Origin of the sequence: Mycobacterium sp. 1245805.9 (genome assembly GCF_001672915.1) — a bacterium.
GTDB lineage: Bacteria > Actinomycetota > Actinomycetes > Mycobacteriales > Mycobacteriaceae > Mycobacterium.
Window position 1 is genome coordinate 1 of record NZ_LZKR01000045.1, and the last position, 44,799, is coordinate 44,799.

A 44,799-nucleotide genomic window follows, 5' to 3' on the forward strand; every position below is an offset into this window, starting at 1 on the left:
CCTGACCACGGGCAAGTCCGGGACGGTCGCGCTCAAGCCGCGCACCGACATCAACGGGGCCGGGGCCCGCCGCGCGCGCCGGATCGATCCCCGGCGGCAGGTGCGACTGCAGCCCGGGCTCGATGCCCAACGGCGGCACGTGCTGCGCCGGCGCGGTCTCGGCCGGGGCGGCGCCCGGGGCTCCCGGCTCGGCCACGAACTTATTCACCGACGCCGCAACGTTTTTCGACTCGGTGGGCGCTGTCGGATTGTGGGTGAACGCCTGGGCGGCGGCCATCAGCAGCTGCGTCGCCTGCCCGGGATTGCTCGCCGCCTGCTGGATGATCGGGCTCAGCTCCGACAGGGCGGGCAGGCCCGGAAGCTGCTGGGTCGGGTTCGTCGGCGGTGTCGGCTGCGGCGCCGCCGGGGCGGCCGCCGCGCTCGGGCATAACCCGAACGCGGCAGCCGACGCCACGACAACAGCGGCCAAACCCTTGGACAGATTCCTAGTGGTTGCCACGATGTCCTCCGGTCCTGGCTAGTGGCGGGTTAGTTGGATGCCGAGTTGCTCAGGGAATGGCGGCGAGCAGCGGCGCCATCGGGTTGGTCAGCGACGGCAGCGCCGGTGCGGCCGGTGCGGCCGGCGCGGCGGGAGCCGCCGGAGCCTGGCCCCCGGCCAGCGCCTGCAGATCCTGCGGAATCGTCAGCTGCGCGGGCACGTTGACCGGCAGGCCGGACGGCAGCGCCGGCATGTCCACCTTCGCCTGCGGGATCTGCGGGGTCGCCGGGGCGGCGGGAGCCGCCGGCGCCGACAGCCCGGGGATGGCGGGCAGGCCCGGAATCGACGGGGCGGCCGGAGCGGCGGGCGCCGCCGGGGTCTGGGCCAGGCCCGGGAGCGAGCCGAGGCCCGGGATCGTCGGCGTCGTCGCCGCCGGGGCCGTCGCGGTTTGCGGGGTGAGCCCCGGAATGGACGGCAGGCCCGCCGAAGGCGAGACCGGCGAGGTCGCCGAGGGCATGCCCGGGAACGTGATGCCGGGCGAGGCCGGCGCCGCGGGCGCGCGGGCGCCGAGGGCGGTGGCGAGGTTTTGCAGGATTTGAGGCGCGTTGGCCGCGGAGCTGATCAGCTGCTGCGGGATGTTCGGCACCGGCGGGGCGGGGACGGGGTCGGCGTGGGCGATCCCGCCCGTCAGTAGGGCGGCGGACGAACCGACCAAGACGGCGGCCGCTCGCAGATAGGTCCAGATGGTTGGCATGACTCTCCCTGGTTGTCGATGACGGGTTCGGCCCCGAAGTTACGTTGATACTGGTGTGACTCAAGTGACACGTGTGGCATTTATTCGATCGTTACCGATACGAGTGACGGCGGTGACCGGGCGGCCCACAGAACACCGGGTGATGGCTAAAGTCGGGCGGATAGACACCATCCCGGCCGCCCCGGCGGCACCCCGCATCCGGCGGCAGGCGGCGGCCCCGGCGCTGCTGATCGCGAGCGTCGCCGCGCGGCTCGCCTGGACCTACCTGGCGCCCAACGGCGCGAACTTCGTCGACCTGCACGTCTACCTCGGCGGCGCCGCCGCCCTCGACCATCCCGGCACCCTGTACAGCTACGCCTACGCCGACCAGACGCCGGACTTCCCGCTGCCGTTCACGTACCCGCCCTTCGCGGCGGTCGTGTTCTATCCGCTGCACCTGCTGCCGTTTCCCCTGGTGGCCTTCCTGTGGCAGGTCGCGACGATCGCCGCGTTATACGGCTCGGTCCGGCTCAGCCAGCGCCTGGTGGGCGTGCCCGCCGGGGCCGGTCACCGCGTCGCGATGGCGTGGACGGCGATCACCATCTGGATCGAGCCGCTGCGCAGCACATTCGACTACGGCCAGGTCAACGTGCTGCTCATGCTGGCGGTGCTGTGGGCGGCCTGGACGACCCGCTGGTGGCTATCGGGGCTGCTGGTCGGCGTGGCGGCCGGGATCAAGCTGACGCCGGCGATCGCCGGCGTCTACCTGCTCGGCGTCCGGCGCCGGGGTGCGGCGGTGTTTTCGGCGGTCGTCTTCCTGGCCACCGTCGGCGTGTCGGTCCTGGTCGTCGGCGATCAGGCCCGCTACTACTTCACCGATCTGCTGGGCGACGCGCACCGGGTGGGGCCGATCGCCACGTCGTTCAATCAATCCTGGCGCGGCGGCATCTCGCGGATCCTCGGCCACGACGCCGGCTTCGGCCCACTGGTCGTGGCCGCCATCGCGGTGACGGCGGTGCTGGCCGTCCTGGCCTGGCGGGCGCTGGACCCGACCGACCGGCTGGGCAAGTTGCTGGTGGTCGAGTTGTTCGGGCTGCTGCTCTCGCCGATCTCGTGGACCCACCACTGGGTGTGGCTGGTGCCGCTGATGATCTGGGCGATTCACGGGCCGCCACGCGAGCGGCCGGGGGCCCGCATCGTCGGCTGGGGCTGGCTGGCGCTGACGATCGTCGGCGTGCCCTGGTTGCTGAGCTTCGCGCAGCCGACCATCTGGCAGATCAGCCGGCCGTGGTACCTGGCCTGGGCCGGGCTGGTCTACATCGTGGCGGCGGTGGCGACGCCGGCCTGGATCGCGGCGACCGGCCGACGCGCCGAGCCGACGGCTTAGCCCCCGACGATCCCGTCGATGTCGCGCGCCATGTCGACGTCGTTCTGCGTGATGCCGCCCTCGGAATGCGTGACCAACGCGAAAGTCACCGTCCGCCAACGGATATCGATGTCGGGGTGATGGTCCTTGCTCTCGGCGTGCTCGGCCACCCGCCGCACGGCGTCGATGCCGTCCAGAAACGACGGGAACTTGATGGACCGGCGCAGGGCGCCGTCGGCACGCTCCCATCCGTTGAGTTCGGGCAGTGCGGCGTCTACTTGCTCATCGGTTAACACAGCCATTCCGCAGGCATCCTCTCGTCTGGGATAGGAACGGTGGTCACCTACGAGGCTACGGCGGGACCGGCCGGGGCCTGACTTCTCTGGTCCAAGGGCACCACGACGCTCGCCTCCGCCGCGTTGTTCAGTTCCTGGTATGCGGACTCCAGGCTGGCCGGAACCGCCTGCAGGTCGCGGGCGACACCCATCAATTCCTCCAGGATCAGGATGCGTTGCTGATTCGCCTGTGCCACCGCCTGCCGGGCCTGCTCCTGCAATAGACGAGCTTGCCGCTTTGCCTCGGCGAGGAGCCGCTCACGCTCGTGCTCGGCTTCCTGAAACGCGTGATCGATCGACGATTGGGCTTCGGCGCGCCTCCCGGCGACTTCGGCGTCGACGTTTTTCTTGGTCTCCGCACACTGCGTTTCGAGCGCCTTTTGCTGTAAGGCCATGTCCGCCAATAGTTCTTGGTGCTCTCGCTGCGCGGCCTCGGTCTCGGCCTCGGCCGCCGCGATCATGGCGTCGGCCTCGGCTCGCGCCTCGGAGTGCATCCGCGAAATCTCGTCGAGCGCGCGCCGCAGCAACTTCGCCATGCGGTGTTGCATCGCGTAGGGCGACGGCGAGGTGTCCGAGAGCATGGCGACCTCATCATTGAGGCAGGCGACTTCGATGCGCAGGGCGGCCGCTTCGTCGCCGTATTCATTTCGCTGGGCTCTTAAGCTCTGAACCTCGTCGATCAGCAACTTCTGCTTGGTGAACAACACCTCGAGGTAGGCATCGACCGCGGCCGGGTCGTAGCCCCTGAAGGTGCGGGAGAACGTCTTTGCGGGTTCGGTGATCATGGCCAACCCCGATTCTCAGAAGTGCCCGGTAGAGGTGGTAACCGACAGTGTCGAGTATTCCACTTTGGCGTTCAAAACGTAATAGAGGCATTGTGCCCCAAGGGGTTTCGTTTGCGGGCGATGGCCGCCCCGGCGACCCGTATCCCGACCGTATACCGTCACTGGCCATGCCGACCCAGATCGTCGTCGCCGCAGCGGTCATCTCCGGCTCGCGGGTCTTGGTCGCGCAGCGCGCCCGGCCGCCGGAATTGGCGGGCCGCTGGGAGCTGCCCGGCGGCAAGGTCGCGCCCGGCGAATCCGAACGCGACGCGCTGGCCCGAGAGTTGGTGGAGGAGTTGGGCATTGAGAGCGGCGACGTTGTGGTGGGCGACCGCCTCGGCTCCGACATTCCGCTGAACGAGACGATGACGCTGCGGGCGTATCGGGTGCGGCTGCTCGGCGGCGAGCCACACCCGCGGGATCATCGGGCTCTGCGGTGGGTAACCGCCGCGGAGCTGCACGACGTGGATTGGGTGCCGGCCGATCGCGGCTGGCTACCCGATCTGGTTCGAGTGCTGTGAGCGAAAGTGCGCTCAGGGCGTTGTGCGTGCGCTGACGGCGACAACACGCCGAGCCGGGGCGCCGCCACTGCACAAGGAGCGCCGCCACCGCACACACAACGCCCTGGGGCCCTCGAGCATCCGCCGGTTCGCTATCTGAGGCCCCCGCTGCCAGAATCACCGACGTGCCATTCCGCAACGTCGCCATCGTCGCCCACGTCGACCACGGGAAAACCACCCTGGTCGACGCGATGCTGCGGCAATCCGGGGCGCTGCACCACCGCGGCGACGACACCCAGGAACGCATCATGGACAGCGGTGACCTGGAAAAGGAAAAGGGCATCACCATCCTGGCCAAGAACACCGCCGTGCACCGCCACAACAGCGACGGGACGGTCACGGTCATCAACGTGATCGACACCCCGGGGCACGCCGACTTCGGCGGGGAGGTGGAGCGCGGGCTGTCCATGGTGGACGGGGTGCTGCTGCTGGTCGACGCCTCCGAGGGCCCCTTGCCGCAGACCCGCTTCGTGCTGCGCAAGGCGCTGACCGCGCACCTCCCGGTCATCCTGGTCGTCAACAAGACCGACCGGCCCGACGCGCGCATCGCCGAGGTCGTCGACGCCAGCCACGACCTGCTGCTCGACGTCGCGTCGGACCTCGACGACGAGGCGGCCAAGGCCGCCGAGCACGCCCTGGGCCTGCCGACGCTGTACGCGTCCGGACGCGCGGGCATCGCGAGCACCGAACAGCCGGCCGACGGCGAGGTGCCCGCGGGCGACAACCTCGACCCGCTGTTCGACGTGCTGATGGAGCACATCCCGCCGCCGTCGGGCGACCCCGAGGCGCCGCTGCAGGCGTTGGTGACCAACCTCGACGCGTCGGCCTTCCTCGGGCGGCTCGCGCTGATCCGGATCTACAACGGCAAGCTGCGCAAGGGTCAGCAGGTCGCGTGGATGCGGGAGGTCGACGGGGTCCCGGTCATCACCAGCGCCAAGATCACCGAGCTGCTGGCCACCGAGGGCGTCGAGCGCAGCGCCACCGACGAGGCGATCGCCGGCGACATCGTGGCGGTGGCCGGGCTGCCCGAGATCATGATCGGCGACACCCTCGCCGACCCCGACCACGCCCACGCGCTGCCGCGCATCACTGTCGACGAGCCGGCGATCTCGGTGACCATCGGCACCAATACCTCGCCGCTGGCGGGCAAGGTGTCCGGTCACAAGCTGACCGCGCGGATGGTCCGCAGCCGGCTGGATACCGAGTTGGTCGGCAACGTGTCGATCCGGGTGGTCGACATCGGCCGGCCCGACGCCTGGGAGGTGCAGGGCCGCGGGGAGCTTGCCCTGGCCGTGCTGGTCGAGCAGATGCGCCGCGAGGGCTTCGAATTGACTGTCGGCAAGCCGCAGGTGGTGACCAAGACGATCGACGGTCAGCTGCACGAGCCGTTCGAGGCGATGACGATCGACTGCCCCGAGGAATTCGTCGGCGCGATCACCCAGTTGATGGCCGGCCGCAAGGGCCGCATGGAAGAGATGACCAACCATGCCGCCGGCTGGGTCCGGATGGACTTCATCGTGCCCAGCCGCGGCCTGATCGGCTTCCGCACCGACTTCCTCACCCTGACCCGCGGCACCGGCATCGCCAACGCCGTCTTCGACGGCTACCGGCCTTGGGCGGGGGAGATCCGGGCTCGCCACACCGGCTCGCTGGTGTCCGACCGGTCGGGCACCATCACGCCGTTCGCCCTCATCCAGCTCGCCGACCGGGGCCAGTTCTTCGTCGAGCCCGGACAGGACACCTACGAGGGCATGGTCGTCGGAATCAACCCGCGCCCAGAGGATCTCGACATCAACGTGACGCGCGAGAAGAAGCTGACGAACATGCGGTCGTCGACCGCCGACGTCATCGAGACGCTGGCCAAGCCGCTGGAGCTCGACCTGGAACGGGCCATGGAGTTCTGCGCGCCCGACGAATGCGTGGAGGTGACCCCCGAGATCGTGCGGGTGCGCAAGGTCGAGCTGGACGCCACCTCCCGGGCCCGCAGCCGGGCGCGGGCCAAGGCGCGGGGCTAGCGGCTTGGCACCGGGCCGCGTCACGGGCGTGGTTGGGCGGGCTGCTGAGCGGCTGCTCGATACCCTGATGGGCGTGCCGAGACGAGCCAGCCGCCTGCTCCTGAGGGTCGGCGTGCTGGTCTCGCTGGTCGGGCTGGTGCTGGCGGCGTGCACGGTCAACCCGCCGCCGGCGCCGCAGAGCACCGACACGCCGCACAACTCGGCGCCGCCGCCACAGCGGCCCACCCAGATCATCATGGGCATCGATTCGATCGGCGCCGGGTTCAACCCGCACCTGCTGTCGGACCTGTCCCCGGTGAACGCGGCGATCAGCGCGCTGGTGCTGCCCAGCGCGTTTCGGCCGGTGCCGGATCCCGCCACGCCGACGGGTTCGCGCTGGGAGATGGACCCGACCCTGTTGGTGTCCGCGGACGTGACCAGCCAAAACCCGTTCACCGTGACCTACAAGATCCGGCCCGAGGCGCAGTGGACCGACAACGCGCCGATCGCCGCCGACGACTTCTGGTACCTGTGGCGCCAGATGGTCAGCCAGCCCGGGGTCGTCGATCCGGCCGGATACGACCTCATCACCGGGGTGCAGTCGCTCGAGGGCGGCAAGCAGGCCGTCGTCACCTTCGCCCAACCGTATCCGGCGTGGAAAGAGCTGTTCAGCAACATATTGCCGGCGCACATCGTCAAGGACGTGCCGGGCGGATTCGCTGCCGGGCTGGCGCGGGCCCTGCCGGTCACCGGCGGCCAGTTCCGGGTGGAGAGCATCGACCCGCAGCGCGACGAGATCCTGATCGCCCGCAACGACCGCTATTGGGGGCCGCCGGCCAAGCCCGCCCTGATCCTGTTCCGCCGGGCCGGCGCGCCGGCCGCGCTGGCCGATTCCGTGCGCAACGGCGACACCCAGGTCGCCCAGGTGCACGGCGGCTCCGCGGCGTTCGCGCAGCTGTCGGCCATCCCGGACGTGCGCACCGCCCGGATCGTGACGCCGCGGGTCATGCAGTTCACGCTGCGCGCCAACGAGTCCAAGCTGTCCGACGCCCAGGTCCGCAAGGCGATCCTGGGCCTGCTCGACGTCGATCTGCTGGCGGCCGTCGGCGCGGGCAGCGACAACACCGTCACGCTGGACCAGGCCCAGATCCGTTCGCCGAGCGACCCCGGCTACGAGCCGACCGCTCCGCCCGCCATGACCACGCCCGCCGCGCTGGCGTTGTTGCAGGGCTCCGGATACAAGGTCGAACCCAACACGTCCACGTCGCCGGTGCCGACCCCCGCCAGCACCGGGCCGCCGGAGGTCACCCGCGGCCGCATCAGCAAGGACGGCCAGCAGCTGTCACTGGTGATCGGGGTGGCGGCGAACGACCCGACCTCGGTCGCGGTGGCCAACACCGCCGCCGACCAGCTGCGCAACGTGGGCATCGCGGCGACGGTGCTGGCGCTGGACCCGGTGACGCTGTATCGCGACGCGCTGAACAACAACTCAATCGACGCGATCGTCGGCTGGCATCGGGCCGGCGGAAACCTGGCGACGCTGCTGGCCTCGCGCTACGGCTGCCCCGCGCTGCAGACGACGACGGTCCCGACCTCGAACGTCGCCACGACCACGCCCGCCGTCGGGCCTACGCCGTCCACCGGGCCGACCACCACCGCCACGACGCCCACCCAGACGCCCCCGAGCCGCCCGCCCGAGCCCGGCGCGCTGGTGCAGGCGCCGTCGAACCTCACCGGAATCTGCGACCGCAGCATTCAGTCGAACATCGACGCCGCGCTGAACGGCACCAAGAGCATCAACGACGTGATCACCGCGGTCGAACCCCGGCTGTGGAACATGTCCACGGTGTTGCCGATCCTGCAGGACACCACGATCGTCGCGGCCGGGCCCAGCGTGCAGAACGTCAGCCTGTCGGGCGCCGTCCCCGTCGGCATCGTCGGGGACGCCGGCCAATGGATCAAGACCGGGCCGTAGGCGACCTTTCTGCGGTATTGAAAACAATGATTTTCTGAAAAATGGGTATCCTCTGCCGGCAACCCGAAAAGGGTAACGAATTAATTACAGGTAGCCGAATTCAATAGCCGCCGGCCAGTTTGTGCAAACAAACGTTTTCACAACGCCATTTCGATACGCTGCGGCCATCGCTGAACGGCTGCTCGGGAAACAGGCGGATAGCGGTCATCATGGGGTGGAAACGGGGAGGTCATAGTGTCTTTTCTCATCGCAGCGCCAGAGTTGATCGCCGATGCCGCAACGGATTTGGCGAACCTGGCAGCGGTCATCGGTTCGGCCAACAGCGCGGCCGCCGCTGCGACGACGGGCTTGCTGCCCGCCGCCGCCGATGAGGTTTCGGCCGAAATTGCCGCATTGTTTTCCTCGCACGCCGCGGGCTACCAGCAACTCAGCGCGCAGGCCGCGCTATTCCACGAGCAGTTCGTTCAAACTTTGGCGGGGGGCGCGGCCAGCTATGCGGCCGCCGAGGTAAACGTCGTGCAGACGCTGGCGAGCGCGGTCCCCGCGTTCTCCATCGACTTGAGCGGCGGGATCGCGGGGCTGGTGGCCAGCCTGAGCGCCGACATCAACGAGCTCGGGCTTTCGCTCAACGCCGCGGTATCGGCGAGCCTCGGCGCCAACGTCCTCGGGCTGGCGCCGCTCGGGGCGGCAATCGCGACCAACGTGAACGGCGGCCTGACGGCGCTGGCGCAGACCGGCGGTGCGATCGCGACGAACATCGGCACGGGGCTGTCCGGGCTGGCGGGCGGCTTCAACGCCGCGCTGCCCGGCCTGCAGGCCAGCCTGAGCGGCGGCCTGTCGGGGCTGAACGGCTCACTGAATGCTGCGTTGTCGGGTGGCCTTTCGGGCCTGGTGCCGCTCGGCGCGGCCTTGGCCGCCGACTTCAACAGCGGGCTTTCGGGGCTGATCCAGACCGGCAACGCGCTCGCGGCGAACCTGGGCGCCAGCCTGTCCGGGCTGGCCGGCGGACTGAGCCTGGCGTTCCCGGGTCTCGCGGCCAGCCTGAGCGCCGGGCTCGGCGGCCTGAGCGCGTCGATCAACGCCGCGCTGTCGGGTGGCCTCAGCGGCGGCCTTTCGGGCCTCGGGCCGCTCGGTGCCACCCTGGCCGCGGACATCAGCAGTGGGCTGTCGGGATTGGCCCAGACCGGTAGCTCGCTGGTGACCAGCCTGACCGCCGGGTTCCCCGGCCTGCAGGCCGGCATCACCGGCGGGCTCGCCGGGCTGAACGGCGCCATCAACGCCGCGCTCTCCGGCGGCTTCGGCGGCAGCCTGTCGGGCCTCGGCGCCGCCCTGTCCGGTGCCCTGCAAACCGGCGGGTCGCTGATCGCCAACCTGACCGCCGGCCTGCCGGGCCTGTCGGGCGGATTCACCCTGCCGGCCAACCTGACCGCCGCCCTCAACATGCTGGGCGGCGCCGTCGGCCTGAGCCCCAGCCTGGGCGTGAACATCATGGCCGGGCTCAACGGGCTCAGCCTCCAGCTGAACGCGGCGTTGAACGGCGGCCTCAGCCTCGGAATCGCCGGGCTTCCAACGCTGTTCGCCAACCTGGTCGCGCCCTGGCAGGTGCTGTTGACGGCGCCGAACGTGCCCGCGTTCTTCACCCAGCTGCAGGCGATGGAGGTCGGCTTCAACACCGCGCTGATCACCAACGAACTCGGCCTCAACACGGCCCTCGTCGCCCAGGAGACGGCGCTGGAGACGGCGCTCTTCGGCGGCACCGGCGCGTTGGGCGGCTCGATCGACAGCTTCTTCAACTTCTGGAACCTGGTGCTGGGCACCGGCGAGGTGACCTTCGACAGCATCCTGGGAGCGCAGCTCCCGACCGGCGGCGCCATCCTGGCCAGCCTCGCCATGGGCGCCCCGGCCAACCTGATCGCCGGCGGCACCCTCGGCGGGTTCCTGGGCGCCCTGGACACCAAGTTCCTGTGGGATCTGGACGTCGTCAGCGGGGTGGCGACCTCGCTGACCGGCAACGGGAGCCTGCAGGCCGCGTTGACGGCGGGGATCAACGCGGCCGGCCTGCAGGCGTCGCTGAACGCGGCGCTCACCGGGTCGCTGTTGACCACGGCTCCCAACCTCGGTGTGGCGTTGGTGGCGGCGCCGACAGCGGGATTGCAGGGCCTGGCGTCGGGCCAGGTCAACTTCCTGTCCAACCTGATTCCCGCGGAGGTCGGCTTCAACACCAACCTGCTGAACAACGAATTGGCTTGGGAGACGGCGACTTTCGGGTCCAATACCGCCCTGAACGGCGCGATAAACCGGCTCTTCAACATCCCCAACCTGTTCCTGCTCACCGGCGAGCAAACGGTCAACAGCTTCCTGGGCGGCGTGCAGTACCCGGCGGTCAGCACGGTCCTGACCGGGACCGGTGCGCAGGTGTTCAACGGCGGCAACATCGGCGGCCTGGAGGGCATCTTCGACCAGACCCTGGCCGCGGGTGCCGACTTCGCCGGCATCTTCGTGGGCTAGGCCCGAGGCGCCGCCCGCGGCGGGATCACGGTGTCGACCACCAGCGCCAGCTCGCGCCGGTTGGGCGGTTCTCCGGTGAGCATGAAGTGTTGGTTGATCAACGCCGGCCCGACCCGCGCGGTCAGCGGCGTGATCGTGGCGGGGTCGAGGTCGCCGTCCTCGACGGCGGCCCGCAGGATCGATTCGATGGCCTTGAGGCGCGGGGCCACCACGGCGTCGGCGAAGATGGTGCGCATCTCCGGTTCGTGCAGCAGCTGCTGGACGACGTACATGCCGGGAAAGGTCGTCTTGCCGGCCAGCATGTCGCGGTGCGACGTGAACATCGTTAGCAGGTTCTCCCTGGCCGACCGGCCGGAGCGCGGCTCGGGCGTCGGCGGCAGCGCGTAGACCAGCGCGGCGTGCACCAGGTCGTGCTTGCTGCACCAGCGCCGGTAGAGCGCCGCCTTGCCGGTGTGCGCCCGCGCCGCGATGCCCTCCATCGTCAGGCCGCCGTAGCCGACTTCCGCCAGCTCGACCAGCGTGGCCTCGTAGAGCGCACGTTCGAGCACCTCGCCTCGTCGGCGGCTCCGGATGCTGCTCCGACCCTGGGTTAGCTGCGGCATTTCTCGATAGTAGCCGCCCGCGTTCCTATCCGCCGAGCCTCGGTGACGCGGAGGTAGGGTTCGTCCATGCCCGAGACTCCACGGCTGCTGTTCGTGCACGCGCACCCCGACGACGAGAGCCTCGCCAACGGCGCCACCATCGCCCAGTACACCGCCCGCGGGGCCCAGGTGCGCGTCGTCACCTGCACGCTCGGCGAGGAGGGCGAGGTCATCGGCGATCGATGGGCAGGGCTCGCCGTCGACCGCGCGGACCAACTCGGCGGCTACCGGATCGGCGAGCTCACGGCCGCGTTGCGGGCGCTGGGCGTCGACGGGCCCGACTATCTGGGGGGCGCGGGTCGCTGGCGTGACTCCGGCATGGAGGGCACGCCGCCACGGGGGCGCCAGCGGTTCATCGACGCCGACGAACGCGAGGCCGTCGGCGCGCTGGTCGCCATCATCCGCGAGCAGCGTCCCCACGTCGTCGTGACCTACGACCCCAACGGCGGCTACGGGCATCCCGACCACATCCACACCCACACCGTCACGACGGCCGCGGTCGCCGCCTCGCCCACCGACGATTACCCGGGCGAGCCCTGGGCGGTGCCGAAGTTCTACTGGACGGTCCTGGCCACGAGCGCGTTCCAGGCGGGGTGGCGGGCGCTCGATACGAAAGACCTGCTGCCCGGCTGGATGGTCCCGCCGCAAGACGAGTTCGACTTCGGATTTGCCGACTCCGACATCGACGCCGTCGTGCAGGCCGGCCCGGATGCGCTCGCGGCGAAGCTCGCCGCCCTGGCCGCGCACGAAACCCAGCTCGTCGTCGGCCCCACGGGCCGCGCCCTTGCGCTGTCGAACAACTTCGCGCTGCCCATCCTGGCCGACGAGCATTACGTCCTGGTGGGAGGCTCCGCGGGGGAGCGCGACGCGCGCGGCTGGGAGACGGACCTGCTCGCGGGACTCGGTTTGACCGCCGCCGCAACGCGGTAGGCTGCCAAACAGGCAGCCACGGAAGGAATTCGCATGGACCCCGACCTGGACCCCAATATGCAGCATTGGCAGGACCGGCTCGACAGCCTGCAGTGGGTCATCGGCTCGATACTCGCCAACGTCGACAGCGTCCCGACCTGACCGAAACCCAGCCACGCGCCGCGTCCATCCAGGACGGCGGCGCCACAGATCCCGCGATTCGTTTCGTCGTTTTGGCGCTGCTGGCCGTAGACGGAATCCTTTCGGCACTCGCCGGCGCGCTGCTGCTTCCTTCCTATATAGGTGCGATTCCCTTCCCCGTCAGTGGGCTGCTCAGTGGGCTGCTCAACGCGGCGCTGGTGTGGGCCGCCGGGCTGTGGACCCGCTCGGCGCGGGTGGCCGCGCTGCCGTTGTGGACGTGGCTGCTGACGGTCGCCGTGCTGAGCATGGGCGGTCCCGGCGACGACGTGATCCTGGGCGGCCGGGGATTGATGGCGTACGGGGCCCTGGTGTTGATCGCGCTGGGGGTCGGTCCCCCGGTGTGGGTGCTGTTCCGGCGGGGCTGACGGCAACCGTTACGGGAAGAAGGGCGGCAGGGGCGGCAACGGCGGGAGGAAGCTGAGCGCCCAGTAGATCTCGGTGCTGATGAACTGGTTGATCGACGCCGTGGTGGCATCCCAGAAGTTGGCCAGCCCCTGAGCGAAGCTGATGCTGCCCTGTAGCCAGTCGATGGTGTTGAACAGGCCGGCCTGCACCATGGGCTCGAAAAGGTCGTAGAAGAAGTAGATCTGGGGGGCGGCCCAGCCGACATAGGGCAGGTAACCGACCGCGTACGCGGCGAGGTCGAAACCGTACTGCACATACGGCTCGACGAGCAGGTACCCGGCCTTGATGGCGTCGCCGATCGACCCGGTTGCCGCCGGCACGACCGCGGCGTTGGTCATGGCGGCCGGTGTGACGAGCGCGCTGGCCGCGGTGAGGGCGCGGATGCCGCCGGTCGGCAGCAGCGCGCCGGCCTCACCGGCGAGCGCCGAAAGGCCACCCGGGAAACCCGAGCCCAGCAGGCCGGCGCCGCCCAGGAAGTTGGAGCCGGCCGCGACGCTCTCGACCTGGTTCACCGCGGCGGACAGGCCGCCGCCGACCATGCCCGCCACACCGCCGCCACCCGCCAGCCCGGCGCCGCCCAGGAAGTTGGAGCCGGCCACGACGCTCTCGACGCGGTTCACCGCGCTGGTGACGGCGCCGCCGATCACGCCCGCGACCCCGCCCCCACCGCCGCCGCCGAGCAGCGTCGCGGCGGGCGCGTTCACCGCGCTGGCCAGGCTCTCCGCGGCGCCGGGCAGCGCCGCGGCGGGCGCGTTCACCGCACCGGCGAGGTTCTGCGCGGCACTGGACTCGGCCGCCGCGAACGCGTTCGCGCCGGAGCTCAAAGTCTGGACAAATTGCTCGTGAAACTGCGCGATCTGCGCGCTGAACTGCTGATATCCCAGCCCGTGCTCGGAGAGGAACGCCGCGACCTGGGCCGACACGGCGTCGGCCGCCGCGGCCGCCACCGCCGAGGTCGGGGCAGCCGCCGCGGCGCTGGCGCCGTTGATGGTCGAACCAATGCCAGCCAATTCCGAAGCCGCTGCCGCCAGCGCCTCCGGGGTGGCGAATAGGAACGACATTCGGAACCTCCCTGGATACGACGGATGCTATCTCGATCGCCGCTGGCGGGCGGGCAAGTTCGGCAAACACTTAACAAGCAGCCCGGCCGCGGCCGCCGGGATGTCGACCGAGGGCCGCCGCGAGCCTGCGGCTACTGTTGCGCGTATGGCACCGCCGCCCAGCGCTTCACCGGTTGGGCCGGGCGGATGAAATTCGATCGTGGGGAAGTTACACCAACGTGCCACTGACACCGGAGCCTCCGGAGCCCAGCGCTCTGCCTAGCCCCGTCTTCCCGCCCAAGGCCAGCGCGTCGGCGTTGCGGCGCGTGTTGCGGCGGGCCCGGGACGGGGTCGCGCTCAATGTCGAAGAGGCGGCCGTCGCCATGACCGCGCGCGGCGAGGACCTCGCCGATCTGTGCGCGAGCGCGGCGCGGGTGCGCGACGCGGGCCTCGAGTCGGCGGGGCGGCGCGGGCCGACCGGGCGGCTGCCGATCAGCTATTCCCGCAAGGTGTTCGTCCCGGTCACCCACCTGTGCCGCGACAGCTGCCATTACTGCACGTTCGTCACCGTGCCGGGGAAGCTGCGCGCCCGGGGCGCGGGCATGTACCTGGAGCCCGACGAGATACTCGACCTGGGCCGCCGCGGGGCCGAACTCGGTTGCAAGGAAGCGCTATTCACCCTCGGCGACCGGCCGGAGGACCGGTGGCCGGAGGCGCGGGAGTGGCTCGCCGAACGGGGCTACGACTCGACGCTGTCCTACGTGCGGGCGATGGCGATCCGGGTGCTGGAGGAAACCGGGCTGCTGCCGCACCTGAACCCGGGCGTGATGAGCTGGTCGGAGATGTCGCGGCTCAAGCCGGTGGCGCCGTCGATGGGCATGATGCTCGAGACGACGTCGCGGCGGCTGTTCGAGACGAAAGGGCTTGCGCACTACGGCAGCCCGGACAAGGACCCGGCGGTTCGGCTGCGCACCCTGACCGACGCCGGCCGGCTGTCCATCCCGTTCACTACCGGCTTGCTGGTCGGCATCGGCGAGACGCTCGCCGAACGCGCGGACACCCTGCACGCGATTCGCAAGTCGCACAAGGAGTTCGGGCACGTCCAGGAAGTGATCGTGCAGAACTTCCGGGCCAAGGAACACACCGCGATGGCGGCGTTCCCCGACGCCGGGATCGAGGACTACCTGGCGACGATCGCGGTCGCGCGGCTGGTGCTCGGCCCCGGCATGCGCATCCAGGCGCCGCCCAACCTGGTGTCGCGCGACGAGTGCCTGGCCCTGATCCGCGCCGGGGTGGACGACTGGGGCGGCGTCTCGCCGCTGACGCCCGACCATGTCAACCCCGAACGGCCCTGGCCCGCCTTGGACGAGCTGGCCGCCATCACCGCCGAAGGCGGTTACGACCTGGTGCAGCGGCTGACCGCGCAACCCAAGTACGTCCAGGCCGGCGCGGCGTGGATCGACCCCCGGGTGCGCGGACACGTGCTGGCGCTGGCGGACCCGGCCACCGGCCTGGCCCGCGACGTCAACCCGGTGGGCATGCCCTGGCAGGAGCCCGACGACGTGGAGTCCGCCGGGAGGATCGACCTGAACGCGGCGATCGACACCGAAGGCCGCAACACCGCGGCCCGCAGCGACCTCGACAGCGCGTTCGGGGATTGGGAATCGATCCGCGAGCACGTCGGTGAGCTGGCCGCCCGAGGCGCCAAAGCGCCAGAACGCCTGGACACCGACGTGCTGGCCGCACTGCGGTCGGCCGAACGCGACCCCGCGGGCTGCACCGACGACCAGTACTTGGCGCTGGCCACCGCCGACGGCCCGGCGCTGGAAGCGGTTGCCGCGCTGGCGGATTCGCTGCGACGCGATGCCGTCGGCGACGACGTCACCTTCGTGGTGAACCGCAACATCAACTTCACCAACATCTGCTACACCGGATGCCGCTTTTGCGCGTTCGCCCAGCGCAAGGGCGACGCCGACGCCTATTCGCTGTCCACCGAGGAGGTGGCCGACCGCGCCTGGGAGGCGCACGTCGAGGGTGCCACCGAGGTGTGCATGCAGGGCGGCATCGACCCCGAGCTGCCCGTGACCGGGTACGCCGAGCTGGTGCGCGCCGTGAAGGCCCGGGTGCCGTCGATGCACGTGCACGCCTTCTCGCCGATGGAGATCGCCAACGGTGTGACCAAGAGCGGGTTGAGCATTCGCGAGTGGCTGATCAGCCTCCGCGAGGCCGGCCTGGACACCATCCCCGGCACCGCCGCGGAGATCCTCGACGACGAGGTGCGCTGGGTGCTCACCAAGGGCAAGCTGCCCACCTCGCTGTGGATCGAGATCGTCAGCACCGCGCACGAGGTCGGGCTGCGGTCGTCGTCGACGATGATGTACGGGCACGTCGACACCCCGCGGCACTGGGTGGGCCACCTCAACGTGCTGCGGGACATCCAGGACCGAACCGGCGGTTTCACCGAGTTCGTGCCGTTGCCCTTCGTGCACCAGAACTCGCCGCTGTACCTGGCCGGCGCGGCGCGCCCGGGCCCCAGCCACCGCGACAACCGGGCGGTGCACGCCCTGGCGCGAATCATGTTGCACGGCCGCATCTCCCACATCCAGACCAGCTGGGTCAAGCTCGGCGTCGAACGCACCCGGGTGATGCTCAACGGCGGCGCCAACGACCTGGGCGGGACGCTGATGGAGGAGACCATTTCGCGGATGGCCGGGTCGGAACACGGGTCCTCGAAGACCGTCGCGGAGCTGGCCGCGATCGCCGACGGCGTCGGCCGCCCGGCCCGCCAACGCACCACCACCTACGCCCCGCTAGCCGCATAGCTGTCAGTCGCGGCGGGTATACCCGAGGCCGTGAAACGACACATCGATCAAGACCGGTTCCCGGAATGGCAGCCCTTCCTGGACGCGGTGCAGAAGCGCCGCCCCGAGTCGGGCACCTGGTGCGAAGCGTGGACGGTGCGCGACATCGTCATCCATCAGGCCGGAAACGCCGAGGAGCTCGCCCGGGTGCTGGGGGCGCACCTGCAGGGCGAACCCGTCGGCACGCGCGGCTTCGAGGAGCGGGAGGCCCCGCTGCGCGCGATGAACGACGCGGACCTGTGGGACGCGCTGCACGACCGGATGGCCACGCTGAACGAGGTCGCGGCCGCGGCCGACGACGTTCCCGCCGACACCGACGTCGCCTGGACCGGCCGCACCATGAAGGTGCCGTGGTTCGCCGAACACATGCGGGAGGAACTTGTCCTGCACGGCTGGGACATCACCGGAGACGAGGACGCCGGGTTCGCCGCCCGGCTCGCCGAGCCCTGGATGACGACGCACAGCGTCGTCGCGGTGGGACGCCCGCTGCTCGCCAAGGGCGCCAAGTCGCTGGCACCGGGCGAGCGAATCGAGGCGCGGTTACGGGTCTTCGGCAGCGACGACGTGGTGGTCACCGCGGACGCCGAGCGGACCGCAATCGGAATGGCCGGGCCCGAAGGCCCGGCCACTCTCGAAACCGATTCCGCCGCAAGGGTTTTGCTGCTCTGGGGTCGGCGACCCGGAAACCCCTCGCGGATCTGCAGCGACGTCGGGCCCGAACTACTGGGCCAGGTGCGCCGGCTGCTCAGCGGCTACTGACGCGCGGCTGGCTCAGTAGTTGTTGCAGCTGCCGGCAACCGACAACACGTCGTTGAAGTACGGCGCGGCCTGCGGCATGGCCTGGATCTGGTGGGCCATCTGCAGGCGCTTCGGCGGCGGCGACGCCAGGAACTGGTTCAAGTAACTCACCGCGATCGGCGACGCGGTCAACTGCGCCGCAGCAGCCGGATCCGTCGCGTTCAGCGCGGCCATCACCTGGCCGTAGTTGCACGTCGTGTTGATGACCGGATCCAGCGGATCGGCGGATGCGATCCCGGAGCCGGCGGTCAACGCAAACGCAACACCCCCAGCAACAGCGGCCAGTTTGGTCAACGACAGCTTCACCATTTTGTGGACCTTCCCCATTTCAATGCACCGTCGATAAACGGCGACGACATTGCCCAACGGTTGCCGTCTGCGGACGAGGCTACCAGGCCCCGTGAGCAATCTTCCATCGCAACCGTTATCGCACAGGAATCTCTAATCGTAACTATGCGCAGGTCAGGGCATTTTGCGGCGGTGTTCGCCCTCGGTGAAATGCGGCTCGGGCGACCGCACCCGTGCCGAGTGGTTGACGTGTATGTGCAACGTCTAGTATCAGTAACCGAATGCTTGCGCTGACGCGGCCGGAGCGCCGCGGCGAGCCGAACAGCAGCCCACACGCAGTACATGGAGGAGATGTCTGTGACGTACACGATCGCCGAGCCCTGCGTCGACATCAAGGACAAGGCATGCATCGAGGAGTGCCCGGTCGACTGCATCTACGAGGGTGCCCGGATGCTGTACATCCACCCCGATGAGTGCGTCGACTGTGGGGCCTGTGAGCCGGTCTGCCCCGTCGAAGCGATCTATTACGAAGACGACGTGCCCGAACAGTGGAGCCAGTACACGCAGATCAACGCCGACTTCTTTGCCGAGCTGGGATCGCCGGGCGGCGCCGCCAAGGTCGGCATGACCGAGAACGACCCGCAAGTCGTCAAGGATCTGCCGCCCCAGGGCGAAGGCGACTGAGCGGGAGGGTGTCGGCGTCCCTGCCGGAGTTTCCCTGGGACACGCTGGCCGACGCGAAGGCGCGGGCCGAGGCGCACCCGGGCGGAATCGTCGACCTGTCCGTCGGCACCCCGGTCGACCCGGTCGCGCCCCTGATCTCCGACGCGCTGGCGGCCGCCAGCTCGGCACCGGGATACCCCGCCACCGCCGGCACCGCGCGCCTGCGCGAATCGGCGGTGGCCGCGCTGGCCCGCCGCTTCGGAATCACCGGGCTCACCGAGGCGGCCGTGCTGCCGGTGATCGGCAGCAAGGAGCTCATCGCGTGGCTGCCCACGCTGCTGGGCCTGGGCTCCGCGGACCTGATCGTGGTGCCGGAGCTGGCCTACCCGACCTATGACGTGGGCGCGCGGCTGGCCGGGGCCCCGGTGCTGCGCGCGGATTCGCTGACCCAGCTGGGCCCGCGATCCCCGGCGCTGTTCTACCTGAACTCGCCCAGCAATCCCACCGGGCGGGTGCTGGGCCTCGACCACCTGCGCAAGGTCGTCGGATGGGCGCGCGAGCGGGGGGTGATCGTCGCCTCCGACGAGTGCTACCTGGGTCTGGGCTGGGACGCCGAACCGCTCTCGGTGCTGCACCCCTCGGTGTGCGACGGCGACCACACCGGGCTGCTCGCGATCCACTCGCTGTCGAAGAGCTCGTCGCTGGCCGGTTACCGGGCCGGCCTGGTCGCCGGGGATCCGGCGCTGGTCGGCGAGCTGCTCGCCGTGCGCAAACACGCCGGCATGATCGTGCCGACGCCGGTGCAGGCCGCCATGGTGGCCGCGCTCGACGACGACGCCCACGAGAAGGTGCAGCGCGAGCGGTACGAACGGCGGCGCGCCGCCCTGTTGCCGGCGGTGCGCTGCGCCGGTTTCGAAGTCGAGCATTCCGAGGGCGGCCTCTACCTGTGGGCCACCCGCGGCGAGCCGTGCCAGGACAGCGTCTCCTGGCTCGCCTCCCGCGGCGTCCTGGTGGCGCCCGGCGACTTCTACGGCCCGGGCGGCGCCCGCCACGTGCGCGTCGCGCTGACCGCCAGCGACGAGCGCATCGCCGCGGCGGTCGAGCGGCTGACTTAGCCCGTCCGCCCGCCGCGCGGACCGGCTGGGCGGCAGAATGCAGGTCGTGACGACTTCGACGGGCAAGGTTCCCATCCCGACGTCGCTCGGCGACATCGCCAGGCGGGTGTTTCTGGGCAAGCCGTTGATCACCGAGAGCCTGTCCACCGAGAAGTTGTCCAACGGGATTGCGCTCGGCGCGCTTTCGCCGGATGCGATCTCGTCCACCGCCTACGGCACCGAACAGATCCTGATCGAGCTGCTGCCCAACGCCGGGTTGGCGGCCTTCGCGTTGCTGCTGCCCATCAACGCCGCGATCTTGGTGATCCTGGTGTTGGTGGCCGCGTCGTACCGGCAGGTCGTCATGGCCTACACCCGGGCGGGCGGTTCCTACATCGTGGCGCGGGAGAATTTCGGGCCCAAGGTGGCGCAGGTCGCCGCCGCGGCGCTGTTGATCGACTACGTGGTCACCGTGGCGGTGCAGGCGGCGGCGGGGACGGTCGCGGTGGCGTCGGCGATCCCGGCCGTGGGCCCCTACAGCCTGGCGATCACCGTCGGCGTGGTGCTGCTCATCTGCTACGCGAACCTGCGCGGACTGCGGGAAGCGGGCGTGCAATTCGCGCTGCCGACCTACTTCTTCGTGAGCATGATCGCGCTGACGATCGTGGTCGGCGTCATCCGCGAAATCTTTTGGGGATTACCGACTTACGACGCAGCGCACATCGCCGGGGCGGTGCCGGTCCATCAGGGCGACGGGCTGGTGATGGGCGCGACGGTGCTGGTGCTGCTGCGCGCGTTCGCCAACGGCGGTTCGTCGCTGACGGGGGTCGAGGCGATTTCCAACACGGTGAACGTCTTCCGTAAACCGCAGGGCCGCAACGCCCGCCGGGTGCTCACGATCATGGCCTGCATACTCGGGTTCCTGCTGGCCGGCGTCGCCTATCTGACTTTCGTCACCCACGCGACACCGTTCGAGGCCGGATACCCGTCGGTGCTGTCGCAGGTCGCCCGAATCGTGTTCGGCCACGGGACAATCGGCAACGTCCTGTACACGCTCGTCCAGGCGGCGACGGCCGCCATCCTGTACACCGGCGCCAACACCAGCTTCAACGGCTTCCCGGCGCTGGCGAGCTTCGTCGCCGAGGACCGCTTCCTACCACGCCAGCTGATGAAACGCGGCCACCGCCTGGTGTTTTCGAACGGCATCATCGCGCTCACGGGGCTCTCGGTGGTGCTGCTGGTGACGACGGGCGGCTCGGTCACCGCGCTGGTCCCGTTCTATGCGATCGGCGTGTTCACCGGCTTCTCGATGGCGGGCTACGGGATGACCAAACACCATCTCACCCAACGCGAACCGGGGTGGCGGCGCCGGCTCGCGATCAACCTGTCGTCGGCCATTTTGTCGACCATCGTGGTGGGCATCTTCGCGGTGGCGAAGTTCACCGAGGGCGCGTGGCTGGTGGTGGTGGTCTTTCCGGTGCTGGTGTTCTTCCTGATGCGGCTGAACCGGGAGTATCGCGCCGAGGCGGCCATCCTGGAGATGTTCCGAACCGACCGCCCCGAGTTGGTGAAGTACGCCCGGCACAAGGTGTTCGTGTTCGTGAACTCGCTCGACCTGGCGGTCATCGAGGCGCTGCGCTACGGCCGGGGGCTGCGGGCCGACGAACTGGTCGCGGTGCACTTCATGATCGACGAAACGCACGCCAAGGCGTTGCGAAAGCGTTGGGACGACTTCGATCTCGACACCCCGCTGCGGGTGGTCGACTGCCCGGACCGCAGGGTCACCCGGGCCGCGCAGGTACTGGTCGCCAAGGCGCGCGACGAGCACCGCAACACCAACGTGACCGTGCTGCTGCCGCGCCGGACCTATGCACCGGTCCTGGGCCGCCTGCTGCACGACCGCACGGCGGACAAGGTCTCCCGAGCGGTCAGCCTGATCCCGGACGCCGCGGCGACGATCGTTCCCTACGACGTGCAGTCCCGCATCAAGGAGGCGTACCCCGAGGGATTCGAGCAACGAATTGCCCGCGAGCTCGACAAGATCGAAGCGTGGGTTTCCAGGGACGAGGAACAAGAGGTCGAGGCCTACGAACACCCCGACCGGTCGGCGTCGGTGATCACCGTCGGGGGCCTGATTCCCGGGCAGCGCGCCACGTTTGAGGGGCGGGTCAACGAAGTCGAGGACATCAACGAACGCAGGCGCACCGTCCGGCGGGTCGTCGTCGGCGACAACAGCGGCGAGATCTGCGTGACGTTCCGGCACGGGCGCGGCGGCGCGGACATCCAGCCCGGCCAGCTGCTGCGGATCACCGGCAAGCCCCGGCAGAGCGGCACCCGGTCGATGGCGATGGTCGATCCCGCGTATCACATCATCGAGGACCCGGCGAAGGCGGCCGGGTCGTGAAACGACTGGCGGCCGTGCTGGTTTCGGTATTGGGTCTGGCGTACACCGCCAATGGTTACCGGCCGCTGACGCGGGACCGCTTCGGGTCGGGTTTCGCGTTCGCCTACGGCGTGTTCGCCTCGGAGCTCCCGATGCAGACCCTCGCCGTCCAGCTGGCGGCGCAGGCGGGCGTGTCGCGCCTGCTGCCGCCGCGGCTGCGCCGGGTCAGCTGGCTGGTGGCGGTGTCGTCCTGGCTGGGGCTGCTGGGCCTGCGCCGGGTGGGGCGCGGCGCCGACGCGCCGCTCACCGCGGCGCTGGACGCCGGCCTGGGCCCCGACCGCCGCACCGACTCGGGTGACCTCTGGCGGCGACCGGCGCCGGGCGGCGCGACCGCGAAGAGACCCGGCCCCGCACGCATGCTGCGGATCTACCGCGACTACGCGCACGACGGCGACATCGCCTACGGGGAGTGCGGCTCGCGCAACCACCTCGACATCTGGCGGCGGCCCGATCTGGATCGGGGCGGACGGGCCCCGGTGCTGCTGCAGGTTCCCGGCGGTGCCTGGATGGTGGGAAACAAACGGGGACAGGCGCATCTGCTGATGAGCCACCTGGCCGAGCTCGGCTGGATCTGCGTCGCGATCAACTACCGGCTCAGCCCGCGCTCCACCTGGCCCGATCACATCGTCGACGTCAAGCGCGCGATCGCGTGGACGAAGGAGCACATCGCCGAGTACGGCGGCGACCCGGACTGGATCGCGATCACCGGGGGCTCGGCCGGCGGGCACCTGTCCTCGCTGGCCGCGCTGACGCCGAACCACCCGCAATTCCAGCCGGGTTTCGAGGAGGCCGACACCCGTGTGCGGGCGGCCGTCCCGTTCTACGGCGTCTACGACTTCACCTCGAACGACGACATGCATCCGTTGATGGCCCCGATCGTGGCGAAGCGCGTGTTCAAGTTGAGTCACGCCGATGTGGCCGAGCCGTTCCGGATGGCCTCGCCGATCACCCACGTGTCCGAGGACGCGCCACCGTTTTTCGTGCTGCACGGCACCAACGACTCGCTGATCCCGGTCGAGCAGGCCCGCAGATTTGCCGCGCGGCTGCGCGAGGTCAGCCGTCAGCCCGTGGTGTACGCCGAATTGCCGTGCGCGCAACACGCTTTCGACATCTTCGGCTCGGCGCGCGCGGCGCACGCCGCGGTGGCCGTCGAACAGTTCCTGGCCGAGACGTACGCGTCGTCCTCAAATACCGGCTAGGCCGACCACCAGCAGGACGCACCCGACCGCGGCCAGCAGGGCGGTGACCTCGATGCGCCGGCGCGACCGGATCCAGTCGTGCAGCGCCGCCATCGAATTGCGCGTCCGTTGGGGCGCCAGCAGGTACACCACGAGGGGAATCTCCACCAGGGCGAAGGCCACGGCGTTGAACATCAGCAGCGCGCCGACCTGCGTCGCGGCCGCGGCGCCCGACGCCAGGATGACGGCCAGCGCGGCCAGATAGTCGACCGACGGCAGCGCGATCCCGAGGCCCGCGGCCCCCGCGACCCACAGGGAGCGCCCGGTCACCAGTCGCTGCGCGCGCGTCGCCACCGATTCCGGAACCGCCACCCGGTTGCGGGTCACGACCAGGGCGGCGGCGGCAAACAGCGCCAGCACGCCGATGCAGATCTGCACCCGCGGCAGCGTGAGGTACGTCGACCAGAGCAGCCTGCGCCGCAAGACGAACAGGACGACCAGGCCGACGCTCATGCCCATCGCGAAGCCGCCGCACAGGAACGCGAGCAGCTGCAGCATCGGCCGCGGCCGGTTCAACATCAGCACCGTCATGCCGATCCGGAAGGGTTCGAGGCTGACGGCGACGGCCATCACCAGGATGGTGATCCACATTGCGGGCCAGGTTACCGCCCGGCCCATCCGCTAGGCCGTTACGCCCCAATGCAACACGCGAGAGGTGAGCAGGACGATGCCCAGCGACACCGTCGCGACCACGGTCAGCCCGATGACCGCGACGACCAGCGGGCGCCACCCGGTGCGGGCGATCTGGCGGATGTCGGTGTTGAGTCCCACCCCGGCGAACGTGAGCAGGAACGCCCATTTCGACACGTTGGCCAGGTTGGCGGTTTGCCCCTTGGTCAGCCAGTGCGCGGTGGCGATCGCCGAGACGGCCAGGAAACCCAGCACGAATTTCGGGAACTTCTTCCAGACGAACACGGCCTTGGCCTTGAAACCGGGGGCGATCTCGTCGGCCTGCCCGCGCGCGGCCCAATACAGCGCGAAGCCCAGCACGACGAAACCGATCAGCGCGTTACGGGTCGACTTGACCAGCACGGCGATCTTGCCGGCGTGGTCGGAGAACAGATAGCCCGTGGCGGTGGTCTCTGCGGTGTTGTCCACCGCCAGCCCGGCCCAGATGCCGAATTCGCGGTCGGTCAGGCCGATCGAATGTCCCAGCGGCGGCAGCACGAACAGCGCCACCGCGCCCAGCGCCAGGATGGCGGCGATCGCGTAGCCGACGTCGGAGTTGCGGGCCCGGATCGCGCCCTTGGCGGCGATGATCGCCGACACCCCGCAGATCGAGGTGCCGATCGCCAGGAGGGAGCCCAGTTTTCCGGACAACCCGAAGGCCCGGGCGGCGACGATGATGATGGTTCCCGCGACGGCCATGTCGACCAGGATCTGGAGCAGGCTCAGCCCGCCCAGCTTGGCGATGTCGCCGAGCACGAACCGGGCCCCCAGCACGACGATGCCGACCTTGAGCCAGAACTCGTAGGTCTGCACGCCCGGGCGAAATATCCGATGAAGGCCGACGGTGTTCGTGATCAGCAGCCCAATCACGATGGCCCACAACACGTATTCGATGTCGGGGACCCGCCAGTGCTCGTGCTTGGCCAGCGCGTTCCACCAGATCTGCGCGTACTTGCCGAGCAGGCCCACACCGATCAGCAGCAGGATGCCCGGCACGTAGTCCAGCGGGCGCCGGCTGGTGAAGGCGGGCTCGTCGAGCGCGTCTTCGTATTCTGGGGATTGGACTTGGGCGGTGGTCACGCGATCACCACGGAATCTTCGGCAGCACGTTGGCCACCGCCAATGCGGTGATCACCCCGGCGAGCAGTGTCGCCCACCAGTCCACCGATACCGAGCCGAGCCGCTCGCGCCAACCGTGCGGCTTCGAATCCTGTTCGCTCACGCTGACATCGTTGTCCGGCCGGCGCCGGCGACCAAGCGATTGGCTCGCGCTGAATTTAGCTCGCCGTCAGGTTGGTAGCCCGTCTCGCTCGGCGTCCGCGCGGTAACGCTCCACCCACTCGTCGGAGCGTTGGTCGGCTTGGCGCTCCAGCACCGGGTGCGGCGCAAGGCGGGGGTCGAGGCCCAGTTCCTCGAGGATGGTTGCCACCACCTGAGTCAGGTTGCGCCACAACACCGGATAGGGAACTTCGATCCGCTTGACGTCTTCCTCGACAAACCAGTTCCGCCAGCCCTCCTCCTGGGCGCGCAGCATGCGGACGACGTGCGCGATCGCCCCGGCGTGATAGATGGCGCGCGCGTCGCGCGCCGGATCGGGCCTGCCGCGCCACACCCGCGTCTGCACCGCGCGCCAGAACGACACGGCCTGGGAGATCACATCGGGGCGGTGCACGTGGATGAGCAGCGGCTCTTCGCCGATGACGTCGCGGATCGCGGCCCGCAGTCCGTCGCCCGATCGGTTCGGCAGGTCCTTGGCGCGGTTCAACAGCAGCGGTGTCTGGTTCCACATCAGTTTGCCGCCCCACACGCCGTTCGGCGTTCTGCCGACCGTGCGGATGTAGTCGCGCCAGATCTCGGCCGTCGCGAGGTCGGGCGTCCCCTCGTCCAACGGGTCGAGGAGGTGCAGGATCGACTCGTCGTCCACGTCGGCGAACCACTGCCGCGGCTGCGGGGCCTGGCTGGTGCTCGGCAGGTACTGAAAGAACTCCTGCGGCTCGCCGGCGACCCCGGTCGCGCGCAGCGATTCGACGAGCAGCGTGCTGCCGCTGCGCTGGGAAGCCAGCACCAAATATGACGACGGCTTTTCGGTCACCAACGAAGCCTATCCGGATCGAAACCCGCTGCAAGACACGGAATTGTCTTCATGCTGAAGATAAGTATTGTGGCGTGGCGGCGCGTGCAGGATGCGATGATGAGCGCGCGAACATCGCGGGAAGGGAGCACCGAATGAACACGATCTCCGCCGCGGTTGCCGTTGCCGCCCCGGCCCTCCTGTTTTTCGGCGCGGCGAGCGCGCACGCCGACGACAATTACCAGCAGTTCGCGTCCGCGTCGGGAAACATTCGATGCATTCTCAACGGGGAAGACGCTCCGCTGCCGATTGCCATGTGCCAGATCGGCGACCACGCCTACCCGGTCCCGCCGGGATTGGGCCGGGATAAGAATGGGGGGCCGTGCCCGCCCGGATCGGATCTGGGTCGCGATTTTCGCCTCGACCAAGGCCAGGTCGCCTACGTCACGTGCACTTACTCGGCGATCGGTTCGGGGGCGGGGTCGTGGCCGACGCTCGGCTTCGGCCAGTCGAGATCGCTCGGCACGATCACCTGCAGCAGCGAGCCCGCCGGAATCACGTGCACCGACTCCGGGACCGGACATTTTTTCCGGGTGTCCCGCGAGTCGTATCAATTGGGCTGAGCGAGTTATTCGACACTTTCAACGTAATTATTTCGGCCGCCACAAATAATTTGGAAATTCGGCGGGTTTATCGCGTTCAATTCCGGGGCCCTCAGCACCGTGGCGGCCGTCGGCTTGGCCGCCCGGTTCGGCGCCGGCGTCGCCCAAGCGCCGGCACCGCGATGAGCCAGCGGTACTCCTGGTATCTGGGGCGGTACGCCTTCGTGCTGTTCCAACCATGCGGGCGATCTGCCGGTTGACTGGCAATAGGAAACAAGACCCGCGAAAAGACCGGCCGCGCACCGGGATCCGGTAGCGCGGCATTGTCTATTTTTAGCCGCCGCGCGGCTTCTTCGTGAGACCATTCGCTGAGCGGACACGGGGGACCTAACCCAGGAGTGGTCATGAAGGCGTTATCCGAGGAAGAACTGCTGATCAACCAGCAGGCCGCGAGTGTCGCGGCGTCGGTCGTCCCGGAAGCCGTGGTCGCGGCAACGAGGTGCGAACAGGTGACGGACGCCATGACGGCCGAGGCCGTCGGTGTCGGCGCGGTCACCCGCTGGGGGATGCGAATGAGCCGGAAGGTCAGTCGAGCGATGCCCGCCGTGACGAACGTCGGCGGGATGGCGAAGTACATGGAGATGGCCGGTCTGCCGGACAGCTTCATTCTCGCGATCACGGCGGCCCACGTGTACGCGCTCGAGGACAAGCGCAACGGAGGCCAGCTCGTCCCCGGGGCGATCCTGAAAACCTGGGACCGCGGCTTTCGCGCCAGCCGCGGTACCCCGCAGATGGAGCGCAGCATGGGGGTGCCCGACGATCGTCAGATGCTGATCCTCTTCCTGCCGATCGAAGGTGGTGGGAACCCGTACCTCTCGGCCGCGGCGCGCAACAATCCGGGCGCCGGGTTCCCGCACAAGTTCATGGTCGGCCGGGACGCTGCGAGCCAGCGCGTGATGGACGAGTTGCGCCCGAGCACCCCAAAGGTGATCACCGGCGGAGCGCAGCCCGCGCCCCCGCAACCTTCGGCCGCCCAGCGCCTGCAGGAGCTGGAGACGCTGCGCGCCTCCGGTGTGATCTCCGACGCCGAATACGCGGCCAAGCGCGGGCAGATCATCGACGAAATATGAAGCGCTAGAAGGGTGGCGGCAGATTTCGTTCGCGCTGCGCGACCTGGTGATCGGGTCAGGGTTGGCACCCTAGTCAGAGGGGCGGCAGATCAGCGAGAACCCGTGCCAAACGCGGATCGGACACTTCAATCCTTTCGAAGAAACCCAGGAGCAACTCGCCGGGTTCCGCGTCGATCGGCTCGTCATCGGCAGGCAGGGATCCGGAGGATGCGACGAATTCGACAGTGTCGTCTTTCCCCAGATACACGCGATGTCGGATAGAGGGTTGGCCCTCAACCAACCGATTCATCGACTCAGCGGGGCCACGAATTGCCATGGACGCCTGCGCGGCCGGTATCACCCACTCGTTTCCGGTTGCCGCGGCGATGTCGTAGCCGTGCACGAGCAGCTCGCACAAGATCCATCGAGCCCCACCCCCGGCGGAGATTGTCGATCCTCCATGGAAGGGATACAGACGGTCGAAGTCGACTTTGGGGTAGACGCGGTCGATCACAGTACGCAGATTTGCCTCGAGCCGGTCGGCGATGTCGTTGATACCTCGGTCGGTGTACTCCGAGAGGCAGGTCGCATTCAGCTCGGCAACCCCCTCGTTGGTGGCGGCGCGTCGACGATCGCCCAGCAGCCTGCCGAGCACGGTTACAACGTGCGCTGCGGTCTCCCCGGCCGTCCAGGCGAGCCCGGGCACCGGTCGCGCGGCGCGATCCGCGTCGAGCCCCCGGACGATCGAGACGAACCGCCTCCCACTGTCATCTAGCGCGGCGAGGATCTCGGCTTTCGTCGCCTCTTGCACCCGCTAAGCGTACGGCGGTGTTGGTCGTCAGTTCCTAAAAGGGTGGCGGCTGATTTCGCTCGGCGACACGATCGGCGTTGAGTGCGCGTTCGGCGTCGATGCGGCGGTTGCGGTCTTGCTCGCGGGTCCGTCGCCGGGTGGGCATCATGACGCCGCGATCGCCCGGCGGCGCGTATGCCGTTGGGGCAGTGGGTAATTCGCCCGTCGTGAGACACAACGCCGGAAACAGCAGCCGGCTGCCCGGATAGGTCTTGTATTTGCGTCCGCTCGGCGAAGTCCACATCACGGTGCCATCGGTCATTCGTGTAAGATACCCCTTGTAAGACCCGTTCCAGCCCGAGAGGCCCTGAGTGAAAACCGCCATCTACATCCGGCAGTCCCTCGACCGCGACATGACCAAAGTGTCGGTCGAGTACCAGCGCGAGCAACTGCACAAGTTATGCGCCGCCAGGGGCTGGGACGCCCCGGTGGAATACCTCGACCGCAACGTGTCCGCGACCAAGGGCACCCGACCCGCCTACGCCGACCTGTGCGCTGACATCGCCAACGGTGCCGTGGGCCGGGTCGCCGTCTGGGACATGGACCGGCTTCACCGCCAGCCCCGCGAGCTCGAAGACTTCATCGACCTGGCCGAGAAGCACAGCGTGGAGTTGGCGAACGTCGGCGGCGACGTAGACCTGTCCACACCATCAGGGCGCATGTTTGCACGCATGAAGGGCACGGTGAGCAAGTACGAGTGCGAGCAAAAGAGTTTCCGGCAGAAGTCGGCCAACGAGGAACGCGCTAAGCGCGGAAAGGCGTGGAACATGCGAGTCTTCGGCTACGACGGCGACGAGATCGTCTGGGACGAAGCCAAGGCTCTTCGCGAGGCGTGCGAGGCGCTGCTGGACGGCGACTCCCTGTGGGGCATCGCCAAGCGGTGGAACGCGGCGGGCATCACCACGGTCAAGGGCAGCCAGTGGAGCGGGTCGCAGGTCCGCCAGGTGCTGCTGCGGCCCCGCAACGCGGGCCTGGCCGTCTACGACGTGCATGGCGCGACCCGTGGCGGCGGCACGATCCGCGACGCCATCCTGGAAGGCGTCGAGGTCAGTTGGCCCGCCATTGTTTCGCGTGACACCTACGACGCGGTGTACGGGGTGCTGAACGACCCGGCGCGGCACACCGGCAAGAAGCGGGCCCGCGCCTATCTGCTGTCCGGCCTGGCCTACTGCGGGCTGTGTGACCGCAAGATGGGCACGACCATGCGCAAGACCAAGACCGGCGCGAAACGCGTCGTCTATCAATGCAAGAACGTCGGGTGCATGAAAGTCGTGCGCGACCTGTCCCGCACCGACGCGCACGTTGTCCGCGTGGTCACTGAGCGGCTGGCGCGGCCCGATGCCGCCAGGCTGTTCGCCAAGCCGACCGTGGACACCAAGGCGCTCGACAAGCGCGTCAACGAGATTCGCGGGCTGATCAAGGCAGCGGAGAACGAATACGACGAAGGCGTTATCAACGGGCGCGACCTGAAGCGGCGCAGGGACAAGCTGCAGCCTGAACTCGACGCCATTGGGGCCAAGCTGATTGGGGCCAACACCGGCCGCAAGTTGGACGGCTTGATCGGCCAGCCGGATGCCGCCGAGCGGTTCGCCGCCCTCGGCCTGGACCGCCGCCGCGCTGTCATCGACACCGTTGCAGCTGTGACCATCCTGCCGACCACGAAGGCCGGAGGCGTGTTCGACCCGAAGGACATACGCATCGACTGGCGCTGATTACATGCGGCCCGGCGGAAGGGCGGTTGGGCTTCGGCTCGGCCGCCCCTTTTGCGCATTTCAGCTTTTGTCCCCCTGGCGCACGACACGCCGACCCCGCGACGACGCGCCGTGAATTTGCGGGGACATTGTCATTGTCAATTTGGCTGCAAGCGACCTGTGCATCAAGCGTTTGCATTGTCAATATCGCCTGTCGCACAACGGTTTACCAAATTCGCCAATTAGTTGCCCCTCCGTACTATCGATCCCATAACCCGCGAATTGCTTTAGATCCAGAGGGTTTCAGACGATAGAAACGGATCAGGGACATGGCCGAAGTAAGAGACCTCGAACCGTCGATGTCTATTGCAGAAGTCTGCCGAGTGGGAAACGTCAGCGAGAAGGTCGTGATGGGCATGATCCGCAGCGGCAAACTGCCCGCCGTAAAGTTCGGCGGTGCGTGGCGCATACGCCCCGAAGTAGTCGCCGAACTGCTTGGAATCTCGGCATGACCGACGACGAGTACGCCGATTACGTCAAACGACTGGTTGACCGGGCACCCTCGCTTCGGCCCGATCAGGTAGTTCGCCTGTCCAGCTTGTTCGACGCGCCGCGCTTAGAACAGAACCCAAGCGCCAAGGCCCGATAGGCCATCGCCGCAGCAGGACGCACCCGGCACAACCACCCACGCACCGCAAGAGAGGACGGGTCAATGACACGAAAGGTTGAAAGTGACAATGTCTTTCGAAGTAGAAGGCGTGCCACCGCTGCCCCTTAGAAACGGCGAGAGCCGAGGCAGTCAGACCCCGGCCCTCGCACAGCAGCAGTCGCAAGCCAACGACTACCGCCAGTCTAACAGACTGGTTGCATGGTTCGAAGTCGTCCTGTGGCGCGACCGGATGCTGGAACGTCTTGCCGTGCGGACCTTTCCGATGGTCGGCATACCGGCCTGGTGCGCCCTGTCCGATACGGACCCGGTCAAATTGGCGGCTGTGTTCGACGCTGCCAGCCATTGGGCGCTGCGCCTAGAAACATGCCAGCAGTCCAGGGCCGAGGCGTCACAGGCCATCTCAGCGGCACTGGACTGGGCCGCAGTGGCGCGCAGGAACCAGCAGCACGCCGAGTTCTACGCCGACAAGCCGTACCTGCACCGGGCGGCGTCGTGATCGCGCCCGAGGAATTCGCACTCGACACCGCGATGTTGCTCGAAGACATCGAGGCATTCCTAGACAGATTCGTTGTCTACCCGTCCATTCACGCCAGGCGTGCCCACACGCTGTGGATAGCACACACCCACCTCATGGAGTGCTGGGAGTCCACGCCGCGCATCGCGTTCCTATCGCCGGAGCCGGGGAGCGGTAAGAGCCGCGCCCTGGAAGTCACCGAACCGCTTGTGCCACGGCCCATTCATTCGGTCAACACCACACCGGCCTACCTGTTCCGCAAGGTCTCCGACGAGGCGGGTCTGCCCACCATCCTCTATGACGAGGTCGACACCGTATTCGGCAAGGGTGTCAGAGGCAACGGCGACACCGAAGGCGTGCGGGGCATGATCAACGCCGGTCACCGCAAGGGCGCGACAGCGGGCCGATGCGTGGTGCGCGGCAAGCTAATTGAGACAGAGGAACTGGCAGCCTACTGCCCGGTGGCACTGGCCGGACTGAACGATCTACCGGACACCCTGATGTCTCGTAGCGTCGTGGTCCGCATGCGCCGCCGCACCGCCGAGGAAAGCATCGAACCGTGGCGTCCACGCATCAACGGACCAGAAGCGGCAAAACTGCTTGCACGCCTGCAGGAATGGGCTGCAGACGGGAAACAGTACCTAGTGGGAGAGGATTGGTGGCCGAAAATGCCCAAGGGTGTCGAGGACCGGGACGCCGACATCTGGGAGGCGCTGCTGGCAGTCGCGGACCTGGCCGGACCAGGGTGGGCCAACGACGCACGCGTATCCGCTGTAACCCTCGTAACCGATTCCAAGACAAGGCAACCTAGCCTGGGCATCCTTCTGCTGCACGACATCAAGAAGGTTTTCGCCAGGGCTCGCACCGACAAGCTGACGACCGATGGCGTCATCTCCGGTCTGATCAACACACCCGACAGCCCGTGGTCGCGGATACGCAAGGGTGAGGCCATCGATCCGACCTACCTGGCCAGCAAGCTACGCGACTACGACATCGGCCCCAAGGCGCAACGGATCAAAGATGACGTCTTCAAGGGCTATTCGCGGGCGCAATTTGAGGACGCGTGGAAGCGGTACCCGCTGCCAGTCGATGACGAAGAGGACGGCGGGCTGTGAGGCCGTCACCCAAAAATCCGGTTACATCGGTTACACGCGTTACATCCCAGGTCAGGGCACACGAGTGTTGTAACCGGACGTAACTATTGCAACCGCAGCCGATTTGGCCCTAGTTACGGAGTTACCATCTCTGGCCTGCGCCGTAACGGCCGTAACCGCTGTAACCGGCCCCACCAGACCACAAATACCTACACGTGACAGGAAGAAGTCATCGAATTGCCCAGGTGCACAACGAGACTATCCCATCTGGGACAGTGCCGACAATTGCGCCGCGGAACGATTTCATGTGACACTTCGCAGATGTCCGGATACGAACAGGCCCACCGCAAAGCGCGAAAGCTGTTGCGGCCCAGATGTCAACGCTGCCGGAGCGCGCACCGCCTGCAGGCCGCGCTGCGACCGGACGCCCCGCCAAAGAACCTGCGCTTCGATGCGACCCGAAACTGTTGGTACTCAATCGATCCGACCGATTATGGAACGCTGTGTGCCTCGTGCCATTTGATGCTCGACTACCGGCTTCGCACGGCGGACAGTCGCTTTCAGCAGGCTGCCCAACGCGCCCCCAGATGCCGCGAGTGCGGCGGGCCGATGATGGCGGGACAGCAGGGAGCGCACCTGTCGTGTATGGCAGCCGCCGTGCCCTGAGTTATTGCGCCACAAAGTGGTTCGCCACGACATGACGGCAGGCGGGGCTATGCTGAGCCTATTAGGCCCGAATTACTCAGGAGGACAACATGACTCAAGCGACGTTCGGAAGTCGCAGGGCGCCGGCGTACCCGCCGCCTCTCCCGCCCTTCAATGCTGAGGTCAGTGGGTGCGACCCTATCGAGCATCTTTGGAGGACACAGCAGGCCGTTCACAAGCACAATAGCGATTGGCGCGCCAGCTTCCCGGCCGGGATTGACCCGCAGATCCTCAAGGACAGCGCGGGGCTGTACCAGATCAGTGACGGTGCGTTGGCGCTCGGCCCGGCGCTCGACGCGGCGAAGGCCCACGCCGACGCCGCCGGGGCCAAGGTCGACGGTGCCGTGAAGGGTCAGCGGGTCGACACCAGCGATGTCGCGGCCCAGCTCGCCGCCGACCGCTTCTGGCGCAGGGCTGAGCGCACGCTGGAAAGCATCACGGGCGCGCCGAAACTTGCTCAGGCAGCGCAGGATCTGATTGCCAACGCCAACGACGCTCAAATCCCTGTCCTGGCGGAGGAACTCGGTCCATACCTGGCGAGCCGTAACGTGCCGACCGGCTGGCTTTCAAATGCGTTGGCGGCGAGGGTTCCTGGGCTGTCCGACGCGCAGGCGGACGCGACCCTGCTGGCCCGACAGTACGCGGTCCTTGCTCAGAATCACGCCAACCTGACAAAGGCTTTCGCGGCCGACACGAATCCGCCGCCGCTGCTCGACCCGTACTCGGAGGCCATCACCAGCGTCCCATACGACAATGGCGAGCCTTTCAACCCGACCGACGCCGAATAGCGATGGCCGCAGCACCAGCAAGTCGCGGGCGTAATCCAACACCCGAGGTGGTGGCTTCGGTCTGCATCGGGCACGGCTCCGGCGGGCGGCCCACATCCTCGGGGTTGTCCGGCTGGGCCGTCTTGCTCAGTGGCGTCTCCCACACGATCGTTTTGCGGCGGCGGTGGCCTCTGGGCAAGGTTCGGCGGCGGGGGAGCTGTCGAAGCACCGAGACGGGGCGTCTGCGCTGCTGGGCGCTTCGGCTTGCTCCGGCTTCCTCGCCGCCGTCTCCACATTCCGTTTAGGTGAAAGTTAGGAACCGTAATGGGTGAGGCGACAGTGGAATTCATAGCTGCGGTTGCGCGAGAGACCGGAGTGCCGGAGTGGCTGCTGACGCAAGGCGGCAACAACACCACGGAGGGCATCTGGGAGCGGGCCAGACAGGCGGTTGACTGGAAGTACGCCACCGCGCCGCAGACGCCGCTGCCGACAGCAGCTGTCTCTGTGTCGCTACCGTACGAGCCGATAACGCCGCAGCGCTGCGTCCCCGATGGTGATTACCTCGCGGCGTGGCGCAGCGGGAGGCTGGCACCGGTCGGGATTCCAGCACCGCCGCCGCGTTGTACCGGGGAGGGGCACCGTGACGCCGGGCCTTAACCGCCGTCCATCAACTTGGCCCCACGCTGCAGACCTGCTGCTAACGTCCAGTACATGCCGGGTCGTGAAGCCATGCATGAGAAGGGTAGGCAGGGCGTCGATCTCGCTCGCAAGATTTTGGAGAGCACAACCTGGATTGAATTGCCGTTTGACTCTGCTGAGAATGAGGCCGTCTGCACACTCCATCTTTTAGATGGCACTGACAAGTGCTTCGACGCGATGGGTTTTATTCTTCGTGACACAAAGACGCCCCTTTACGTGGAAGCTAAAAATTATGATTCGAGCGGCGGAAGTCAGGCTGCCGCGTACAACGAGTTCTTAGCCAACGCCTACAGCATCACGGCCAAAGACCTCGAATCTGGTGTCGACGGCAAGCGGGAGTTCATGTGGTTTACAAAGCATCCATTCTCGCTCAAGAAATGGCCTGAGCTAATTAGCATGGACGCCATTAGTGCAGCACTTCAAGCACATTCGTCGGTGTTGAAGGGTAAGATCATCAGCGCGGATACTTTAAAGCTCGTTTCAGAGAGATTATGGCTAATCGTTGTACACCATAAACAAACGGAGTTAACACTGACGCCCGATGAACTCGGTCGCATTGAAGGTATGCTAAATCGGAAGAGGCGATAAATTGTCCACTCCCTCAGCTATTCAGCAGGCAGTTGATGCAGCGATGCAGGCACCGACGCCTGACCAGATCATTGCCGGCGTGAAGCAGATCGTGGCTAAAGAGGTCGACACGTTGAATCCTGGTGTGAACATCGAATACACCGACTACTTTAACCACACCTATGTTCCCGACATGGTTCTGAAGTTCCCTGGTCGCGGCGAAGAATGCCGCCCGCTCTACATTCGAAATTCGCTACGGGTAAGCCCGATCATCGAGGACGTGCAAACCCTCGAACCACGTCAACCGGTGATGCTTGGACTTCGACCAGCGGACCCAGAGTCTGATGAAGGTGTACGTTCTGTGGCGCGTCACACCAAGCGCGTGCTGGTGACCGACATCGGGTCGCTGGATGTATTCAGCCAGTCACTAAGTCAGGTGAATGATGCGGCCGCCCCCCTAAAAGGCGTCTTGCGAGCCAATTTATTGAAATCTGGGCGCGGCATGATGACCACATCCGATATTGATGACATTCAGAATGTTGTTCAAGAGGTCGTGTCTCTTGACGCTGAGACCGCTGCTAGCGGTATCAGCAAGCTTGATCAATTAACGGACAATCTGTACGCCGAGGATGGGTCGCTACAGATAGGACGGGTCGGGCGAATCATTCAAGCGTCTGTATCGCCAGTGCTAATGCGGAATCTGCTTTCAGAAAGCGGTCGATTATCAGACAGCGATGTGCGGGTCATCTTGCCTTATCTATTGGGTCGGAACGAAGTTGCCACGAATGAAGATCTATGGGTGACGGTTGCGGAGCTCATTGACCTTGAAGACGTCGAAAATGTGCCGGAGATAGAGGGTGTGAACCTCAATCGATTGCTGAACTTGACAGCGCTCTCGCGGTGGACTGCATCCCGTGCTGAACTCGTCTTTAACAACGAGTTCGACGTCGAAGCGCTCACGGAGATTTCGGAACTGTCCCGCACAGAGTGGGCCGTCCGTGCCGGTAAATTGACCGCGACAATTGGTCCTTGGCGCATCATATTCGTAAGCGGAGACAATAGAAGGCTGAAAGGCGCGACCGACTACCCCGCCGTTGATTGGCGAGACATATCAACGGTTGCGAACGCGCTGATCATGGAGTCGGCTTCACTGCGGGGCGTAACTCGTCGACTGACCATCAGCGCTGAAGAGTCAGCCAACGTGGCGCAGGACGTCGCTGACGTAACAGCGACGTTGGAGGACTCTTATCGTGTCCACCACCTAACGGTGCGACTTCCCGCCTCGGCGTCGCCCGACTCGTTGATCGAAGTCGAGTTTCCCAAGGGTCTTGCTACCGTCGTTCGCGGGCCATGTGTCGCCCTGGGAGAACTCGGCACCATTGCGATCCGCCTTCTTGGTCACAGATACCCGGTGGAGCCAGACTGGCTAATCGGCCACGAGTCTGGCGCGTGACTGGGCCGCAGTAGTGACGGCGGCATCCCAACGGCGCGTGATGCGGGATCAACACCACCCTCGCGGCGATACCACCCTCGGACGCTTCCATGAGCGGGAGATGAGGCCTAGCCTCGAAACATGGCTGATGGCGGAATCGTGTCGATTGTCTCAGTTATTGTTAGTCCAGTCGCGGCGCTGCTGGGCGCGTGGGTGAATTCGGTTGCCACACAACGGCAGCACCGACTCGATCAGCAAGATAAGTATCGCGATGACGCGCTTCAGGGCCTAGCTCGATTTATGTCGTTGCTTCTTGACGCAAACCCAAGTCTGGTCGCTGCCGGGGACCTTCGAGAGTACGGTTCACCCAAGGACGCAATCACAGGTCTCTACGAACGCTGGAAAGCGGCACGCGAACCGCTAGTTCTTCTGGCGTTTTCACACCCATCAGTGGAGGTCCGTAAGCTTGCTTTTGACCTTCAGGCACACCTTGAACTTGTTTTGCGGCACACCGATGACTGGCTGAATTGCCAGCGTTCACCCGAGGAGGGGCTTTCTTTCAAATCGCGAGCGCAAGAGTTGTACGACAGGTGTGCAAGGAACGGCGCGGCTCTTGGCAGGCTACTCGAGTCGCCCAAGGGGACTCGCCGGTGGTGGCGTATCCGTCGAGAGAGCAATGCACCATCCAACCATCCTGCGCGACACCACAATTCAAGGGCAGCATTCAGCGAATACTGAACTACCGTGGCGTGCAGCATCGTTGATAGAGGTGTCGCCATCCCATCAACATCGACCCGTGCGCGGTGCGCAGACCACCACCCGCCCGGCACCACCCCCCGGTGGCCAGGCTGGCTCACAAGGCCGAAACGGCTCAGGTCGGCCCGTACGTAGAATCGCAGGCCATCGGCCTTGGCCGGGTAGACTCTGGGCATGGCTCGAATCAAGGCGAAAACCGTTGAGTCCAAACGTATCTTGGCGGCGCTGAACAAGGAGCTTGCGGAGTCGGCGAAAGCTGCTGGTAGCGACCTGGTTTGGTCGGCTGCTGAGCAGGATGTCATCGGCATGATTTGCGCGGCGGTCGACCGGCGCGTTGAAATGTCGGCCGCGTATGAGGCGTGCGAGTCGACGGCGGCGAAGCTGAAGGTCGCGACGGAGCTTCGGCTGTTGGAAAGCTCGATAGCGCGCATGTACAAGCAGGTGTCGACGGAGCTTCCTGCGCCGATGTCGTTGACATCGTTGAAGGCGCAGCGGGCCGTTAATGCGCGTTGGGATCGCCAGAGGATGCGATAAGCGGGAGGTTGCCTGATGCCGGTATTACGAAACGGTTCCGCCTCGGCGAACGGGATCCGCACACAACACATTCCAGGCGTGTACCGGCATGTGTTGCAAGAGCAGTGTGAGCGGGAGCTGTTCGACGGGGTTTCGGCGCTTTCGGATGTATCTGCGGACGAGTGGGCGGCGGCTGACCGGGATTATCAGGAGCGGGTGGCGGCGGAGGTGGAGTTAAGAATGCGCGCTGGTGAGCCGGTGCAGTGTCAGTCGTGGGAGTTGTCGAAAGGATTCAGGGCGCCGTTCAACCGCTGGCCGTCGAACCGAGGGTTATTCACCGTCACGGCGGATGACCGGATCGTTTTCAAACCGAGGGAGGCCCGATGAGTCTGTCGAATCTAGTTCCAGGCAAAGCGAATTCAATCGCGCTGAGTGCCGGTGAGCCGCCGGTGCCTACTGATGGACGGCCGAGCCACGCGCCGTGTTTCACGAGCGAGCATGGGCCGCAGCCTAATGCCATCGAAGGTGAACGGCTTCAGGCTCCGCAGCGTCCGCCGCGCCGCGAGGCTTCCCGCACGTTGGATGAGGCGCGGCAGCATGGCCTCAGCATGCCCGAGCAACTTGGGGTCAGGGGCGACGAGACCTAGAGGCCGTATTCCGACCGGCTGCGCGCCGCCAGGACGGCCCAGACGGGGCGGGGTGGATAGAGACCCACCGGGCACGGGGTCTGCGCTCGCTACAGGGCTGTCCCATTTGGGACGAGAAAGCCCATTTGGGACGAGAAAGCCCCTGCCATGAAGGGTCGGCGCCTGAATTCGCTTGGCGCGCTTAGCTGGATGAATGAAACCGCATGTGCTGCAATAGAATCTGGTGCTGCACCTCTAGCACGTCGCTCTCGTCAATCATCGCGTACTCGCCCAGACACAAGATATCGAGCTGGGCCAGGCTGTACGGCTTCCAGCCGCCCTTCGGTTGCCACGCGAAGGCCGGAGCAGACCGCCACGCCGTGAAGTCGCCATCTCCGGCCGCGTCGACGCGCAGCAGCCTCGTCGCCGGACCTGGGCCGCCGTTGGCGTAGTGCAGGCCCATGCTGGTCACCTCCCCGCTTTGTGCCGCACCCACCAGCATAGCGCCGTCACAAACCGGGATTATTCCCTGGACCTGCGGTTATTGGGTGCGACGCATTGTCAATCGAAGGCATGTTGCTCACCCCAAGTATCAGCCTGTCGCGGCACACTGAGACCGATCTGGCGGCGCGTTACGAGGCGACACTGCCACTTGACCGGCTGCCGCGTCGCCCCTGGCTGACCTGGCCCGTCTGGCAGTATCGTGCCCGCCGTGGTAAACGAGTCGAGCTGCTTGGGAGGACCGAGTTGAGTGATCCGCTGCAAATTAAGCGATTGATTGACCGGGTGTTGCTCGGTGAAATCCGCGTCCCCGGTTTTCAGCGAGGGTTCGTCTGGGAACCCGACAGGGCTGCTTTGCTTATGGATAGCATTCATAAAGAGTATCCGTTTGGGTCGATTCTGCTTTGGCGGACGCGAACTCAGCTAAAGACTGAGAAAAACCTTGGAACATTTGAATTGCCCGACCCAGAAGCGGACTATCCAATCGATTATGTTCTTGACGGTCAGCAGCGCATTACTTCGATTTTTTCGACCTTTCAGACCGAGTTGACGCCCAAAAAAGAAGACCCCGAGGTGTGGCTCCCTATATATTACGATTTCGAAGCGAATGCGGACGCGCAGGACTCACAGTTTCAAGCGTTACCGTCAGACCAGGTAGACCCCGATAGGTACTTTCCTCTGGCGGTATTTTTCGATCCGGTGGAATTCGCCGAGAAGCAGCGTGAATATAATCTGAGCGACGAGCGCCTGAGAGAGATAGTATTGGTGCAATCGAAATTCAACGGCACTCTCGTCCCGGTTGAGACGTTCACGAAAGAAGACCGGGAAAGCGTCGCGATCGTGTTCGAACGGGTGAATCGGCAAGGAGTGAAGTTAGATACTTTTCAACTGCTGACCGCGTGGACGTGGAGTGACGAATTCGACCTCCAACAAGAGTTTAGAGACCTCGCCGAACGCTTTGAAGGATTCGGTTTCGACGAAATCGGCACTGACAACGATTTGCTGTTGAAGTGTGCATCTGCCGTGCTAAGAAGTGATCCCTCGCCTACGGCGCTAATCGATATTAACGGTGCCGAGGTGCGAGAAAAATTCCAAGTCATCGTCAATGCACTGGATAGAACAATTGATTTCCTGCGAGACGAATTACAAGTACGCCACTATAAATTCTTACCGTACTCCGGCTTGCTGATCCCCTTGTGTGCCTACTTTTCGCGTAAGCAGTCAACGGGCGTGCCCGCCGAGGATAAAGAAAGGCTATTGCGTTGGTTCTGGCGCACATCATTTACACACCGCTATAGTGGGAATCCTTCGCGCAATATTAAGCAAGATGTACTCGCGGCCATCGCGCTACGGGAGGGGCGCCGACGCAAAACGTCCCTAGACGACATCCCGGCGGCAGTCAGCTTGGACTTCTATCAGGCAACCAAATTCAATAACCGTACAGTAGCTACGAGAACATTTATCCTACAACTTGCTGCACATCGGCCAAGATCGTTTATTGGTGGCCGACCGATCACGCTGGATGACGTCCTTTCAGAGCCGAACCGGCGTGAATACCACCATTGTTTTCCAAAGGCCTACATTGGAAAGGTTGGAGACGAGTCTGTATACGATGCCAACTGCATCGCGAACTTTGCCTTCCTCAATCGCTCAGAAAACCGAGAAATATCAGACAAAGCCCCCTCAGTATACCGCGACCTCATGGGCGACCACGTAAGCGAAGTCCTGGAATCGCAAATAGTCCCAGAAGAATTGTTCCTTGATCATTTCGACACGTTTGTCGAGCAACGCACCCTGATGCTCGCGAAGGATGCGGGCCGACTGCAAGGCTTCGAGGTCCGTACGGCGCGGGACTGAGACTGACCAACTGCCTGCTCTGTCGTCCATGCCGGGTTGGACGCACGGGGGCGGGTGTCGGTTCCATCGTCGTGCCTGGCGGTCGGCCCGGTGATCGACGCCTATTGCTGGTTCGTTCGGCGCTTGCCGAACCAGGCCCGGTAGGCCAGGTAGCCCATCAACACGGCGAGGCCTCCGGTAGCAATCAGACCCAGGGTGGTGCCGCGGGTGCACACATTTAGCACGAACAGCGCGAGGAATAGCGCAGACATTACCGTGTAGAACGCGCGACCGTACCCGGGGTTCGTCTTCACGCGCGCGCCCTCCCTGTCGTTGGTGTGTCTGGGATTCAGCATGCCAGCCATCATCAAGGTGCTGTTGTCTGCCTCACGGTAGGCATTTGTCAGCGGCGTCCAGGCCGTCAGCGACCGCCGCCGTACCGAGAGCAATCTGACCGATCGCGGCGGGGACGCCCACGCCGGTCGCGCCCTCCGGGGCCGCCGTCAGGATCGCGACTGTGCCGCCAACAGGTTCCAGAAGGGCTTTCGTCCAGTCGTAGACGTTGCATGGGGGTTTAGCGGCGGCAGGGCTGCCCGGACTGGACGGCGGCGAAAACGAGGGCATCGGCGGACGCGACGCAGGCGCTGGGGGCGCTGGGGGCGCCGTGATGGCCTGTTGGTACTGGGGAATGAATCCGTTGGGTTGGGGTGGCGGGGGTGTCCCATCAGGGGTGTCCCACGGCGCTATGGGCGGAGGGTTGGGGGCAGACGGGTTTTGGGTGTAGTCGACCAAATGGACCCCGTTGTGGCTGCCGGTTGGAGTTTGTGTTTCGCCGCCGTAGCGGCTGGTGGTTGGAGTTTGTGGCTGTCCGCCGTTGGGGCCAGGTTGTGACTGGCCTCCGTTGCGGTTGCTGCTCGGAGGTTGCGCGGCGGGATTGGAGGCCGGCGCGAAGCCGACGTTGCCGACACCGCCTGCGGCGGCGGTGAGTTGACCGGCAACCTTGGCATCTGCGGCGTCGAGTTGCTCGGCACGCAGCCGGATGTCAGCGGCGAACGCTTCGGCCTGAGCTTGGCGCGTGGCGCGTTCTGCCAGGCTGGTACTGCGGGTGTCGGTGACCGACAAGTCTTCTCCGACAGTGAATCCCGCGTTTTGTGCGTCTTCGACTCCGTACAGGACTCGCCGTTGCGCGGCGCTGATGTCACTGGCCCCGCTACGGGCTATTCCGGCGGCCTGCCGTAGCTGGTCGGCTTTGCCGCTGACGACGGATAGATCGGCTCCGGTGCGTTCTCGCAGCCCGTCACCGCCCGCGCCGTGCCACGTGATCGCGTGCGACTGGTTACGCATCGTCAGGAACGCGTCTTCCCAGCGGTCGGCGGTTTGAGTCCAATAGACAGCAGCGTCGATGAGATGCTCGGTGCTCCATGCCCGAATCTGCGACAGGGTAGCGGGCATCCCTAGACCATCCTGACCTGTGTCACGGCTGTCACGGCAGCCATCTCGCCCTTCGCGGTGGCCTCTTGGCTGACGTAGCCACCAGCAGCCGTGGTCACCCCGCCTACCGTTTCCTGCGTCCGCGCTTCAAAGGCCCCCGTGGCAACATCGATCGCCGCGTTGACCGCGTTCACCGCCGCCGTGGTGGGTTGAAACGGCGGCCCCGGCGACGGCGGCGCCCCCACGAGCTGGGAGCTGAACACCTGCCACTGACCGGCGGTAGCTTCAAGCTCGCCAGGGACGACCTGCAACGCAACTTCCCCCATAGCTGCAGGAGTTTATGCGGCTCATTCGCCGATCGCTATTCACCTGCTGGTGCAGCAACCCCCTTCAGGCAGCCAACGAGCGCCGTGGTTCCGGTTCGTTGTACCTAGCTGATGGGTCGGGCTGCATGGGATGCATGACCTGGACGATCCGAGGCCCACTACACCTCCATCACATCCTCCGGCACTGACGACGAAGACGCCGAGAAGGTCCTTACGAATGCGGCTGCACAACATCTCCGTCCGAGATTTCGCATGGTTCCGACAAATCGCCAGCACGAACTACCGCCGCAACTCGGATGCAACCGATAGGTTGGACGCAGGGGCACTGCGAGCGACAACTACGCATCCCAGGTATGGTCGGCTTCGATACGTCCTGAAGCCAGGCGTGCCTCTGCTGGGAGGAGGGTTTCTCGGCCAAATGAACACTCGTTACGACTGGTACATCGGGCTGGATGACCGCCAAGCCGAAGAAGAACTCGCATCCCTCCGCTACAGGCACCGCATCTACTCCATCAAGATGTTCATCGCTGGATTTACCGCGTGCGCATCCATGGGGATTCTGGTATTCATGACGACTAGCCGCGATCCCCTGTCCATAAATGTGCTGAACTATGCAATCTTGATCGGCGCCGGAGGCTTAATATTATTCGTGACATACCAATTCCGGCGGGGAGCTAACGCCGCTTACTCAAAGACGGTCGAAAAACTTAGGCGGCGGCACGAGATGGCCTACTACCGGTAGGCCCGAGATCCAGAGCGAAGCTGCGCCTGAGACGCCGAATAGTGTTGCAAAGACTGCTGAATCGCCTTCTACCGCCGATAACTGTACCTGCTGCACCGCCCGCTCAAGTCGAGCGGAAGATGGATTCCGCAGGCAACGTAGCACTCATCGGCGCATTAGCTCTGATCGTCAGCACGAGCATCTCCGCCGTTTTTCACTTCGCCGAAAGCAATAAGCCGCCATCCATTTCAGCCGTCACAGACTGTCCTACGCAACAGCAGAGCGCCATCGATCTTGTGAAGCGGAATCCAGGAATTACTCCAGAATACGGCGGACCTCTCGAAGAGCAATGCCATCTCAACGAAATAGTCGGTCAAGAGAAGAGGCAGTTGGCGCTGCCGCCTCCACCCCCAGCGCCCCCACCGGCGCACCCGTAGCGCCGTCGTATGTCTCCGGCAGTATTCAAAACTGGGCAGAAGGGGGTATCCCGGAAGAATTACCGTGCCGTCGGGCCACTGCTCGTCGCGCCAGCCGGGCCAGAACGTCTTGAGCAGATGATGTTTGCGGCACAGGCATTTGAGGTTGGACGCGTGGGTGGGCCCCAGCGGGTAGGGGATGGTGTGGTCGATGTCGGCGAACTCGGCGGGCCGGTCGCAGCCCGGGGAGCGACAGGTCATGTCGCGGCAGCGGATGAAGCGCTGCAGCTGGGCGGAGGGCCGGTAGGTCGGTTCGGGTGGGGCGTCGGCGGGCAACCGCACCGGCGTGACCTTGGCCCCGCCGCGGATCAGCTCGGCGACCATCGACGCGGGCAGCGTGCCGCCGCCGAGCAGGTGCGCGGCCGGGGGCCGAGGCGTGGGCGGCACGTCGGGTTCGGGATCGGGGGCCAGGGCCTCGGCCAGGGTCATGTCCGGGGTCACGGGTCGCGACGGGCGCTCGCCGGAGGTGTGCGGGTCGGGCTGGGCGTCCAACGTGTCCTCGCGGGCGACGAGGTGGACCATGACCGCACCGGCGCGCGGGTCGGCCTCCCCGGCGGCGGGGCACTCGGCGCAACCGCAGGCGCAGGCGAGGTATTGACCCCCCGCGGCCAGGGCGCCCAGCGCGTCGGCGCGGCGCTGGTCGAGGGTGCGGGGATCGTCGCGGCAGACCTGCTCGGCCATGTGGGTCAGTTGGCGCTCCAACACGGCCGCGTCGGTCGCCAACAGCGAACCCCACAGGGCCGCGGTGCCGGAATGGTCGTCCGCGGGACTGATCGTGACGTGGCGCCCGCGCGCGCCGGCGCGGCCGCGGCGCAGGGC

The 44,799-nt window shown here is 66.5% G+C and carries 46 protein-coding genes and 1 pseudogene; 29 read left to right on the plus strand and 18 right to left on the minus strand.

All coding sequences use genetic code 11. The annotated features are described in order from the left end of the window. Together A9X00_RS07080 and A9X00_RS07085 are read right to left on the minus strand one after the other, a co-directional pair. Nucleotides 1-499 (minus strand): annotated as a pseudogene (locus A9X00_RS07080) (hypothetical protein); the annotation flags it as partial. 49 nt (nucleotides 500-548) lie between these two features. Continuing rightward, nucleotides 549-1,232, minus strand: a complete 684-nt coding sequence (locus A9X00_RS07085) for a hypothetical protein (RefSeq protein ID WP_067151037.1) — start codon at nucleotides 1,230-1,232, stop codon at nucleotides 549-551. 142 nt (nucleotides 1,233-1,374) lie between these two features. Between A9X00_RS07085 and A9X00_RS07090 the strand changes: the two genes are divergently transcribed. Further along, nucleotides 1,375-2,598 (plus strand): mannosyltransferase, encoded by a 1,224-nt coding sequence (locus A9X00_RS07090; protein WP_067151128.1) that lies wholly within the window; start codon nucleotides 1,375-1,377, stop codon nucleotides 2,596-2,598. Here A9X00_RS07090 and A9X00_RS07095 read toward each other — a convergent pair. Continuing rightward, on the minus strand, nucleotides 2,595-2,879 hold the full coding sequence (locus tag A9X00_RS07095; RefSeq protein ID WP_067151040.1) for a 4a-hydroxytetrahydrobiopterin dehydratase: 285 nt from the start codon (nucleotides 2,877-2,879) through the stop codon (nucleotides 2,595-2,597). The two genes, A9X00_RS07090 and A9X00_RS07095, sit on opposite strands and share 4 nt — an antisense overlap. A 41-nt stretch (nucleotides 2,880-2,920) precedes the next feature. Then, nucleotides 2,921-3,697, minus strand: a complete 777-nt coding sequence (locus A9X00_RS07100; RefSeq protein ID WP_067151043.1) for a DivIVA domain-containing protein — start codon at nucleotides 3,695-3,697, stop codon at nucleotides 2,921-2,923. Nucleotides 3,698-3,864: 167 nt separating this feature from the next. On the opposite strand from A9X00_RS07100, the gene A9X00_RS07105 reads away from it, so the two are divergent. The 4 genes from A9X00_RS07105 (at nucleotide 3,865) to A9X00_RS32465 (ending at nucleotide 10,773) form a co-directional block, all read left to right on the plus strand. Beyond that, nucleotides 3,865-4,257 (plus strand): (deoxy)nucleoside triphosphate pyrophosphohydrolase, encoded by a 393-nt coding sequence (locus A9X00_RS07105; RefSeq protein ID WP_067151047.1) that lies wholly within the window; start codon nucleotides 3,865-3,867, stop codon nucleotides 4,255-4,257. A 164-nt stretch (nucleotides 4,258-4,421) separates the two neighbouring features. Continuing rightward, nucleotides 4,422-6,311: a translational GTPase TypA gene (typA, locus tag A9X00_RS07110; RefSeq protein WP_067151051.1), complete on the plus strand. Its 1,890-nt coding sequence runs from the start codon at nucleotides 4,422-4,424 to the stop codon at nucleotides 6,309-6,311. A gap of 67 nt (nucleotides 6,312-6,378) precedes the next feature. Continuing rightward, the gene (locus A9X00_RS07115; RefSeq protein WP_197515086.1) at nucleotides 6,379-8,265 is read left to right on the plus strand and encodes an ABC transporter family substrate-binding protein; all 1,887 of its coding nucleotides are present in this window, start codon (nucleotides 6,379-6,381) and stop codon (nucleotides 8,263-8,265) included. Nucleotides 8,266-8,499: 234 nt separating this feature from the next. Next, nucleotides 8,500-10,773 carry a PE family protein gene (locus tag A9X00_RS32465; protein WP_082974818.1) on the plus strand — a complete coding sequence of 758 codons (2,274 nt, stop codon included), beginning with the start codon at nucleotides 8,500-8,502 and terminating at the stop codon, nucleotides 10,771-10,773. On the opposite strand, the gene A9X00_RS07125 is transcribed toward A9X00_RS32465, so the two are convergent. Beyond that, a complete protein-coding gene (locus A9X00_RS07125; protein WP_067151060.1) occupies nucleotides 10,770-11,375 on the minus strand; it encodes a TetR/AcrR family transcriptional regulator in 606 nt (201 codons plus the stop codon). The two genes, A9X00_RS32465 and A9X00_RS07125, sit on opposite strands and share 4 nt — an antisense overlap. Before the next feature lie 66 nt (nucleotides 11,376-11,441). Between A9X00_RS07125 and mshB the strand changes: the two genes are divergently transcribed. Beyond that, the gene (gene mshB, locus A9X00_RS07130; protein WP_067151063.1) at nucleotides 11,442-12,344 is read left to right on the plus strand and encodes an N-acetyl-1-D-myo-inositol-2-amino-2-deoxy-alpha-D-glucopyranoside deacetylase; all 903 of its coding nucleotides are present in this window, start codon (nucleotides 11,442-11,444) and stop codon (nucleotides 12,342-12,344) included. Between the two features lie 92 nt (nucleotides 12,345-12,436). Then, a complete protein-coding gene (locus tag A9X00_RS07135) occupies nucleotides 12,437-12,889 on the plus strand; it encodes a hypothetical protein (protein ID WP_067151066.1) in 453 nt (150 codons plus the stop codon). Nucleotides 12,890-12,898: 9 nt separating this feature from the next. On the opposite strand, the gene A9X00_RS32470 is transcribed toward A9X00_RS07135, so the two are convergent. After that, nucleotides 12,899-13,990, minus strand: a complete 1,092-nt coding sequence (locus A9X00_RS32470) for a PE family protein (RefSeq protein WP_067151069.1) — start codon at nucleotides 13,988-13,990, stop codon at nucleotides 12,899-12,901. Nucleotides 13,991-14,208: 218 nt separating this feature from the next. On the opposite strand from A9X00_RS32470, the gene A9X00_RS07145 reads away from it, so the two are divergent. Then, a complete protein-coding gene (locus A9X00_RS07145; RefSeq protein WP_067151072.1) occupies nucleotides 14,209-16,791 on the plus strand; it encodes a bifunctional FO biosynthesis protein CofGH in 2,583 nt (860 codons plus the stop codon). Between the two features lie 30 nt (nucleotides 16,792-16,821). Further along, a complete protein-coding gene (locus tag A9X00_RS07150; RefSeq protein ID WP_067151075.1) occupies nucleotides 16,822-17,589 on the plus strand; it encodes a maleylpyruvate isomerase N-terminal domain-containing protein in 768 nt (255 codons plus the stop codon). Nucleotides 17,590-17,601: 12 nt separating this feature from the next. Here A9X00_RS07150 and A9X00_RS07155 read toward each other — a convergent pair whose 3' ends face one another. Continuing rightward, nucleotides 17,602-17,934, minus strand: a complete 333-nt coding sequence (locus tag A9X00_RS07155; RefSeq protein ID WP_067151130.1) for a hemophore-related protein — start codon at nucleotides 17,932-17,934, stop codon at nucleotides 17,602-17,604. 339 nt (nucleotides 17,935-18,273) lie between these two features. On the opposite strand from A9X00_RS07155, the gene fdxA reads away from it, so the two are divergent. Genes fdxA through A9X00_RS07175 form a run of 4 tightly spaced genes read left to right on the plus strand, consistent with a single transcriptional unit; the run spans nucleotide 18,274 to nucleotide 23,315 of the window. Beyond that, nucleotides 18,274-18,600 (plus strand): ferredoxin, encoded by a 327-nt coding sequence (gene fdxA, locus A9X00_RS07160; protein ID WP_067151133.1) that lies wholly within the window; start codon nucleotides 18,274-18,276, stop codon nucleotides 18,598-18,600. A gap of 8 nt (nucleotides 18,601-18,608) precedes the next feature. Next, the gene (gene dapC / locus A9X00_RS07165) at nucleotides 18,609-19,694 is read left to right on the plus strand and encodes a succinyldiaminopimelate transaminase (protein WP_156771961.1); all 1,086 of its coding nucleotides are present in this window, start codon (nucleotides 18,609-18,611) and stop codon (nucleotides 19,692-19,694) included. Nucleotides 19,695-19,740: 46 nt separating this feature from the next. After that, on the plus strand, nucleotides 19,741-22,077 hold the full coding sequence (locus A9X00_RS07170; protein WP_067151138.1) for an APC family permease: 2,337 nt from the start codon (nucleotides 19,741-19,743) through the stop codon (nucleotides 22,075-22,077). Then, on the plus strand, nucleotides 22,074-23,315 hold the full coding sequence (locus A9X00_RS07175) for an alpha/beta hydrolase (protein ID WP_067151078.1): 1,242 nt from the start codon (nucleotides 22,074-22,076) through the stop codon (nucleotides 23,313-23,315). The genes A9X00_RS07170 and A9X00_RS07175 overlap by 4 nt, the downstream gene beginning before the upstream one ends. Here the strand turns inward: A9X00_RS07175 and A9X00_RS07180 are convergent. From A9X00_RS07180 to A9X00_RS07190, 4 genes are all read right to left on the minus strand, one after another. Further along, nucleotides 23,301-23,945, minus strand: a complete 645-nt coding sequence (locus A9X00_RS07180) for a GAP family protein (RefSeq protein ID WP_067151080.1) — start codon at nucleotides 23,943-23,945, stop codon at nucleotides 23,301-23,303. The genes A9X00_RS07175 and A9X00_RS07180 overlap by 15 nt on opposite strands. A 30-nt stretch (nucleotides 23,946-23,975) precedes the next feature. Beyond that, nucleotides 23,976-25,103 carry a YeiH family protein gene (locus A9X00_RS07185; RefSeq protein WP_067151082.1) on the minus strand — a complete coding sequence of 376 codons (1,128 nt, stop codon included), beginning with the start codon at nucleotides 25,101-25,103 and terminating at the stop codon, nucleotides 23,976-23,978. 4 nt (nucleotides 25,104-25,107) lie between these two features. After that, a complete protein-coding gene (locus A9X00_RS31210) occupies nucleotides 25,108-25,245 on the minus strand; it encodes a hypothetical protein (protein WP_197515087.1) in 138 nt (45 codons plus the stop codon). Nucleotides 25,246-25,311: 66 nt separating this feature from the next. Then, a complete protein-coding gene (locus A9X00_RS07190) occupies nucleotides 25,312-26,115 on the minus strand; it encodes a Stf0 family sulfotransferase (RefSeq protein ID WP_067151084.1) in 804 nt (267 codons plus the stop codon). Nucleotides 26,116-26,249: 134 nt separating this feature from the next. On the opposite strand from A9X00_RS07190, the gene A9X00_RS07195 reads away from it, so the two are divergent. Next, nucleotides 26,250-26,717, plus strand: coding sequence for a hypothetical protein (locus A9X00_RS07195; protein WP_067151087.1), 468 nt, complete (start codon nucleotides 26,250-26,252; stop codon nucleotides 26,715-26,717). Nucleotides 26,718-27,100: 383 nt separating this feature from the next. Then, nucleotides 27,101-27,826: an SHOCT domain-containing protein gene (locus tag A9X00_RS31720; protein ID WP_232006705.1), complete on the plus strand. Its 726-nt coding sequence runs from the start codon at nucleotides 27,101-27,103 to the stop codon at nucleotides 27,824-27,826. 73 nt (nucleotides 27,827-27,899) lie between these two features. Here A9X00_RS31720 and A9X00_RS07205 read toward each other — a convergent pair whose 3' ends face one another. Beyond that, nucleotides 27,900-28,616: a maleylpyruvate isomerase N-terminal domain-containing protein gene (locus tag A9X00_RS07205; protein WP_067151092.1), complete on the minus strand. Its 717-nt coding sequence runs from the start codon at nucleotides 28,614-28,616 to the stop codon at nucleotides 27,900-27,902. 34 nt (nucleotides 28,617-28,650) lie between these two features. Then, nucleotides 28,651-28,917 carry a hypothetical protein gene (locus A9X00_RS07210; RefSeq protein ID WP_067151095.1) on the minus strand — a complete coding sequence of 89 codons (267 nt, stop codon included), beginning with the start codon at nucleotides 28,915-28,917 and terminating at the stop codon, nucleotides 28,651-28,653. 49 nt (nucleotides 28,918-28,966) lie between these two features. Here A9X00_RS07210 and A9X00_RS07215 point away from each other — a divergent pair, with 49 nt between their 5' ends. From A9X00_RS07215 to A9X00_RS07250, 12 genes are all read left to right on the plus strand, one after another. Continuing rightward, the gene (locus A9X00_RS07215) at nucleotides 28,967-30,367 is read left to right on the plus strand and encodes a recombinase family protein (protein WP_067151098.1); all 1,401 of its coding nucleotides are present in this window, start codon (nucleotides 28,967-28,969) and stop codon (nucleotides 30,365-30,367) included. A gap of 308 nt (nucleotides 30,368-30,675) precedes the next feature. Further along, nucleotides 30,676-30,858, plus strand: coding sequence for a helix-turn-helix domain-containing protein (locus A9X00_RS29640; RefSeq protein ID WP_082974819.1), 183 nt, complete (start codon nucleotides 30,676-30,678; stop codon nucleotides 30,856-30,858). Beyond that, nucleotides 30,855-30,995, plus strand: coding sequence for a hypothetical protein (locus tag A9X00_RS30610; protein WP_156771962.1), 141 nt, complete (start codon nucleotides 30,855-30,857; stop codon nucleotides 30,993-30,995). The genes A9X00_RS29640 and A9X00_RS30610 overlap by 4 nt, the downstream gene beginning before the upstream one ends. An 88-nt stretch (nucleotides 30,996-31,083) precedes the next feature. Further along, the gene (locus A9X00_RS29645) at nucleotides 31,084-31,512 is read left to right on the plus strand and encodes a DUF2742 domain-containing protein (RefSeq protein ID WP_082974821.1); all 429 of its coding nucleotides are present in this window, start codon (nucleotides 31,084-31,086) and stop codon (nucleotides 31,510-31,512) included. Continuing rightward, on the plus strand, nucleotides 31,509-32,645 hold the full coding sequence (locus A9X00_RS07225; protein WP_067151101.1) for a DUF3631 domain-containing protein: 1,137 nt from the start codon (nucleotides 31,509-31,511) through the stop codon (nucleotides 32,643-32,645). Before A9X00_RS29645 ends, A9X00_RS07225 begins: the two co-directional genes overlap by 4 nt. 734 nt (nucleotides 32,646-33,379) lie before the next feature. Next, nucleotides 33,380-34,117, plus strand: coding sequence for a hypothetical protein (locus tag A9X00_RS07230; protein ID WP_156771963.1), 738 nt, complete (start codon nucleotides 33,380-33,382; stop codon nucleotides 34,115-34,117). Between the two features lie 303 nt (nucleotides 34,118-34,420). Next, nucleotides 34,421-34,753, plus strand: coding sequence for a hypothetical protein (locus A9X00_RS30615; RefSeq protein WP_156771964.1), 333 nt, complete (start codon nucleotides 34,421-34,423; stop codon nucleotides 34,751-34,753). Between the two features lie 54 nt (nucleotides 34,754-34,807). After that, nucleotides 34,808-35,383 carry a hypothetical protein gene (locus A9X00_RS07235; protein WP_156771965.1) on the plus strand — a complete coding sequence of 192 codons (576 nt, stop codon included), beginning with the start codon at nucleotides 34,808-34,810 and terminating at the stop codon, nucleotides 35,381-35,383. A gap of 1 nt (nucleotide 35,384) precedes the next feature. Further along, nucleotides 35,385-36,815 carry a hypothetical protein gene (locus tag A9X00_RS30620; protein ID WP_156771966.1) on the plus strand — a complete coding sequence of 477 codons (1,431 nt, stop codon included), beginning with the start codon at nucleotides 35,385-35,387 and terminating at the stop codon, nucleotides 36,813-36,815. 120 nt (nucleotides 36,816-36,935) lie between these two features. Beyond that, entirely contained in the window at nucleotides 36,936-37,532 is a 597-nt protein-coding gene (locus A9X00_RS30625) for a hypothetical protein (protein WP_156771967.1), read from the plus strand. 192 nt (nucleotides 37,533-37,724) lie between these two features. Then, nucleotides 37,725-38,084 carry a hypothetical protein gene (locus A9X00_RS07245; RefSeq protein ID WP_082974825.1) on the plus strand — a complete coding sequence of 120 codons (360 nt, stop codon included), beginning with the start codon at nucleotides 37,725-37,727 and terminating at the stop codon, nucleotides 38,082-38,084. Nucleotides 38,085-38,099: 15 nt separating this feature from the next. Further along, on the plus strand, nucleotides 38,100-38,450 hold the full coding sequence (locus A9X00_RS07250; RefSeq protein WP_156771968.1) for a hypothetical protein: 351 nt from the start codon (nucleotides 38,100-38,102) through the stop codon (nucleotides 38,448-38,450). Between the two features lie 441 nt (nucleotides 38,451-38,891). On the opposite strand, the gene A9X00_RS07255 is transcribed toward A9X00_RS07250, so the two are convergent. Next, nucleotides 38,892-39,152, minus strand: a complete 261-nt coding sequence (locus tag A9X00_RS07255; protein ID WP_156771969.1) for a hypothetical protein — start codon at nucleotides 39,150-39,152, stop codon at nucleotides 38,892-38,894. A gap of 95 nt (nucleotides 39,153-39,247) precedes the next feature. Between A9X00_RS07255 and A9X00_RS29650 the strand changes: the two genes are divergently transcribed. Then, entirely contained in the window at nucleotides 39,248-41,047 is a 1,800-nt protein-coding gene (locus tag A9X00_RS29650; RefSeq protein WP_156771970.1) for a DUF262 domain-containing protein, read from the plus strand. Nucleotides 41,048-41,148: 101 nt separating this feature from the next. Here A9X00_RS29650 and A9X00_RS07265 read toward each other — a convergent pair whose 3' ends face one another. The 3 genes from A9X00_RS07265 to A9X00_RS07275 all read right to left on the minus strand — a co-directional run bounded on the left by A9X00_RS07265 (nucleotide 41,149) and on the right by A9X00_RS07275 (nucleotide 42,783). Beyond that, the gene (locus A9X00_RS07265; RefSeq protein ID WP_067151148.1) at nucleotides 41,149-41,340 is read right to left on the minus strand and encodes a hypothetical protein; all 192 of its coding nucleotides are present in this window, start codon (nucleotides 41,338-41,340) and stop codon (nucleotides 41,149-41,151) included. A gap of 73 nt (nucleotides 41,341-41,413) precedes the next feature. Then, nucleotides 41,414-42,478, minus strand: coding sequence for a hypothetical protein (locus A9X00_RS32735; protein ID WP_082974828.1), 1,065 nt, complete (start codon nucleotides 42,476-42,478; stop codon nucleotides 41,414-41,416). A 2-nt stretch (nucleotides 42,479-42,480) separates the two neighbouring features. Beyond that, complete coding sequence (locus A9X00_RS07275) at nucleotides 42,481-42,783, minus strand: hypothetical protein (protein WP_067151121.1); 303 nt, start codon at nucleotides 42,781-42,783, stop codon at nucleotides 42,481-42,483. A 418-nt stretch (nucleotides 42,784-43,201) separates the two neighbouring features. Between A9X00_RS07275 and A9X00_RS07280 the strand changes: the two genes are divergently transcribed. Continuing rightward, nucleotides 43,202-43,525 carry a hypothetical protein gene (locus A9X00_RS07280; protein ID WP_156771971.1) on the plus strand — a complete coding sequence of 108 codons (324 nt, stop codon included), beginning with the start codon at nucleotides 43,202-43,204 and terminating at the stop codon, nucleotides 43,523-43,525. Between the two features lie 227 nt (nucleotides 43,526-43,752). On the opposite strand, the gene A9X00_RS07285 is transcribed toward A9X00_RS07280, so the two are convergent. Beyond that, nucleotides 43,753-44,799 (minus strand): HNH endonuclease signature motif containing protein (locus A9X00_RS07285; RefSeq protein ID WP_156771972.1); only part of this gene is annotated, 1,047 nt, incomplete at its 5' end.

What these genes read in the sequence shown, in the direction of transcription:
- A9X00_RS07085 (WP_067151037.1), bottom strand. Translation starts at nt 1,232, where the DNA reads ATGCCAACCATCTGGACCTATCTGCGAGCGGCCGCCGTCTTGGTCGGT.
- A9X00_RS07090 (WP_067151128.1), top strand. Translation starts at nt 1,375, where the DNA reads ATGGCTAAAGTCGGGCGGATAGACACCATCCCGGCCGCCCCGGCGGCA.
- A9X00_RS07095 (WP_067151040.1), bottom strand. Translation starts at nt 2,879, where the DNA reads ATGGCTGTGTTAACCGATGAGCAAGTAGACGCCGCACTGCCCGAACTC.
- A9X00_RS07100 (WP_067151043.1), bottom strand. Translation starts at nt 3,697, where the DNA reads ATGATCACCGAACCCGCAAAGACGTTCTCCCGCACCTTCAGGGGCTAC.
- A9X00_RS07105 (WP_067151047.1), top strand. Translation starts at nt 3,865, where the DNA reads ATGCCGACCCAGATCGTCGTCGCCGCAGCGGTCATCTCCGGCTCGCGG.
- A9X00_RS07115 (WP_197515086.1), top strand. Translation starts at nt 6,379, where the DNA reads ATGGGCGTGCCGAGACGAGCCAGCCGCCTGCTCCTGAGGGTCGGCGTG.
- A9X00_RS07125 (WP_067151060.1), bottom strand. Translation starts at nt 11,375, where the DNA reads ATGCCGCAGCTAACCCAGGGTCGGAGCAGCATCCGGAGCCGCCGACGA.
- mshB (WP_067151063.1), top strand. Translation starts at nt 11,442, where the DNA reads ATGCCCGAGACTCCACGGCTGCTGTTCGTGCACGCGCACCCCGACGAC.
- A9X00_RS32470 (WP_067151069.1), bottom strand. Translation starts at nt 13,990, where the DNA reads ATGTCGTTCCTATTCGCCACCCCGGAGGCGCTGGCGGCAGCGGCTTCG.
- A9X00_RS07180 (WP_067151080.1), bottom strand. Translation starts at nt 23,945, where the DNA reads ATGTGGATCACCATCCTGGTGATGGCCGTCGCCGTCAGCCTCGAACCC.
- A9X00_RS07195 (WP_067151087.1), top strand. Translation starts at nt 26,250, where the DNA reads ATGAACACGATCTCCGCCGCGGTTGCCGTTGCCGCCCCGGCCCTCCTG.
- A9X00_RS31720 (WP_232006705.1), top strand. Translation starts at nt 27,101, where the DNA reads ATGAAGGCGTTATCCGAGGAAGAACTGCTGATCAACCAGCAGGCCGCG.
- A9X00_RS07210 (WP_067151095.1), bottom strand. Translation starts at nt 28,917, where the DNA reads ATGACCGATGGCACCGTGATGTGGACTTCGCCGAGCGGACGCAAATAC.
- A9X00_RS29640 (WP_082974819.1), top strand. Translation starts at nt 30,676, where the DNA reads ATGGCCGAAGTAAGAGACCTCGAACCGTCGATGTCTATTGCAGAAGTC.
- A9X00_RS30610 (WP_156771962.1), top strand. Translation starts at nt 30,855, where the DNA reads ATGACCGACGACGAGTACGCCGATTACGTCAAACGACTGGTTGACCGG.
- A9X00_RS29645 (WP_082974821.1), top strand. Translation starts at nt 31,084, where the DNA reads ATGTCTTTCGAAGTAGAAGGCGTGCCACCGCTGCCCCTTAGAAACGGC.
- A9X00_RS07230 (WP_156771963.1), top strand. Translation starts at nt 33,380, where the DNA reads ATGACTCAAGCGACGTTCGGAAGTCGCAGGGCGCCGGCGTACCCGCCG.
- A9X00_RS30615 (WP_156771964.1), top strand. Translation starts at nt 34,421, where the DNA reads ATGGGTGAGGCGACAGTGGAATTCATAGCTGCGGTTGCGCGAGAGACC.
- A9X00_RS07235 (WP_156771965.1), top strand. Translation starts at nt 34,808, where the DNA reads ATGCCGGGTCGTGAAGCCATGCATGAGAAGGGTAGGCAGGGCGTCGAT.
- A9X00_RS30625 (WP_156771967.1), top strand. Translation starts at nt 36,936, where the DNA reads ATGGCTGATGGCGGAATCGTGTCGATTGTCTCAGTTATTGTTAGTCCA.
- A9X00_RS07245 (WP_082974825.1), top strand. Translation starts at nt 37,725, where the DNA reads ATGGCTCGAATCAAGGCGAAAACCGTTGAGTCCAAACGTATCTTGGCG.
- A9X00_RS07250 (WP_156771968.1), top strand. Translation starts at nt 38,100, where the DNA reads ATGCCGGTATTACGAAACGGTTCCGCCTCGGCGAACGGGATCCGCACA.
- A9X00_RS07255 (WP_156771969.1), bottom strand. Translation starts at nt 39,152, where the DNA reads ATGGGCCTGCACTACGCCAACGGCGGCCCAGGTCCGGCGACGAGGCTG.
- A9X00_RS32735 (WP_082974828.1), bottom strand. Translation starts at nt 42,478, where the DNA reads ATGCCCGCTACCCTGTCGCAGATTCGGGCATGGAGCACCGAGCATCTC.
- A9X00_RS07275 (WP_067151121.1), bottom strand. Translation starts at nt 42,783, where the DNA reads ATGGGGGAAGTTGCGTTGCAGGTCGTCCCTGGCGAGCTTGAAGCTACC.
- A9X00_RS07280 (WP_156771971.1), top strand. Translation starts at nt 43,202, where the DNA reads ATGAACACTCGTTACGACTGGTACATCGGGCTGGATGACCGCCAAGCC.